Raw genomic sequence first — 55,365 nt, 5'->3', positions numbered from 1 at the left:
TGCTGGCGTTGGCGAGTTGCACCTGGCAGATTTCGATACGGTCGACCTGACGAACCTGCAGCGTCAGGTCATCCATGACAGTGCCAGCGTGGGCATGAGCAAGGTCGACTCGGCCTTGCAGCGTCTGCAGGCAATAAACCCGGAAATCGACCTGGTTGCCCACCGGCAGGCGCTGGATGAGGACTCGCTGGCCGCTGCCGTGGCGGCCGTGGACCTGGTCCTCGACTGCTCGGATAACTTCGGGACGCGCGAGGCGGTCAATGCGGCCTGCGTGGCGGCTGCCAAGCCCCTGGTCAGTGGCGCCGCGATCCGCCTGGAAGGCCAGCTCTCGGTTTTCGATCCGCGCCGCGACTACAGCCCCTGTTATCACTGCCTGTATGGTCACGGCAGCGAGGCTGAGCTGACCTGCAGCGAGGCGGGCGTGATCGGCCCCCTGGTAGGTTTGGTGGGCAGCTTGCAGGCGCTGGAGGCCATGAAGCTGCTGGCCGGCTTCGGCGAACCCTTGGTAGGGCGACTGTTGCTGATCGACGCGTTGGGCACGCGTATCCGTGAATTGCGGGTCAAACGCGACCCTGGCTGCGCGGTGTGTGGCAAGCGCGATGGCTAAGCGCGAGGGGCCAGTCGGGGTGATGGATTCCGGGGTGGGGGGGCTGTCAGTGCTTGCCGAGATTCGTCAGCGCTTGCCCAACGAAACGCTTCACTACCTCGCCGATTGTGGTCATGTACCGTACGGGGAAAAATCGCCGGACTACATTCGCGAACGCTGTCGCCACATTGCCGCCTTCTTTTATCAGCAAGGCGCCAAGGCCATGGTACTGGCCTGCAACACAGCCACCGTGGCTGCGGTGGCCGACCTGCGTGCGCACTATCCTGACTGGCTGATCGTGGGCATGGAGCCGGCGGTCAAGCCTGCCGCAGCGGCTACCCGTTCAGGGATAGTCGGCGTGCTGGCCACGACCGGAACCTTGCAGAGCGCCAAGTTCACCGCCTTGCTCGATCGCTTCGCCAGTAACGTGCGGGTAGTCACCCAGCCTTGCCCTGGGCTTGTCGAACTGATCGAAACGGGGGACCTGACCAGCCCGGTGTTACGCACTTTGCTGGGCAGTTACGTTGAACCGCTTCTGGCGGCAGGCTGCGATACCTTGATACTGGGCTGCACGCATTATCCGTTCTTGAAACCCTTGCTGGCTGAAACGGTGCCCCCGCACGTGGCCGTCATCGATACGGGCGCTGCCGTGGCTCGTCAACTCGAACGCCTGCTCGCAGGGGCTGATCTGCTTGCACGCGGCCCAGCTCTGTCGACCCGCTTCTGGACCAGCGCCGAACCACGTGCGTTGATGGATATCCTTCCGGTGCTGTGGCACCCATCTCAGGACGTAGAACGTTTCACGTCCTGAGCAGTGCCCGGCATGACTGGCGTTTCTACCCTCGCAGTACCACCTAGTGCTGCGGCAGCGGCCAGAGGTTCGACGGGTTCAGCGTCTCGAGCACCAGTTCAGGTTCACGTGCAGGCAAGCGCGTCAGAAGCTCTAGCGCGGCAGTGTCTGCAGTCCAGTCCTCAGGCACCGCGCTGGCGGCCGTCACGGGGTTTTTCAGGGACTGCGGTGCTACCACCGTCAACGCTATGCCACTGGCAAGCAACGATGGGCGCTGCTCCCTCACCCACTGCACGGCGTTGTTCCAGCCAGCAGGAAACTGCGTCGGCGCGTAAAGCTGCGCGGCGGAGTACCGGCTGAAAACAGCCATTATCTGGGGCGTATCGCCCTTTGCCAGTAGGGGCGTGGCGTACTCGAAGCAGTGCTGTGCCGCCTGAAGGTTGGTGGTGATCAGATGCTCGAACAACTCGCTATCCGAGGTGCCTGGAGGCAGGTAATCACAGGTGGCGGCATTCAGGATCAAGCCATCCAGCGATCCCCAGGCATGGCCGATCATGCGGCCTGCCTCGTCAGCATCAGGCTGCTGCTGCAACCGGCCTGTAAGCCGCAGCAAACGATCGCCATGGTGCATGCACAAGCGATCGAGTTCCTCGCTTTCACCTGCACTGGCGGCGACACGGTGCCCGTTTGTCAAAAGATCGCGGACCAGTGCCAGGCCCAGCCCATCCGTTGCGCCCGTAACCCAAAAACTGCGTGAGCCGCTCACGGCATTGCCCTCTATACACGACTAGCGGGGCAACTCCTTGAAAGCCTGGAGCGCCCGCTGTCGACTACTGTGAAGATCGACGATGGGACTGGGATAGAGATTAGCATCAATCAAGCCGTGGCATTTTCCAGGGTCATGGATATTTTTGTCGTCGATGTCCTGCAATTCAGGGACCCATTGACGGATGAAGCGGCCTTTGGGGTCGAAGCGTTGTGACTGCGACACGGGGTTGAAGATCCGGAAGTAGGGCACCGAGTCGGTACCGGTGGATGCACTCCACTGCCAGCCACCGTTGTTGGCTGCCAGATCCCCGTCGATCAGATGGCGCATGAAGTGACGTTCCCCCAGCCGCCAGTCGATCAACAGATTCTTGCTCAGGAACATGGCGGTCAGCATGCGCAGCCGGTTGTGCATCCAGCCGGTGGCCAGCATCTGGCGCATGGCCGCATCAATGATCGGGAAGCCGGTTCGGCCCTGCTGCCAGGCTTCGAACTCCTTGGGTGCGTTACGCCAGGGCAACGCCTCGGTGTGCGCACGGAAGGCACGATGCCGGGACACCTGGGGATAGCCCGTCAGGATGTGCTTGTAGAATTCGCGCCAGAGTAACTCGTTGATCCAGGTCTGGACGCCGCTGCTGCCGCTGTCGAACTCGCCCCGGTTATGGGCCAGCGCGGCATGCAGGCATTGGCGGGGTGAGATGACCCCCGCTGCAAGATAGGCTGACAATTGGCTGGTGCCCTCGCGAGCAGGAAGATCACGCAGCGTCTCGTAGTCGTCGATGATTTCATCTGTGAACCGGGCAAGCCTTGCCTGAGCCTCCTTCTCGCCAGCGGGCCAACGTTTGCGCAGCGCGTCTGCCGGCTTTTCGAAGGGTTCGACATGTTGCGCAATCGGGTCGCTCTTGATCGATGTCGGGGCTTGGCGTTTAACCGGTGCGGCCATCGAGGGCAGGCTGCGGTGCAAGTGCTCCAGGCAGTTTTTCTTGAATTGGCCGAACACCTGGAAGTAGCTGCCGCTACGGGTCAGCACCGTTCCAGGACGGAACAGGAGTTGGTCGAGGTGAGTGTGAACCTCAACCTTCGAAGCTTTGAGCAATTTGCACGTGGCTGCGTCGCGGCGGGCCTCGTTGATGCCGTATTCCTCGTTCCAGTGAACGCTCTGGACGTGATGCTTTCGGCAGACATCGAGTACAACCTCAGGCGCATCATCCCAGGTGTCTATCTTGCGTATGAGCAGTGGGATGTTGAGCGCGTCAAGCGACTGCCGCACTTCGCGCAGGTTGCGTAGCCAGAAATCCACTTTACAGGCCGCATCGTCATGGGCCTGCCATTGGCCAGGGCTGATAAGCCACAGGGCCAGGGTTGGGCCACGTTCACTGGCGGCGCTAAGGGCCGTGTTGTCGGTAACGCGCAAGTCACTGCGAAGCCAGGTCAAATGCATGAAATCGGAATCTCTCCAGGCTAGCAGTCACAGGCCTTGCAGTAGTCGCAAGGCCGCTTGAGGGGTATCGAAGGTGTGCAGGTGAGGCAGGTCGAGCGAGCCTAGTTGGGTCTGGTGCAGCGCGAGCAAGGCACCCCCGGCAAGGGTGGGCAATTGCAGGTTCTGAAGCGTGCGCTGCAACGCGCGGGTATCGATGCGCGAGCCGAGGTTCAAGAGCACTGCGCGTGGCTTCAAGGCCGCAGCTGCACTCTGCAACTGCGCACCGGCCACGGCCTGCTCGAGGATTTCCACCGCAAAGCCATTGCTGGTGAACAGCCACGCGCACAGCCACAGGCCGGGGTCGAAGCCTCGGTCACTGTCTTCGGCAAGCAGAACCGGTGGGCCCTGTAGCAACTGATTGTCGTGATACACCCGCGCGCCCAGTTTGCTGCGCAACCAAGTGTGGAAGAACACCTGCTCAAGCCGTGCGTTGAAATAGTTGCGCCAGCGCAGTTCCAGCAAGTCCAGCAAAGGCAGCAGCAACTGCTCGCACAACGTGACGGCGGGGTAGAGCGCCATGGCCTGGTTCAGCTGATGATCGAGCGCCCGTTGCGACAGGTTGGCAATGGCCTCGAGCATCTGGAACTGACGGGTTTGCCAATCCCCGGTTGGTGGTGTGCTGAGCGGTTTGTCCAGCAAATCCCCCACCTGGCTAACCGATGCGCCTCGCTGCAACCAGGCCAGGATCGCTTCCACCCTCTCGACCTGTCCGACCGGGTACAGTCGATGCCCCTTGGGCGTGCGCTGTGGCTTGAGCAAACCGTAGCGCCGTTCCCACGCGCGCAGGGTGACCGGGTTGACGCCCGTGCGCCGGGCCAACTCACCAATTGGTAAAAGAATCTCAGACCGCATTACGTAGCCCCAGGCGTTCAGGATGAGGCTGCAAGTAGGCTTGTTGCAGCAGGTAGGGGTCGGGGTGGTTGCGCAGATGATGCTTGAGCAGGGTCAGCGGCACGATCAAAGGCACGACCCCTTGCTGATACTGCCCGATCAACGTTTGCAGCTCGGCTTTATCGGCAGGGGTCAGGGCATTTTTGAAATAGCCGCTCAGGTGCTGCAGCACATTACTGTGTGTGCCACGGCTGGCGCGGCGGCGCAAGGCCTGCATCAGCTCCGAGAAATAGCGAGGGGCGACAACGGCCGGGTCGTCGTCCTTGCTCATGGTGCCGAGCATGCGCCCCAAGGTGCGATAAGCCTGCGGATTGTTGGCCATCAGCAGGTACTTGTAACGGGAGTGGAAAGCCAGCAGTGCGTGGCGACTCAAGCCTTGCTCAAGCAAATGCTGCCAATCGGCGTACGCGTACACGCGGCTGATGAAGTTTTCGCGCAGCACAGGGTCGTGCAGGCGGCCTTCCTCTTCGACCGGCAGGTCTGGCCTTAGCTCGCAAAAAGCCTGCGCATAGGCGCCACGACCGCCGTTGATGGCTGGGTGACCGTTGTCCTGGTAGACCTTCACACGCTCAAGACCGCACGAGGGCGACTTCTGCATGAAGATGTAGCCGCAAATATCATCGAGTTCGGCGGCCATTTGCTTGCCGTAATCACGCAAGGGGCTCGTATAGTCCAGCCCAGGATTGCGCGTGCCTACGACTTCAGGATGTTCAGGGTCGCCCACCAGACGGATGGGATCACGGGGTACCCCCAGACCAATGGCCATTTCTGGGCACACCGTCGTCCATTCGAAATGTTCTTCCAGCTGGGTACGGCACAGGTCCGAAGACTTGTGGCCGCCGTTGTAACGCACGTTGTGCCCGGTCAGGCAGGCACTGATAGCGATGCGCGGCTTGTTGTGAACTGCGGGGTCGTGCATAGCTGCCTCCATAAACCTGTACAAATCATAAATTATGTACAGGAATATTCCAGCACATAGCGGGCCCGATGCGAACCCTTAGTGTGTAGATAGCCGATCAGTCCAAGTGTTCAAGTAAACGGCGCGCGGCCTCCTGGCCACTTAACCATGCACCTTCCACCCGCCCGGACAGGCACCAGTCCCCGCAGGCATATAGCCCTTGGTCGGCATCGGCCAAGGCGCCAAATTCGTGATGACTGCCAGGGCGTGCATACAACCAGCGGTGGGCCAGGGCGAACGTGGGCTCAGGCACGACGCAACCGACCAGTTCGGCGAACTCGCCGCGCAGGTGCTCGACGACTTCCTCCTTGGACAAGTCGATGTGTTGTCGGCTCCAACTGGAAGTGGCGTGCAACACCCACGTGTCCAAGGTCTCGTCGCGCCCTGGCTTGCTGCGGTTGCGGGCCAGCCAGTCAAGCGGGCTTTCCTGGACGAAGCAGCCTTGCATGGGCGTATCCAGAGGGGCCTGAAAGCCTAGCGCCACCGCCCACGTCGGCTCCATCTGCACCCCGGCGGCCACGGCTGCGAGCTTTGGCGTGGCCGCCAGCAGCGGCGTTGCCTGTGGCGCTGGCACAGCAACCACCACCCGGCTGAACGGGCCATGGCTGCAGCCGTCGGTGTCCTGCAGGTGCCAGTAGTCCTTGCCGCGAAAAACTTCGGTGATACGGCAGGCAAAGTGTACGGTCATGTCCTTGAGCAGGCCGCGGGTGATGGCGCTCATGCGGGGTACGCCCACCCAGCGCGTCTGTTCGTCGGGGGAGGGGGTGAGTGCCCCATCACGGTAGTTGTACAGCTGCGGTTTCCACTGCGCCGCCCAGCCGGCGGCTACCCAGTGCTGCAGTTCCTCGACAAAACGGCGGTCGCGGGCGGTGAAGTACTGCGCCCCCAGGTCCAGGGCACCGGCATCGCTGCGTTTGCTGGCCATGCGTCCGCCGCTGCCGTGGCCCTTGTCGAAAAGGTGCACGGTCTGCCCGGCGCGTTGCAGTGCCTGGGCGGCAGACAAGCCGGCAATGCCTGCCCCGATGATGGCAATAGGTATGGTCATGATGGCCTCTTCAAACCTTGCTATGCGCAGACTACGCTGTCAGGCAAACCTGTACAATCATTCGAATGTGTATAAGTATATTCCGCAAGTAATGATTGGTTGGCCTATGTTTATGGGAGAGCATGGGCGCTAGAAAGTGCCTTGATGTTAAAAATAGACCACTGCCTTATTCCATGAGGACACTGCCATGCACATCCTGCTGACAGGCGGCACCGGGTTGATTGGCCGGCACTTGTGCCGTCACTGGCTTGCTCAAGGGCATCGGCTCACCGTGTGGAGTCGACGTCCAGAGGCAGTGGCGATGCTTTGCGGCGAAGGCGTCAGGGGCATTGCCGAGCTTGATGAGCTGGAGGCGGTCGACCACCTCGATGTGGTGGTCAACCTGGCCGGTGCGCCTATTGCCGACCGACCCTGGACGGCGTCTCGGCGCAACCTGCTCTGGTCAAGCCGCATCGCCCTTACGGAGCAATTGCTGGCATGGCTGGGCAGGCGTGAGCAGCGTCCTGGGGTGCTGATCTCAGGTTCGGCCGTGGGATGGTATGGTGACGGCGGCGAACGCGAGTTGACCGAAGACCTGCCTCCAGTGGTCGAAGATTTCGCCAGCCAGCTGTGCATTGCCTGGGAAGAAACGGCGTGTCGTGCGCAAGCGCAGGGCATTCGGGTGGTGCTGGTACGTACAGGGTTGGTGCTGGCCAGCGGCGGCGGCTTACTGTCCCGGCTCCGTTTGCCCTTCAAGTTGGGACTAGGAGGGCCGATAGGCAACGGTCGGCAGTGGATGCCTTGGATCCATATAGACGACCAGGTCGCCCTGATTGATTTTCTCTTGCAGCGCACCGACGCCAGCGGCCCTTACAATGCCTGTGCGCCTGAACCTGTGCGTAATCGTGAATTTGCCAAGCAGCTGGGCAAGGCGCTGCACCGGCCTGCCGTGATACCCCTGCCTGGGTTGCTGCTAAAAACCGGCCTGGGCGAGATGTCGAACCTGCTGCTCGGTGGCCAGCGTGCCTACCCCGCGCGGTTGCTGGCGGCCGGGTTCACATTCCGCTTCAACGATCTGCAATCGGCGCTGGGCGATTTGTCCAGCCGCCTCTGACATAGGATGCTGCATGACCGATCACGCTTTGCTGCTGGTCAACCTGGGTTCACCGGCCTCCACGTCGGTAGCCGATGTTCGCCGCTACCTCAATCAGTTTCTCATGGACCCCTATGTGGTCGACTTGCCATGGCCCATCCGGCGCCTGCTGGTGTCGTTGATCCTGATCAAGCGCCCTGAGCAGTCCGCCCACGCCTATGCCTCGATCTGGTGGGACGAGGGCTCGCCGCTGGTGGTGCTTACCCGTCGCCTGCAAGCGGCCATGGTCGACCACTGGCCCCATGGGCCGGTTGAAATTGCCATGCGCTACGGCCAGCCAGCCTTGCCCCAGGTACTGGAGCGGCTCGCGGCACAGGGCATACGCAAGGTCACCTTGGCCCCCCTGTACCCGCAATTTGCCGACAGCACGGTGACCACCGTCGTCGAACTCGCCCGGCAGACCATCACCGAGCAGCAACTGCCGCTGCAGATGCGCGTGCTGCAACCGTTCTACGATGATCCGGATTATATCGACGCATTGGTCGCCAGTGCCCGGCCCTACCTGGAGCAGGACTATGATCACCTGCTGCTCAGCTTCCATGGCTTGCCCGAACGCCATTTGAAGAAGCTCTTCCCCAGCGGTACGAAGCATGACCTGCGGGCACCCGAATGCTGCGAAGGCGCCAGCGCCGAGGTGCGTGCCGTGTGTTACCGCGGGCAGTGCCTGGCCACGGCCAGGGCGTTCGCGACGAGGCTGGGCATACCGGCGGGCAAATGGTCGGTGTCGTTCCAGTCGCGGCTGGGGCGGGACAAGTGGATCGAACCCTATACGGAGACGCGGCTGGACGAGCTTGCCCAGGCCGGGGTGAAGAAGTTGCTGGTGATGTGTCCGGCCTTCGTGGCCGACTGCATCGAGACGCTCGAGGAAATCGGCATGCGCGGCAGCGAGCAATTCGTCGAGGCCGGTGGCCAGGAGCTGGTGCTGGTGCCTTGCATGAACGAACACCCCGAATGGGTGAAGGTGTTGGCCAAGCTCTGCGAAAACGCGTAATGGTCTGCCTGGCCTGACCCCGTCGAGGACTGGGTCAGGCCAGGCGGCTCAGGCGTCAAGGCAACTGATCATCCTGTTGCTTGTGTTTCCAGGCATCGTTGCCTGGCAGGATCAGGTTGAGCGCGATCGCCACGATGGCACACAGCGCGATGCCTTTGAGGCCCCAATCGTCAGGGCCGTCGCCGCTGCCGACCAGCACCCCGCCGATACCGAATACCAGGGTCACCGACACGATCACCAGGTTCCGCGCTTCGGCGAGGTCGACCTTGTGGCGGATCATGGTGTTGAGCCCCACGGCTGCGATCGAGCCGAACAGCAGGCAGAGGATGCCGCCCATCACTGGCACCGGAATGCTCTGCAGCAGGGCGCCGAACTTGCCGATGAAGGCCAGGGTGATGGCGAACACCGCAGCCCAGGTCATGATCTTCGGGTTGTAGTTCTTGGTCAGCATCACCGCGCCGGTCACCTCGGCGTAGGTGGTGTTGGGCGGCCCACCGAACAGGCCGGCTGCCGTGGTGGCGATGCCGTCACCCAGCAGCGTGCGGTGCAGGCCAGGCGTTTTCAGGTAGTCCCGTCCCGTCACGCTGCCTACCGCGATGACCCCGCCGATATGCTCGATCGCCGGCGCCAAGGCCACGGGCACGATGAACAGGATGGCCTGCCAGTTGAAGGCAGGGGCGGTGAAGTTGGGCAATTCCAGCCAAGGGGCGGCTGCAATTTTTGCCGTGTCGACCACCCCGAAAGCGAACGACAGGGCAAAACCCACCAGCACGCCGGCGATGATCGGCACCAGGCGGAATATGCCTTTGCCGAACACGGCCACGATCAGCGTCGTCAGCAGGGCCGGCATGGAAATGAGCATGGCGGTGCTGTAGGGCAGCAGCACGCTCCCATCGCCAGCCTTGCCCATCGCCATGTTGGCCGCGATCGGTGCCATGGCCAAGCCGATGGAGATGATCACCGGGCCGATCACCACCGGGGGCAGCATGCGGTCGATGAAGCCTGTGCCCTTGATCTTCACCATCAGGCCCATGAAGGTGTAGACGAAGCCGGCGGCCATGACACCGCCCATGGTTTCTGCCAGGCCGAACTGACCCTTGGCGAGAATGATCGGGGTGATGAAGGCGAAGCTCGATGCCAGGAAAACCGGCACCTGACGCCCGGTGACCAATTGAAACAGCAAGGTGCCAAGGCCGGCCGTGAACAGCGCGACGTTAGGGTCCAGGCCGGTAATCAAGGGCATCAGCACCAGCGCGCCAAATGCCACGAAGAGCATCTGCGCGCCTGAAACGACCTGACGCCAGAGCGGGTCGTTGTAGCCTTCCTGCATGGTCAGGCGTCCTTTTGCTTGGTGCCGAAGATCTTGTCGCCGGCATCACCCAGGCCTGGAACGATGTAGCCATGTTCGTTCAGGCGCTGGTCGATCGAGGCCGTGTAGATCTGTACATCCGGGTGGGCCTTGTGCACCACGTCGATGCCCTCTGGGGCAGCTACCAGGACCATGGCGCGGATTTCCCGGCAACCGGCCTTTTTCAGCAGGTCGATGGTGGCGACCATCGAGGCGCCGGTGGCCAGCATCGGGTCGATGATCAGGGCCAGGCGTTGATTGATGTCCGGCGCGAGCTTTTCCAGGTAGGTGTGGGCCTCAAGCGTCTCTTCGTTGCGGGCCACGCCCACCGCGCTGACCTTGGCGCCCGGCACCAGGCTGAGCACGCCGTCGAGCATGCCGATGCCTGCGCGCAGGATCGGCACGACGGTGATCTTCTTGCCGGCGATCTTTTCCACGGCGACCTTGCCGCACCAGCCGTCGATTTCATAGGTTTCCAGCGGCAGGTCCTGGGTGGCCTCATACGTCAACAGGGCGCCGACTTCCTGGGCGAGTTCGCGAAAATTCTTGGTGCTGATATCAGCACGGCGCATCAGGCCGAGCTTGTGGCGGATCAGCGGATGGCGGATCTCACGAGTGGGCATAGGGGGGCTCCGAAAGGCGGGCAAAAAAACCGCGCTAGATTAATCTATTCAGCCTGTGCTGTCGTCTGATCATTTTGCACGTTAGTCCATAAACGCTTGATCTGTGACGAGCGGATGCGTACCTTTGCCCGCTTTTCCAAAATGCACCTCCTGGAGAGCGCCATGTCCGCCGATCTCGAGCATATCCGTCAAGTCATGCGTGAAGCAGACTGCCTGTACACCGAAGCCGAAGTCGAAGCGGCCATCGCCAAGGTCGGCGAGCAGATCTGCCAAGAGCTGCACGACAAGAACCCCGTGGTGTTCTGCGTGATGAACGGCGGCCTGATCTTCGCCGGCAAGCTGTTGACCCACCTGCAGTTCCCACTGGAAGCCTCGTACCTGCACGCCACCCGTTACCGCAACCAGACCAGCGGCGGTGAGCTGTTCTGGAAGGCCAAGCCGGAAGTCTCGTTCATCGACCGCGATGTGCTGATCGTCGATGACATCCTCGACGAGGGCCACACCCTCAGCGCCATCATCGATTTCTGCAAGCACGCCGGCGCCCGCGCCGTGCACACGGCCGTGCTGATCGACAAGGACCACGACCGTAAGGCCAGCCCGGACCTCAAGGCCAACTACGTGGGCTTGCCGTGCATCGATCGCTACATCTTCGGCTACGGCATGGACTACAAGGGCTACTGGCGCAACGCCAACGGCATCTTCGCCGTCAAGGGGCTCTGAGGCGCAGCCTGCCTGCCGCCCAGGCGCAGCATGCTAGAGTGCTCCTTCAAGCCAAGGAGCCTCACATGCGTGCGTTCATCCCGTTCCTGCTGGCAGTCAGCTTGCCCCTGGCTGCCGCGCCGATGCACAGCCAATTCCTGCCGCCCGATGACCAATCCCTGCGCCAGGCAGCGCCCACCGCTCAGCAACTGCTTCAAGTCACCGACTACACCGTGGTAGTCGGCGCCCAGCGCCAGTCGGACCAGCAACCCATTCCGATCACCTCATCCTTGCAGGTGCGCCTCAAAGGCAAGCCCTTGAGCAAGGCGGCCACCATGACCCAGGTGCTGCTGATCTTCGACGGCGAAGCGGCCAAGAGCCTGAAAAAGCCGGTCTACGACGAAAAGACTCGCACGCTGAACTTGAATTATCCGCTCAGCGATTACCGGGTCATCATGGACCTGCTGCGCAACGAGACCCTATATGTGCAGTTTCTAACCTATGCCAACGGGCACATCTGGGCGGACCTGCACACTGGCACCGTACGTACGCGTTGAGGCTCGCGCGCGGCGGAAGGTACACTGCCGCCCTTTGAACATCGTGATGGTCCAGTTGGAGTCGGCAATGCGTAAAGACAAGAAGCAGGTAATCGGTGACGAAATCAGTGACGACTACATCAAGGCGTTTCTCCAGTTCGAGCCCGCCGATGGGGTCACGTCGCCCTCGCTGCACAAACTGGTAAAGGCGTACCGCGGCTTGCGCGTAGATGACTTCCGGCGTTTCGTCGGCTTCTTCGTCGCAGCAGGCTTCGATCTCGATGGCAAGGACGAGCATGGCAAGACGTTCGCCGAGCAGATTGCCGATCAGCGCAATGGCGACGAGTACATCGAAATCATCGAAAACGCCCGCTCACGGGCATGAAAAAACGCCCCGAGGGGCGTTTTTCACTGGCCGGGCGATTCAGGCGTAATGCTTGGCTGCCGGGCTGCTTTGCACCAGGTCCAGTGCCGCATCGTTGTCGGCGCTGATCTTCTGGTAAAGCGCAGCGTCGGTGGCCAGGGTCTTCTCGCGTGCCGGGAAGATCTCCTTGAGCTTGGCTGCCCAGGCACCTTTGGCCTGCTCCGGGAAGCAGCGCTCGATCAGCTCCAGCATGATCGAGACCGTCACCGAAGCACCGGGCGATGCGCCCAGCAGCGCCGCCAGGCTGCCGTCCTGGGCAGACACCAACTCGGTACCGAACTGCAGAACGCCGCCTTTTTTCGGGTCCTTCTTGATGATCTGCACACGCTGGCCAGCCACTTCCAGACGCCAGTCTTCGGCCTTGGCTTCGGGGTAGAAGCGACGTAGCGATTCCAGGCGCTGCTCCATCGACTGCATCACCTCACTGACCAGGTACTTGGTCAGGTCCATGTTGTCACGGGCCACCGCCAGCATCGGGCCCAGGTTGCCCAGGCGTACCGACAGGGGCAGGTCCAGCAGCGAACCGTGCTTGAGGAACTTGGTGGTGAAGCCGGCGTACGGCCCGAACAGCAGGGATTTCTTGCCGTCGACCACGCGCGTATCAAGGTGCGGCACGGACATGGGCGGCGCGCCTACGGCGGCCTGGCTATAGACCTTGGCCTGATGCTGGCTGACGATTTCCGGATTGTCGCAACGCAGCCACTGGCCACTGACCGGGAAGCCACCAAAGCCTTTGCTCTCGGGGATGCCGGAGGCCTGCAACAGCGGCAGCGCAGCGCCACCGGCGCCGAGGAACACGAAGCGGGCGTCCACTTCGCGGCTGTTGCCGCTGTTGACGTCCTTGATGCTGACCGTCCAGCCGGCGCCGTTGCGACGCAGGCCTACGACCTTCTTGCAATACTTGACCTGCGCGTCGGGCGCGTCGCCCAGCAGCTTGAGCAGCTTGTTGGTCAGGGCCCCGAAGTTGACGTCGGTTCCCTTGAGCACCCTGGTGGCGGCAATGTGCTGGTCAGCCGGGCGGCCCGGCATCATCAGCGGCATCCACTCGTTCATCACGGCCTTGTCGTCGGTGTACTCCATCTCGGCAAAGGCGTGATGCTGCTTGAGCAGTTCGTAGCGCTTCTTCAGGAAGGCGATGCCCTTGTCACCCTCGACGTAGCTCAGGTGCGGTACCGGATTGATGAACGCCCGCGCCGGGCCGAAGTTGCCTTTCTTGCTCAGGTAGGCCCAGAACTGGCGAGACACCTCGAACTGGGTATTGATGTGCACGGCCTTCTTGATGTCGATGCTGCCATCAGCGGCCTGGGGCGTGTAGTTCAGCTCGCACAAGCCAGCGTGGCCGGTGCCTGCGTTGTTCCAGGGGTTGGAACTCTCTGCGGCCCCGGAGTCCATCGCCTCGACCACTTCGAGTTTCAGGGTCGGGTCGAGCTCCTTGAGCAGTACGGCCAGGGTGGCACTCATGATGCCTGCGCCTACCAGTACTACATCAACCGATTCGTTCTGCGCCATTTAACGCGTCTCCACAATCTACAGCTACCTAATTGACAGCACAGGATCACCGGGTTCTCCAGGATCGCCATGTCCGACTTTTCGCAGTTCATGCAACGTCCGCGGACACCGCCAACCAGTCTTTGGGTTTGCCTATTGAACCCTGTTTGCCCCAGGTGCGGCAATTCGACTTATGGTCAACGACCGTCGGATACGCTATGCAAGCCGCTCAGACACGCATCCAGGTTGGGGCCATTTGCTGCCTGTTCAGGGCTGAAGGGGACACACCTGCCGCTTTTGCACATGCCAGATTGTTCATTTGCTCGCCACACTCTTGTGAAGTAGTGAAAACCGTTTTTTCACGCTCTTTTGGAGACGTGAACCTCAAAAGGGGACTGCGCGATGGCAACCCGCAGGTTCTATGCAGTGTGACGGCCATGGAAGCAGGCACGACAGCCGATGCAAGACCTGAGTGGAAGGCTCTCTGTGGGCGAGGCGGGTAGATTTGCCGTGGTCAGACGGCGGATGCGGGGCCCGATCAGGAGACGTCCTTATAATCGGGGGGAGATTATAGCGAGGTCGCGGTCAGAAATGTCGCCATTTCGCGGTTTTATTGCAGGGTTTTTCAGGCAGCCAGGTTGCGTTGGTGCCAGCGGCGACTTGCCGGCTTGCAAACCCGGGCACCGTCCGGCAGTGCATGACCCAGCCAGGCAAGCTGCACCTCGTGCACCTGCACCCAGCCATCGCCCTCAGGTACTTGCGAGCAGTGCTTGAAGGCCAGGCACGTGCCATTCACGTCGAGCAGGGCGTAGGCGGTGTGGCGAGGAGCAGGCAACAGCAGGTGCAAAAGCGAGACCATGGCAGATGTCCTGTGCAGGTGAACGTGCAGCCACATTAAGCGTTGCCGGTGAAGCGTTTGTGACAACCTCGGACGTACCGGGTGCAAGCGGTGCACGCCGCTTGTAGCCAGGCCCTTGCCGCTGGGTATACTGTGCGCCATCGCCGCATTTTCTGGAGAATCGCGCATGTTGCAACGACTGTTGTTCGGTTTGATCACCGTAGCCAGCCTCAGCCTGGTCGGTTGTGCCCACAGCCCGCAACAACTCAATCCGCAGCCTAAGCTCACGGCGCAACTCACCCCGGTGGGGCAGGGGCAGCCGGTGGTGGTGCGAGTGGTAGACGGCAGGCCTTCACCGTCGCTGGGCACCCGCGGTGGCATGTACCCGGAAACCAGTACCATCAGTGTCAGCGGCAACCAGGTGGTGCCCAAGCTGCAGGCCCAGGCCGAGGCTGCCGTGCGCTTGCTGGGGTTCACGCCCACCACCGCAGGCAACGCGCCCCAGTTGACCGTTACCCTGGCCGAGCTCAAGTACCAATCGCCCAAGGACAAACTGTACGTGACCGAGGCCACCATCGGCGCCACCTTCCGTGCTGACGTCGCCAACAATGGTCGCCGCTACACCGGTCGCTATGGCGCTTCGCTGGACCAGCGCTTTGGCATGGCGCCGAACCAGGACACCAACACCCAGTTGGTCAGCGATGTGCTGAGCGACGCGCTGACCCGGTTGTTCAAGGACCCAAGTATCGGTCAGGTGCTGGCGCAATAGCCCTCAATGGCTCATCCAAACCGCTGCCCGGTGACGGCCAGCGGTTTTTTTCTGCTGCGTACCGGCATCAGGCCGTCGCTATGCGCAGGTCCAGCATGCTGATCCCGGTCTGGGCATCCACCTCGGGCCAGTGCTCATGGGCATGCCCGCCCAGGGCGCAGTAGACCAGCCATTGACGGTCTTGCACATTGATGGCCAGGCCATCGACGAGCGCCTGTTGCTCATCACTCTGGGCAACTTGGTAGAGGCGGTCCTGGTTTTCGGCATGCAGCATGACAAGCTCCGGTGCTAGGAAGGACGACAGGGTGGCCTGTTGTGATGACGAACCGATGACAGATGAAATTAAATGACACGCGGTCGCTGCCGTGCAGGCAGCGTCAGGTGGGTTGGGTAGAATGCTGGCTTTTGTCCAGGTCTACGCCGAGGTGACGCGATGTCCATGCACATGCTCTGGGGGCTGATTGCCGCCCATCCCATCAAGCTCATCAATGTGCTGGCCTTGCTGCTGACGTGTCCAGGCGGGCTGCTGTTGCACAGCGCCAGGCGTGGCGCGGCCGATGCACAGCCAGGGCTGGGGCAGCCGCAAAGGCCGTATGCGCGCTTTGCAGGGTGGATGCCCAGGCAGCGCTACGGCCTGGGCTTCGCCTGCCTGGCCAGTGCGCTGGTGCTGTCGTGGGTTAGCACCTGGGCCTGAGCACAATCGGGGCTCATGCTGATCGGGACGCTCGCGTTCAACGTCCCTCACTGCTCAAGCAAGCGGTGCCTGCTGCCTGACCTGATACTGATTGCGCACCGGCGTGGCGTACTGCAACACCAGGTAAGGCCGCTGCTCTTCAGGACAGGCATCGAGCCGGCGCTGCCATTCTTCCTTGGCCTTGGCCAGTTCGTCGGCAGGGAACACCTTCTCGGCGGTTGGCACCTGCAGCGTGTCATCCTGCTCGGCCCACATGGCGTAGGCCAGGTAATGCACCGGGAACAGTCGATAACCGCCGAGGATCTGCCGGTCGATTTCCGCTGCCAGCTGCTTGGTATCCTCGTAATACTGGGTCACTGGCGGTGCAAAGTTGATGTGCACGCGACCTTTGTAGCCGGTGATGCCCTTGGCGATGCTGTGGTCGTCCTCGCCAGGTGCCTTCTGGTAGGTGCCGGTGGTGGCGCGGATGTACAACTCACGGGCCTTGGCCTGGTCGCAGGGGTCGTATTCGTAGCTGATCGATACCGGCGTCAGGTTCAGGCTCTGGATGACCGCGCCGAACGCCTCGTCCTTGCGACTCATGTGGAACATCTTGAGGATGGCCGAATCGGTCCGGTCGTCGCCATCCTTGGCGCGGCCTTCAGCCTGGGCGATCCAGATGGAAGTGGCGTCGTTGACGATGGAGTGATTGATGTAGGCCGACAGCAGCTGGTACGCGGCCAGCTTCTCGCGGCGGCCGGTGATCGAGCGGTGCACGATGAAGCTCTTGTTGAGCCGCATGAGGTCGCTGACGAACGGTTTTTGCAGCAGGTTGTCGCCAATGGCGATGCGCGGAGTGGGCAGGCCGGCGTGATACACCGCGTAGTTGACGAATGCCGGGTCCATGACGATGTCACGGTGGTTGGCCAGGAACAGATAAGCCGTGCCGGCCTTGAGCTGCTCCACACCCGAATAGGTCACGCCATCGGTGGCGCGGTCGATGGTGCGATCAACGTAGTGCTCGACCTTGTCCTGCAGGGTCGATACACAGGTCACACCAGCGAACTCCTTGCGCAGGCGCCGGGCGATCAGCGGTTTAAGCAGCCAGCCAAGGGCACGGGCCGCACGCGGGAAGCGGAAATGAGTCAGGATATCGAGGAATGCCGGGTCGCTGAGCAGGCGTGCCAGAACTCCAGGGACCTCAGCGTCGTCGTATGGTCGGATGGCATCGAATTCGCCCATCATGCTCTCTTGTTGGAAACGGCTAGGGTAATAATGAAGTACGGGCAGGCTCCGAAAACGGCTCGGACGCACGTGGCCCTGTAAACAGAGCGGCAATTATACGCATAACTCGTCGTGGAGGCCCTGATGCTGGAAACAGAGTTCTACGATTGCCCTTATTGTGGCGAGCGGGTGGAAACCTCCGTCGATCTGTCCGGCGGCGACCAGGTGTACACCGAAGACTGTCAGGTGTGCTGTCAGCCGATCGTGTTCGTGCTGCAGGTGCATGACCACGAATGGATGCTCGATGTCAGACGTGAGGACGATGCGTGATGAGGCGTATCTACGAACCCGAAAGCCTGCTCGAAGCAGAAATGCTGGCCGGTATGCTCGCCAGCGAAGGGGTGCAGGCGCACCTGGTGGGCCGCGACCTGGTCGGGGCGACCGGCGAATTGCCCCTGCACGGGCTGCTGGGCTTGTCGGTGGCCGATGAACAGGCCGAGTACGCACGGCAGTTGATCGATGCGTACAATGGCGCCCAGCCATTGATTGGCGACGAGCCGGAGAGCTTCCCCGGTACCTTGATCTGCTAGGTTCAGAATTACCTCATGTGTGGACGTTACGCCCTGTTCCGCTGGCCCCAGGCATTGGCCAGCCTGCCTGGCTTTCCCGCCGGGCAGCCCGCCCAGTGGAATATTTCGCCCGGCAATACCGTCCTCATCCAGCGCCAGCTGGACGGACAGTTGCAAGTGGCCAAGGCGCGCTGGGGCCTGACGCCGCCGTGGCTCACCGACCTTTCCCGCACCCCCGCCCATGCCCGCGCCGAAACGCTGGCCGAGCAGCCGATGTTCCGCGAAGCCTTTGGCCAACGACGCTGCCTGATACCGGCCAACGGGTTCTATGAGTGGCGGGGTAGTGTGCGCAAACGGCCCTTTTGGCTGACACCGGGCGAGGGGGCGTCGCTGTATTTCGCCGCTGTGTGGGAGGCTTATGCCGTACAGGAACAAATCTGGCTCAGCTGCGCCGTGGTCACCCAGGCGGCGATGAATCAACGTAGGCCCCTGATTCTGGACGAAGCAGGGCAGGCTGCCTGGCTGGACCCGCAGACGCCGCTGATCCGTTTGCAGGAATTGCTGGCAAGCCCCTCGGTGCCCTTGCGAGAGCGGGCCCTGGCGCCTTTCGTCAACGACCCGAAACTTGACGCGCCCGAGTGCCTCACCCCGGCCTGAGTGCCAGTGCATGCTCGGTTGCTCGCCGCGCAGAGCGGGAGGGTGTGCAAAATCTTCCCTGCGGCTATGGCGGCCCACCCATGAGTCATCCTAGGATACGGCGCATGTAAAAAGGAGTGTTTCCATGCGTAAGTCTTTTGTCATCAGCCTAATGAGCGCTGGCATCCTGCTCGCTGGCTGCCAAGGGGTGAACACTACCAGCGGCGGTGCGGTGGGCGTTGAGCGCAAGCAGTACATGTTCAGCATGCTCTCGCCCGACGAGGTCAACACCATGTACGCCCAGTCGTACCAGCAGACCCTGGGCGAGGCGTCCAGCAAGGGCTTGCTCGACAAATCCAGTGCAGATGCCAGGCGCGTACAGGCCATCGCCAACCGTTTGATTGCCCAGGCGCCCCAGTTCCGGCCGGACGCTGCGCAGTGGAAATGGGAAGTCAACGTGATCAAGAGCGATGAGCTCAATGCCAACTGCGGGCCAGGCGGCAAGATCATCGTCTACACCGGCCTGATCGATCAGCTCAAGCTCAACGACGCCGAGATCGCGGCCGTCGTCGGGCACGAAATCGCCCACGCCTTGCGCGAGCACAGCCGTGAAGCGATGTCCAAGGCCTACGGCGTGGAAATGGCGCGCCAGGGTGCAGGCGCCATCTTCGGCCTGGGTCAGGACAGCATGGCGCTGGCCGACACCGTGGTGAACTACGCCATGACCTTGCCCAACAGCCGGGCCAACGAGAACGAAGCAGACCTGATCGGTCTTGAGCTCTCGGCGCGTGCAGGCTACGACCCGAACGCGGCCATCACCCTGTGGAACAAGATGAGCAAGGCTTCGGAAGGGGCGCCACCGGAGTTCATGAGTACGCACCCGGCCTCGGCCAGCCGTATTGCCGCCTTGCAGGCAGCCATCCCCAAAGTCATGCCGCTGTATCAGGCAGCGGCCAAGCCCTGAGGCCCGCTGCAGGCGGGCAAGCGGGTGCCATGAAGGCTCCGCTCTGCCCGCCCGTGCCTCAACCCACCCAGCCGCTGGCCTTCATGGCCGTGTAGACCGCAACGATCGCGAGCACGAAGAACGCGGCGGCCGCCAGGCGGCGAATCAGCGTCAGCGGCAGTTTGTCCGCGGCGAAATTACCCGCCAGCACCACGGGCACGTTGGCGATCAGCATGCCCAGCGTGGTCCCGACGATGACCATGATCAGGTGAGGGTACTGCGCGGCCAGCATGACCGTGGCGACCTGAGTCTTGTCTCCGATCTCGGCCAGGAAGAAGGCGATCAGCGTGGTCAGGAACGGTCCGAAGCGGCGCGCAGGGTTTTCGTCGTCGTCCATCTTGTCCGGCACCAGCGTCCACAGGGCCGTGGCGGTGAAGCTGGCGGCCAGGATCCAATGCAGCGCAGCGTCGCTGAAGAAACTGCCGAACCAGGCGCCCACGGCACCTGCTGCGGCATGGTTGGCCAGCGTGGCGGCGACGATACCGGCAATGATGGGCCAGGGCTTGCGAAAGCGGGCAGCGAGGATGAGCGCGAGCAGCTGCGTCTTGTCGCCGATTTCGGCCAGGGCAACGATTGCGGTGGGTACCAGCAGAGATTCCAGCATCAGGATTCCTACGGGGGCGGGTCGACACGGCTATGACACGTACGACCTCCCCGCCCCGGTAAGGTGTGCGTGTCATAGGTCTTGTCAAACCCGGGGCCTGTCTGCGCAGGCCTGGCCATGCACGTTTGCATGGTGGGTCGCACGCGCCATGGTCTGTGGACCAAGTATGTTGACGCGTACCGGGCGAGCGTGGCGCTCGCGGGAGACTACTCCCCTAGGACGGTGCGGATTCTGCCTAGGCGAAACGGTTTCGGCAAGCGCTGTTTTTATCAGCGTGTTGCCTGGTAGATCCTGAACCCGTCGGCTTCCTCCAGGACCTGGCAATTGCCCAACGCCGATTCGATGATTGGTTTGTAGCGCAGGAAAGTATTGGCTACCAAGCGTATTTGGCCGCCTTTTCGCAGGTGAATGGCCGATTTTTGCAGAAGATTCTCCGATGCCTGGTAATCGGTATGGACCCCGGTGTGAAATGGCGGGTTGCTCAGTATCACCTCCAGGTCCAAAGGGGCCGCATCGATACCGTCACCTTGCACGACCTCGGCCTCCAGGCCGTTGGCCGCCAGGGTGAGGCGGCTGGCTGCCACGGCGAAGGCATCCACATCCAGCATCGTCACGTGGCTGCCAGGGTAGCGCCGTTTCACTGCCGCACCCAGCACGCCAGCGCCGCAGCCAAAGTCCAGCACGTGGCCCTCTGGCAGCGCCTCCAGGTGGCGCAGCAGCACCGCCGTGCCTCGGTCAAGGCGGCCGTGGCTGAAGACTCCAGGCAAGCTCACCACCTGCAAGGGGCCGTCTGGCAGTGACAGCTCGAACTGCTTGGCCAATGTGTGCAGCGCGGCTGCCTGCGGCGCCTGTTCAACGCTGACCTGCCACAGTTGGCAGTGCCGGGCGCTGTCGAGTTTGCGCGGCTTGCCAAAAGCCTGGAGGTGCCGCGCGACGCTTTCGATCCCTCCGCGTTTTTCACCCACCACGTACAACGTGCCGCCTTGCAGGCGTGCGGCCAGGGTAGTGAGCAGGTAAGCCGCCAGCTCGCGCGACTTGGGAAGAAACAGCACGGCAGTGGGCACGTCCACCGCCGGGGGCTCCACCGCGCAGTGGCAGCGGCCGACAAAGCGGCTTTCGAGCAGGGCGTGATCACCTGCATGCCAGGTCCAGGCATGGGCCTGGGGCAGTTGGGCCAACAGGCCATCGGCCGGTGCCCCGGCAATCAGCAGCGGGCCCTGGAACAGCTCTGCCTGGCGGAGCAACACTTCACTGCGCGGGTCCATGGACGACGCCTCCGAAAAATCGCGCAGTGTAGCAGAGCCGCGACTGTGCCTCAGCCGACCACGCGGCGTGCCTGCCCGGCAAAATACGCCTGGGCGTTTTCCGCCAGTTGGCCCACGATCCGCTGGCGCGCCTCGACAGCCCCCCAAGCGCTGTGAGGGGTAATGATCAGGCGCTCGATACCAGGTTCGAGCAAGGGGTTGCCGTCTACCGGAGGCTCGACGCTCAACACGTCGGTTGCAGCCCCGCCCAAATGACCACTGCGCAATGCATCGGCCAGCGCCTGCTCGTCGATCAACCCGCCACGTGCGGTATTGACCACCAGTGCACCGGGCTTGAGCAGGGCCAGTTCGCGCTCGCCGATCATGTGCCGAGTGTGCTCATTCAGGGGGCAATGCAGGGTGAGGGCGTCGACCTGTGGCAGCAGTTCATCCAGTGGCAGGCGGTCGGCACGGCTCGGCCGGCCTGGAATCTGCCCGCTCAGCACGCGCATGCCGAAGGCTTCGGCCAAGCGCGCCACCGCACCGCCCAGTTCGCCATGGCCGAGCAGGCCGAGGGTCTTGCCCTCCAGCTCGACGATCGGATAGTCCAGCAGGCAGAACTGGCTGGCCTTGGCCCATCGTCCCTCGGCCACCGCCTTGTTGTAGTCACACAGGCGCGTGGCCAGTGCCAGCAGCAGGCCCAGGGTGTGCTGGGCAACCGAAGGTGTGCCGTAGCCCTGACAGTTGCAGACCGTGATGCCTTGCGCCCGGGCGGCGGCCAGGTCGACGTTGTTGGTGCCGGTAGCAGCCACCAGGATCAGCTTGATCTGTGGGTTGGCTTCGAGGCAGGCGGCGTCGAGCACCACCTTGTTGCTGATCACCGCAACAGCGCCTTGAAGACGCTCGGCCACCTGCTCGGGCGTCGTGGCGGCGAACAGCGCCAGTGAATCGAACGATTGATGCAGCGGCGTCAGGTCCAGGTCGCCCAGGTCCAGGGAGTCGTGGTCGAGAAAAACGGCGTGGCGCGAGCTGGGCATAGGTGGGCTCCGGTTCAACAAAAGGGGATGAAGGTGTGGTTGACGCCTGTGGATCAGTGTCCAGCCCCTGCTTGCCGCCCGTCAACGCCTGGCGCCGCAGGCTCCACCGGCCAAATCATTCCTTCGGCTGATTTGACCGGCGCAGTCGCGCACTACAGTGACGCCACGCCTCAAGCCCGCGCCTCAATAAAAGGGATATTTATGCTGCAGACCCGTCTCCTCAAGCCCGCCGACGACGCCTACGCCTACCCCCTGCTGATCAAGCGCCTGCTGATGTCGGCCAGCCGCTACGAAAAGACCCGTGAGATCGTCTACCGGGACCAGGTGCGACTGACCTATGCGCAGTTGAGCCAGCGCATCGCGCAGTTGGCCAACGTGCTGAGCGAAGCCGGCGTGAAGGCCGGCGACACCGTGGCAGTGATGGACTGGGACAGCCACCGCTATCTTGAGTGCATGTTCGCCATCCCGATGATCGGCGCAGTGGTGCACACCATCAACGTGCGCCTCTCGCCCGACCAGATTCTCTACACCATGAATCACGCCGAAGACCGCCTGGTGCTGGTCAACAGTGACTTCATCGAGCTGTACCAGTCCATTGCCGGCCAGTTGACCACGGTCGAGCGCACTGTGCTGCTGACCGACGGGGTGGATACCCATGCGGCCTTGCCCAACCTGGTCGGCGAGTATGAGCAGCTGCTGGCTGGGGCGAGCACGCAGTACGATTTCCCCGACTTCGACGAACATTCGGTCGCCACCACCTTCTACACCACAGGCACCACGGGCAACCCCAAGGGGGTGTATTTCACCCATCGGCAACTTGTCCTGCATACCCTGGCCGAAGCCTCGGTCATGGGCAGCATCGACAGCGTGCGGCTGCTGGGCAGCAATGACGTGTACATGCCCATCACCCCCATGTTCCACGTGCATGCCTGGGGTATTCCGTACGTTGCGACCATGTTGGGCATCAAGCAGGTGTACCCGGGCCGCTACGAGCCCGAGATGCTGCTCAAGCTATGGCGCGAAGAGCAGGTCACCTTCTCCCACTGCGTACCGACCATCCTGCAGATGCTGCTCAACTGCCCCCACGGCGCAGGTGTGGATTTCGCCGGCTGGAAAATCATCATCGGCGGCAGTGCGCTGAACCGTTCGCTCTACGATGCGGCCTTTGCCCGGGGCATTCAGCTGACAGCGGCCTACGGCATGTCCGAGACGTGCCCTTTGATCAGTGCCGCGCACCTCAACGACGAATTGCAGGCCGGCACCGAAGATGAGCGCATCAGCTACCGCATCAAGGCCGGTGTACCGGTGCCGCTGGTGGAAACGGCCATCATCGATGCAGAAGGGCGTTTCCTGCCCGCCGACGGTGAAACCCAGGGTGAACTGGTGTTGCGTGCGCCGTGGCTGACGCAGGGCTATTTCAAGGAGCCGGAAAAGAGTCAGGCGCTGTGGCAGAACGGCTGGCTGCACACCGGTGACGTCGCCACGCTCGACAGCATGGGTTTTATCGACATCCGCGATCGCATCAAGGATGTGATCAAGACCGGTGGTGAGTGGCTGTCCTCGCTGGATTTGGAAGACATGATCAGCGCGCATCCGGCTGTGCGGGAAGTGGCTGTGGTAGGGGCGGCCGATCCCCAGTGGGGCGAGCGCCCGTTTGCCCTGGTGGTGGTGCGCGAAGGCCAGGTGATCGATGCCAGGGCACTCAAGGAACACCTCAAGCCTTTCGTGGAGCAGGGGCGCATCAACAAGTGGGCCATCCCCAGCCAGATCGCCCTTGTTACTGAAATTCCCAAGACCAGTGTCGGCAAGCTCGACAAGAAACGCATCCGCCAGGACATCATCGAGTGGCAGGCCGGTAACAGTGCCTTCCTGTCCACCCTGTGAAAGCGGGTATGCGGCAATCTGTCCTGGGCCAACCCGCATGCCAGAGCGGAGCAGTCCTTGCCAAATGGCGCAAATGCGCCATTCTTCAGCACGGCCGGGGCGCAATCGGAGCACACAGCACCGCCCAGGCGGCACGGAGCGCAAATCACACTTTAGAGGGATCGAGCGCCTGTGCCTTGGTGGCTATAGTCGGGGCCAGGGGCTTTTCGGGAGGGGAGGGTGAGCAGGCGCTGTCTTGCACACCGGTCGTTCGGGCCATTCCTGAAGGCACCACTGCCATAACAAAAAAGAACATGGAGTAGCGTCGATGAAATCTGCAAACCCGTTCTGGCGCAGGGCCAGGTTGCCCATGGCTGTCAGCCTGGCGTCCACCCTTGCCAGTCCCGCTTTCGCGGTCAGTTTCAACATCGGTGAAATCGAAGGCCAGTTCGACTCGTCGCTCTCCATCGGCGCCAGTTGGTCGACAGCCAGTCCCAACCGCAACCTGATCGGGGTCAACAACGGCGGCAAGGGCCTTTCGCAAACGTCCGATGATGGCCACCTCAACTTCAAGAAGGGCGAGACCTTCTCCAAGATCTTCAAGGGCATCCACGACCTGGAGCTCAAGTACGGCGATACCGGCATCTTCGTGCGCGGCAAGTACTGGTACGACTTCGAACTCAAGGATGAGGGCCGGCAATTCAAGGACATCAGCGACTCCAACCGCAAGGAAGGGGCCAAGTCCTCGGGTGCCGAGCTGCTCGACGCCTTCGTCTACCACAACTACTCCATTGGCGATCAGCCAGGCTCGGTGCGCCTGGGCAAGCAAGTGGTCAGCTGGGGCGAGAGCACCTTCATCGGCAGCGGCATCAATGCCGTCAACCCAATTGACGTGTCGGCGTTTCGCCGGCCAGGGGCCGAGATCAAGGAAGGCCTGATTCCGGTCAACATGTTCTATGTCTCCCAGAGCCTGACCGACAACCTGTCGGCCGAGGCTTTCTACCAGCTCGAGTGGGACCAGACCGTCGTCGACAACTGCGGCACGTTCTTCTCGCAGCCAGACATCATTGCCGACGGCTGCACCGACAACCTGCGTGTGCTCAACAGCAGCCGTACCGTGCCTGCCGCCGCTCGCCAGTTCCTGGCCACCCGCGGCGTCAACCTCAACGAAGAAGGGGTGATGGTGCGCCGTGGCGGCGACCGTGATGCCCGTGACAGCGGGCAGTTCGGCGTGGCCATGCGCTACATGTTCGAGCCGCTGGACACCGAGTTTGGCGCCTACTTCATGAACTATCACAGCCGTGCGCCGATCTTCAGCGCAACCGGCGCCTCGCCTTCGGTCTTCGCCGCCATCCCGACCCTTCCAGCGCAGTTGCGTGCATTGGCACCGTTGATCGTGGCCGGCAACTCCAAGTACTTCGTCGAGTACCCCGAGGACATCCGCCTGTATGGCCTGAGCTTCTCCACCACACTGCCCACCGGCACCGCCTGGAGCGGTGAAATCAGCTACCGTCCCAACGCACCTGTGCAGCTCAACACCACCGACATCCTGTTCGCCGGTGTGCGCCCGCTGGGTGGCGCCTTGAGCAACGCTTCGCTGCTCGATGGCGTGCCTGGCCAGGACCTGCATGGCTACCGGCGCAAGGAAGTCACCCAGTTCCAGACCACCCTGACCCACTTCTTCGACCAGGTGATGGGTGCCAGCCGCATGACCGTGGTGGGCGAGGTGGGCGTGACCCATGTCGGCGGCCTGGAAAGCGCCTACGACACACGCTACGGCCGCGACCCGGTGTTCGGCCCCGGCCCGTTGCCCGCCACCGGTGGGGCCAATACCTGCCAGGCGCTCAACACCAGCACCATTGGTGGCGCAGGCGCCGGTGCCTCGACAGCCAACCTGAACCGCAAGTGCGAGAACGACGGCTATACCACCAGCACTTCGTGGGGCTACCGCGCCCGGGTCATCTGGGACTACAACGATGTGTTCGCAGGCGTCAACCTCAAGCCGAGCGTGGCCTGGTCCCATGACGTTTCCGGTTACTCGCCAGGCCCTGGCGGCAACTTCGAGGAGGGACGCAAGGCGGTCAGCCTGGGGCTGGATGCCGAGTACCAGAACACCTACACCGCCAGCCTGTCGTACACCAATTTCTTCGACGGCAAGTACAGCACCGTGGATGACCGCGACTTCCTCGCCCTCAGCTTCGGCGTGAACTTCTAAGCATACGGATCCAGGACGACACGACATGAACAACACCAGAAGTCTGCTGCAAGCCGGTGTGCTGGGCCTGTCCCTGCTGGCAACCAGCGTGATGGCGGCAGTACCGGCCGGCGAAGCGGCCAAGTTGGGTGCCACCCTGACCCCCATGGGCGCGGAAAAGGCCGGTAATGCCGATGGCTCCATCGGGCCATGGCAGCCGCTCTCGAAGACGGCCGGCAGCGTCGATGGCAAAGGTTTCCTCGCCGACCCCTACGGTACCGAGAAACCGCTGTTCACCATCACCGCGCAGAACGCCGAGCAGTACAAGGACAAGCTGTCCCCAGGCCAGATGGCCATGCTCAAGCGCTACCCGGACACCTATAAGCTTCCCGTCTACAAGACGCACCGTGGGGCCACGGTACCGGCCGAGGTGTTCGCTGCAATCAAGGAAAACGCCACTCAGGCCACCCTGGTGGAGGGGGGGAACGGCCTGAACAACTTCCGCACGGCGGTGCCGTTCCCCATCCCGCAGAACGGTCTGGAAGTGATCTGGAACCACATCACTCGCTACCGTGGCGGCAGCGTGAGCCGCCAGGTCATCCAGGCGACCCCGCAGCAGAATGGATCATTCAACCCCGTATCGTTCTCCGATCAATTCGTGTTCCGTGATCGGATGAAAGACTACGACCCCAACAATCCAGGGAACATCCTGTTCTACTTCAAGCAGGAAGTGACTGCGCCAGCTCGCCTTGCAGGCACCGTGCTGCTGGTTCACGAGACTCTCGACCAGGTCAAGGAACCGCGCAAGGCGTGGATCTACAACGCCGGTCAACGCCGCGTGCGCCAGGCGCCGCAGGTGTCGTACGACGGCCCGGGGACCGCTGCAGACGGCCTGCGAACCTCCGATAACCTCGACATGTTCAACGGCGCCCCGGACCGCTATGACTGGAAGCTCGAAGGCAAGAAGGAACTGTACATCGCCTCCAACGCCTTCAAGCTCGACGACCCGAAGCTCAAGTACGCCGACATCATCAAGGCAGGGCACATCAACCAGGACCTGGCCCGCTACGAGCTGCGCCGCGTCTGGCATGTGGTGGCCACGCTCAAGCCCGGCCAGCGACACATCTATGCCAAGCGTGACTTCTACATCGACGAGGACACCTGGCAAGCCGCCGTGATCGACCAGTATGACGGGCGCAACCAACTGTGGCGTGTGTCTGAAGCCCATGCGCAGCCGTACTACAACGTCGAGGTACCGTGGATCACCCTGGAAGCCATCTATGACCTGCAATCGGGGCGCTACCTGGCCCTGGGCATGAAGAACGAAGAAAAGCGTGCCTACAACTTCAACTTCACTGCCAGCAAGGCCGACTTCCAGCCTGCGGCCCTGCGTCAGTCAGGCATCCGCTGATACCGAAGAAGTAAGTGACAGGGCCACCCTCGGTGGCCCCATCGCGCCAATGCAGGGGGTGCCAGCCCCCGGCAGAAGCGCCAGACCATCGCGATAAACCGTCTGAATACCCCGCCAAAACCCCCGTTCCAGCCTGCGTCGATCGGTACTGTTGCTTTTTGTCGTAGTCTTTTTCCGGCGCAGTCTCCCGGCCAACTTCAAATGGAAGGCGTTAACCGCTAGTCTCGCAACCACCCCTACGCCGTATTTGTCCACCCAGAACGAGCCGGCCATGACAGATCTGTCCCGTACGCATGGATGCACCAGCCAGGCCGTGGGCCTGATGGACGAGCACTTCTTTCGACCGCCCTTGCCCGATGGCCATGTCCCGCGTCAGCGCCTGTGCCAGCGCCTGCAGGCGGGGCTAGGCGGGCGGTTGCTGCTGATCAGTGCGCCAGCGGGTTTCGGCAAGAGTTCGCTGGCCATCGAGTTCTGCGAGACGCTGCCTGCCCATTGGCGCACATTGTGGTTGGGCTTGAGCCAGCGAGACGCCGATCCCGGGCGCTTTCTCGAGCGCCTGCTCGACGGGTTGCAGCAGCACTGCCCAGCCATGGGAGAGCAGGCGATGGGGTTGTTGAAGATGCGCCAGCGCCACCAGCCGTTTGCTTTCGAGCCGTGGCTTGGCACGGTGCTCGACGCGTTGGCGCTGCACTTGCGCAGCGAGTCGCCCTTGCTGGTGGTGCTGGACGACTACCACCTTGCCCAAGGTCCCGTCCTGGACCACTGCCTGCAATTCTTCCTCAATCACTTGCCCGCAGGCCTCGTGCTGCTGGTGACCAGCCGTCAGCGCCCGGACTGGCACCTGGCACGCCTTCGCCTGTCCCGGCAATTGGCCGAGCTGAGCGAGCAGGACCTGCGCCTGACCGCCGAAGAGTCGCTGGCGGTGCTGGGGCGCAGGCCCACTGGGCTGCGTGGCCAGGCGCTGGACAACCTCATCCAGCGCAGCGATGGCTGGGTGGCCGGGCTGCGTTTCTGGCAGCTGGCCGCCAGCGAGTCCAGCGATGAACACGTTCTGCCCCAGGCGTTGCACGGTGGCGAAGGCCTGATCCGCGATTACCTGCTCGAAGAGGTGATCGACATACTGCCGGCGCCTGTGCAGCGCTTTCTCGACGAGACGGCCTGCCTGGAACGCTTCTGCGCGCCCCTGTGCGACGCGGTACGGCTGCAACAGGACAGCAGCGCCATCCTGGATTTTCTACAATCGCACCAGGTATTTCTGGTGCCACTGGATGAGCACGGCCGGTGGTTTCGCTACCACCATCTGTTCTCCGACCTGCTTCGCAGCCGCCAGGCACGCGAGCCTTTGACCGAGCGGCACCTGCGCGCCTCTTGCTGGTTCCAGTCCCAGGGCTTGCTGGACGAGGCGGTGGAGCAGGCGTTGCGCGGGGGCGACCTGAACGCGGCGGCCGATCTCGTGCAAAGCTTGTCCGAAGAGCAACTACTGGCCGAGCAGAACGTCGCGATGCTGCTGCGTTGGAAAATGGACCTGCCCGACAGCCTGTTGGTCAGCACACCGCGCCTGATCGTGTTGTACAGCTGGGCCCTTGGCCTGGCGTGTCAGCTCGACGCTGCCGAGGAACTGGCAAGCCATCTGGGGCGCTTTCTGCCGGCGCCTTCTGCCACTGCCCAGAAGTCCATGCTCGCCCAGTGGCTGGCACTGAGCGGCGTGATCGCCAGGGGCCGGGGCGATCGTGAACGCACCCTGACCTGCTGCACCGAAGCACTGCAGAGCCTGCCCTGCAAACGGTATGGCCAGCGCCTGGTGTGCCTGTCGACATTGTCGAACCTGGCAATCGCCGAGGGCGACTTCTGGCGTGCGCGGGGCTGGAACCGGGAAGCGCTGGAGCTGGCGCAGCGCGTCGGCAACCCACTGTTCGAGGCCCTGGCTCACTACGACAGGGCCCGGGTATTGCACGCCCGAGGCGAGGTCGTGCGTGCACTGGGCGAAGTGCGTGAAGGGCTACAGCGTTTGCACGGGTTGTCCACACAGCGGTTGTATGCGATCCGGGCGCGGCTGACCTTGTACGAAGGCTATCTGCTGGTCGCGCGCCTGTGCCCGGAGCAGGGGCTTGCTCGGCTGCGTGGTGGCCTGGGCGAGGCACGTGCTTGCCGTGACATCAGTGTGCTCATCGGTCATTGCGTGATTGCCATGCTCGACGGACGGGAAGGGCGCTTCGCCGAAGCGTTCACTGAACTCGCCGAAGCCGAACGCCTGATGCACATCTGGGACGTGCCACCTGTGTACTACCTGGCGATGATCACCTTGGTCAAATGCGAACTCTGGCTCGCGCAAGGGCGCATGGACCTTGCCGAATCCTGGCTGTCGCGCCTGGGGCAGACTTACGGCGGCGCGCAGGCGGCCCTGGCGCCCGAATTCCACCCGTTGTTGCCCTGCCATGTCGCGTTGCAGCAAGCCGCACTTGACCGCATTCAGGGGCGTGAGGTGCAGGCGGCACGCAACCTTGAACAGCTTGCCGAGCGCGGCCAGGGCTGTGGGGGCATGATGCTGACAGTCAGCGCCTTGTGCCCGTTGATCGCCTTGCACCTTGACCAGGGGCATCAGGCACAGGCGGCACGGTTGCTGCCGGCGCTGCTGCAGGCGGCCAGTGGCGGTGTTCTGCAGCCGTTCCAGGAGCTGCTGCAACGCTACCCGCAGTGGCTGCGCGAGCAGGTCCAGAGCAGCGACAACAGTTCGGTTCGGGCCCAGCTGCTTGAGCGGTTGCCCGGCTTGCCATGCACCACCGCCAGTGCTGATGCACTCAGTAGCCGCGAACGGGCTGTGCTGGAGCTGATCGCCCAGGGCTGGTCGAACCAGCAGATCAGCGAGCGGCTGTTCATCTCGCTGCACACGGTCAAGACGCACGCCAGCCACATCAACAGCAAGCTGGGGGTCGAGCGCCGCACCCAGGCCGTAGCCAAGGCCAAGGCACTTGGCTTGCTGGAGTGACACTGGCAGGGGGTGCGGTGGGTAGTTAAAATGCTGGCCTGATGCCACCTTCGAAGTGGCACGTACGCCACGCTTATCTTTTCCGACCGCCTGCCGATACAGCGTTCGGTGGTTCGCCTCGTGCCATCTTTCCATTTCTTCCAGGGCAGGTCGTGTTGATGCTGCAGTTCGGGCAAAAGAGTTTTCTGATCGTTGACGACTTCACCGACTTTCGCACGTCGACCCGCTCCATGCTGCGTGAGCTGGGCGTTCGCGACGTGGACACCGCCGACAGTGGCGAGCAGGCGCTGCGCATGTGCGCCCAAAAGCGTTATGACTGCATCCTGCAAGACTTTCACCTGGGCGATGGCAAGAAAAACGGCCAGCAGGTGCTCGAAGACCTGATCATCGACAAGCACATCAGCCACGAATGCGTGTTCATCATGGTCACTGCCGAAAGCAGCCAGGCTATTGTGCTCAGCGCCATCGAGCACGAGCCCGACGCCTACCTGACCAAGCCCTTCAACCGGGTAGGCCTTGCCCAGCGAGTGGAAAAGCTCTACCAGCGCAAAGCGCTGTTGAAACCGATCCTCCAGGCACTGGACCGCAATCGCCCAGGCGAAGTGCTGGCAGCCTGTGCCGAGCTGTGCAAGCGCGACCCGCGTCTGGCGCCGCTGTGCCTACGCTACCGGGCCGATGCGCTGCGCAACCTCAACCGCTTCGAAGAGCTCGAGAAGTTTCTCAAGGCCATTCTCGCCAGCCGCCCGCAGCCCTGGGTCTATGCGGCATTGGGCAGCCTGATGCACAAGCGCGGCCAGCATGCCCAGGCCCAGGCCGTCTACGAGCAGGCGCTCAAGGCCTTCCCGATCATGCCCAGTCTCTACGACGGCATGGCCGATGTGCTGGAGGCGCAAGGCGAAACCAAGCGCGCCCAAGGGCTATTGGAGGAGGCCGTGCGGCTTTCGCCGTTATCGGTTCGGCGCCAATCGAAGCTGGGCAAGCTGGCGTTGGCCAACGAAGACTTCGACAGCGCGTCCAAGGCGTTCCGGCACGCCGTGAATCAGGGGCAGAGCTCACGCTACAAGGATGCCGAGAACAACCTGGGCCTGGTGCAGGCCTTGATGAGCCGTAATGCAGGCTTCGGTCTGGACGCTCGCACCCGGGTCGAGATCAACACCACGCTCAGCGAAGTGGCCAAGGAAAACCTGGAAGACCAAGGCCTTCAGGTGCGTGCCCGCATGATGAAAGCCGCCAGCCTGCAGCAGGCCGGCGATCCGGAGACCGCGGCCAAGCTGACCGACCAGGCCGTCCAGCGCCTGGAAAAGATGAACCAGTTCTTCTCGGTCGATGCGGCCCTGACCGTTGCCCGGCAATTGCAGGTGTCGGGGCAGGATGCCGCGGCCATCGGCGTGCTCAGAAGTTGTGTGGAGAGTTATGGCGACGACCCCAAGGTCATGGAAAGAGTAGGCCAGCTGACGGATGACCCCAGCGTGCTGAACGCCATCACCGAAGCCGTTACGCTCAATCGTCAGGGCGTGCGCAGTTACCAGGGAGGTCAGCTCGGCGAGGCGTTGCAGCTGTTCCGTAAAGCGTTGGGCCTGCAGCCCAGGAACATCAGTATCGCCCTCAATACCGCCCAGGCGCTGCTGCGCATTGGCGGAGAGAATCCTCAGCCTGCGATCATGCAGGAATGCCGCGACGCCTTGACCAGCGTGGCCGGTATCCCCGCCAGCGATAACCGCTATGACCGCTACCGCAAACTGCATACCCGGGTGTTCGGCGCATGAATCTTGATAATCAGGGGCTGGATTTTTCCACGGTGATCGCCTCCACCGTGCACGACCTGAAGAATTCGCTCTCGGCACTGATCCAGTCCCACGGCCAGTGGGTCCAGCGCTTGCCCGAAGAGCTGCGCGGTGGCGCGGAACAGGGGGTGATGGAGCATGAGTTCCGGCACCTCAATGGCATGCTGGTGCAGTTGCTGGGCTTGTACAAGCTCGGTGTGAATCAACTGCCAGTATGCCCGGACTACCATGAACTCGACGACTTCATCGAGGCGCAGTTGGCAGCCCACGAAGAAGTCTTGCAGCACAATGCCATCGAGGCGAACTGGCGCATCGATACCGATAATCCCCTGGGCTTTTTCGATCGCGAGCTGGTGGCATCGGTGGTGACCAACGTCATCACCAATGCCACGCGGTTCGCCGAAAAGGCCCTGTTGATCACCATCGAAGAGGCCGACAACCAGCTGGTCATCTGCATCAACGATGACGGGCCTGGCTACCCGGCGCGCATGATCGAACGGCAACAGGAATACATCCAGGGCATCGACTCCACCAGTGGCAGCACGGGCCTTGGCTTGTATTTCGCTGCGCGCATTGCGGCCTTGCATGAAAGCGGCGGCGTGCAGGGCCGCATCGACATCTCCAACGGGGGCGCGCTCGGGGGCGGCCTGTTCCGGTTGTATTTGCCCTGAGGGGTGAACAGGGCGGTGCAGAAATGCGCAGGGGGCGCGGAATTTTCACCCGGCAAGACACTCCAAGCCTGACATAGAGCCGTTCCAGACCTACGGCATACATGACCAACACGAGGAGCTTGCCCATGTTCACCATGCGTCGCCTGATTATCGTCGCAACCACTGCTGCCCTGATGACCGGCTGTGCGGGGCAAAACCCCTATGAGAACCAGGGGCAAGAGGCCGGCGGCATGAGCAAGACCGCCAAGTACGGTGGCCTGGGTGCCCTGGCCGGTGCCGTGGCCGGCGCCGCGATCGATCACAATCACCGTGGCAAGGGCGCACTGATCGGCGCTGCGGCCATTGGCGCAGCGGCGGCCGGCTACGGCTACTACGCCGACAAGCAGGAAGCCGAACTGCGCGCGAAGATGGCCAACACCGGTGTCGAGGTTCAGCGCCAGGGCGACCAGATCAAACTGATCATGCCCGGCAACATCACCTTCGCCACCGATTCGGCCAACATCTCGCCAAGCTTCTACGCGCCGCTGAACAACCTGGCTGGCTCGTTCAAGCAGTTCAACCAGAACAACATCGAAGTGGTGGGTTTCACTGACAGCACCGGTAGCCGCCAGCACAACATGGACCTGTCCCAGCGTCGTGCCCAGGCCGTCAGCAGCTACCTGACTTCCCAGGGTGTGGACGCCTCGCGGGTCACCGTGCGCGGCATGGGCCCGGATCAACCGATCGCCAGCAATGCCGATGCCAATGGCCGCGCGCAGAACCGCCGCGTTGAAGTGAACCTCAAGCCGATCCCTGGCCAGCAGTACGACCAGCAGCAGGGCCAGGTTCAGCAGTATCCCTGACCCAGAGATGGGGCCACTCGATGGCCCCCGTATTCAACGCACTTCGCTTGCCTGAATGGCGGTCAGGGCAATGGTGTGCACAATGTCGTCGACCTGCGCCCCGCGCGGTAGATCGTTCACCGGTTTGCGCAGCCCCTGCAGCATGGGCCCCAGGCTCACGCCGTCGGTACTGCGCTGCACGGCCTTGTGTGTGGTATTGCCGGTGTTCAGGTCCGGGAACACGAACACCGTGGCGCGACCGGCCACCTGACTGCCCGGCGCCAGGTCGCGTGCAACGGCAGGGTTCACAGCCGCATCGTATTGCAGCGGCCCATCGATCAACAGCTGCTCGGCGCCCTCCCTGGCCATGCGTGTGGCCTCGCGCACTTTTCCCACCTCCTCGTCGCTTGCCGAATCGCTTGAATAACTGATCATCGCGACCCGTGGCGTGATGCCGAAGGTATGTGCAGATGCAGCACTCTGGCGCGCGATCTCGGCGAGTTCGGCGGCATTGGGGTGGGGGTTCATCACGCAGTCGCCGTAGACCAGCACCTGGTCCGGAAACAGCATGAAGAAGACCGAAGAGACCAGGCTGGCGCCCGGTGCGGTCTTGATCAGCTGCAATGCAGGACGGATGGTATTGGCCGTCGAATGCACCAGACCCGAGACCAGGCCATCGACTTCACCCAGGGCCAGCATCATGGTGCCGATGACCACCGGGTCTTCAAGCTGTTGTTCGGCCATCGGTGCGTTGAGGTTCTTGCTCTTGCGCAGCGCCACCATGGGCTCGACATAGCGCTCGCGGATCAGGTCCGGGTCCAACACCTCCAGCCCTTCGGGCAGGGTGATGCCCTGGGCCCGGGCCACGGCATCGACCGCTTCAGGCTTGGCGAGCAGCACGCAGCGGGCAATGCCGCGTGCCTGGCAGATGGCCGCCGCCTGCACCAGCAGCGGCTCGGCCCCTTCGGGCAGGACGATACGTTTGTTGGCCTGCTGCGCGCGTTGGATCAGTTGATAGCGAAACACCGCAGGTGACAGGCGCATCTCGCGCGGAGCGCCGCAGCGCTGGCTCAACCAGGCGCCGTCGAGGTGGCTGGCCACGAAGTCGGTGATGAACTCGGCGCGCTCGCGGTCATCGACCGGGATTTCCCTGTTCAGGGCATTGAGCTGGTTGGCGGTGTCATATGACCCTGTGCTGACCGACAGGATCGGCAACCCTGCCTGCAGCGCCCCGCGGCATAGCCCCAGGATGCGCGCATCGGGCTTGCTGTCGCTGGTCAGCAGCAGGCCTGCCAACGGCACGCCGTTGATCGCTGCCAGGCTCACGGCGAGGATGATGTCGTCGCGATCGCCGGGCGTCACCACCAACGTTCCAGATGTCAGCAGCGGCACGGTATTGGCCACCGTGCGGGCGCAGATGATGATCTTTGTCATGCGGCGCTGCTCAAAGTCACCGGCATTGAGCACCTGGGCCCCGAGCAGCTCTGCCACATCCCGCGTGCGCGGGGCATTGAGTTCCGGCTGATAGGGAATGCAGCCGATCAGGCGGAAGTCATCGCCGCGCAGCAGCGGCGAGTGCTCACGCAGACGCGTCGAGAATTGCTCCATGCTCTGGTCGGTGCGCACCTTGTTCAGGATCACACCCAGCACCTTGGGGTCGCGCGGGCCTCCGAACAGCTGGGCCTGCAGCTCGACCCTGCCGGACAGTTCACTGAGCACTTCCTGTTCGGCGGCCGATACCAGGATCACTTCGGCATCCAGGCTCTTGGCAAGGTGCAGGTTCACGCGTGCTGCGTAGCTGGCGTGACGGGTAGGGACCATGCCCTCGACCACTACCACGTCGTTGCCGACACAAGCCTGCTGGTACAGGCGAACGATCGACTCGAGCAACTCGTCCAGTTGGCCATCGCCCAGCATCCGTTCGACCTGGGCCAGGCTCAGCGGCGTCGGCGGCATGATGCCGTGGGTACGAGCGATCAGCTCGGTGGAGCGCTCCGGGCCGGTGTCGCCCGGGTGGGGCTGGGCAACAGGCTTGAAGAAGCCCACTTTCAGGCCGGCGCGCTCCAGTGTGCGCACAAGGCCCAGGCTGATGGACGTAAGGCCGACGCCAAAGTCGGTTGGTGCGATGAAAAAAGTCTGCATGCGTGCTTCTCGAAATAAGCGGTGCAAGGGATCAGCGATCAAGGGTAGCGCTATCGGCACCCTGTGCGCACCAGCCGCACGGGAACGCCCGGCCAATGCGCTGCGCACGCTGTTCGGGGTCGAGCACCCATGGGCGCATCTGCCAGGGCGGCAGGTGGCGCAGGTGCTGGGTGTGGCCACAGCTCAACTGGGCGAACCAGTGGCCTTCGGCATCCTGGGAAAAAGCGATGATCCGACTGATGGGCATGGGCGGATCCAGGCGAGGTTCGCAATCGGGCGATGGCTTGGTTACACTTGTGCGTTCTACATTCTTTTGCAAAAGGTCTTGCCCCATGCTGATCGCCGCCAACAAGGCTGTCTCCATCGACTATACCCTGACTAACGACGCCGGGGAGACCATCGACAGCTCCGCCGGTGGCGCGCCGCTGGTTTACCTGCAAGGTGCCGGCAACATCATCCCAGGCCTGGAAAAAGCCCTGGAAGGCAAACAGGCCGGCGACGAGCTGACCGTTTCCATCGAGCCTGAAGAGGCCTACGGCGAATACCTGGCCGAGCTGGTCAGCACCCTGAACCGCAGCCTGTTCGAAGGCGTCGACGAGCTGGAAGTGGGCATGCAGTTCCACGCCTCGGCCCCCGATGGCCAGATGCAGATCGTCACCATCCGTGACGTGGACGGCGACGACGTGACCGTCGACGGCAACCACCCACTGGCCGGCCAGCGCCTGAACTTCCAGGTCAAGGTCGTTGACGTACGTGACGCCAGCGAAGAAGAAATCGCTCACCGTCACATCCACGGTGAAGGTGGCCATCACCACTGATCTTTCTGCGCTAAGCTCAGAAAGTCGCCAGGCGTTCGGGCAAGCCGCCCTGCCTTCCCAAGGAAGGCGACGGCTTGAACGAACGCCTTTTTAGTGGGCGCAATTTGCCCAGGTGCCGTCGGCGACCTGAAAAGGGGATTACAGCATGAGTGCATTTCACGACCTGAAGTTGAACGCGCTTGACGGTGGCGATCTGTCCTTGAAACCGTACAAGGGGCAGGTAGTGCTGGTGGTCAACGTGGCCTCCAAGTGCGGCCTGACACCTCAGTACGCGGCGCTTGAGCAGCTCTACCAGATGTACAAGGACAAAGGCTTCACGGTCCTTGGCCTGCCCTGCAATCAGTTCGCAGGACAGGAGCCGGGGAGCGAAGCGCAAATCCAGGAATTCTGCAGCATGAACTACGGCGTGAGCTTTCCGCTCGGCGCCAAGCTCGAGGTGAACGGGCCCCAGCGCCATTCGATGTATCGCCTTCTGGCGGGCGAGGGCGCGGAGTTTCCCGGGGACATTACCTGGAATTTCGAGAAATTCCTGGTGGGCAAGGACGGGCGGGTGTTGGCGCGCTTCTCCCCGCGCACGGCGCCGGATGATCCTGCGGTGGTCCAGGCCATCGAGAAAGCTCTGGGCTGATCACGTACCGGGTGTTCGCCTTGGCCGCTGCAGTGGCTTCACAGCGGCGGCATGGGCTGCATCGAGGTCGCTTGGCGCGCATGAACGCTCTGTGAAGCGCTGAGCAGGTGCGCTTCGAACTGGTCGACGATTTTCGACCACCCCTGATGGCTGGCATGCTGCCGAGCGTTGAGCCTCACCCGCCGCAGGGTCTCGCTGTCTTGCAACAGCCAGCAAGCGGCATCGATGAAGGCTGCCGCATCCCCTGGCATGGCCAGCGCCCCATTGTGGCCATGGCCGATGTGCTGCGCAGCCGTTGCCTGGTCATAAGCGACCACCGCCAACCCTGACGCCATGGCTTCGAGCACCACACGGCCAAATGTCTCGATCAGGCTGGGAAACAGAAACAGGTCACTGCTGGCATAGTGCTCGGCCAGCTGTTCGCCTCGCTGGACGCCGCATAGCACAGCCCCGGGCACCTGCTTCAGCTCCCCACCCAGTGGCCCGTCCCCCACCAGAATCAGGCGTACCCTTCGCTGTGGCAAAGCCCGTTGCAAAGCCTCGAAACAGCTTTGCAAAAGCCCCAGGTTTTTCTCCGGTGCCAACCGTCCCACATGCAGGACGGCGATATCATCGTGGCCCAGACCCCAGTGTTCGCGCAGCGCCTGGCTGCGACGGGCCGGGTTGAACAGCTCCGCGTCCACACCGTGCGGCATGTGCACCAGCCGCTCGAAGCCGCGGCGCTCCAGCCAACGCCGTTGGCTCAAGCTGGGCACGAGCGTCAAGACGGCCCGGCGATGAAACCAGCGCAGGTAAAGGCTTAGCAGGCGTCCCACTACGCCCATGCCGTGTTGCCCCGAAAGGTGCGCAACGTGGGTATGCAATCCGCTAACAACGGCGATCCCTAATCGCCGAGCAGTGCGTAATGCGCTCAGCCCCAGGGGGCCTTCAGTGGCGATATAAATGACGTCAGGCCGTTGCCGGCGCCAGTGCCTTGCCAGCGTGCGCAGGGAGACCTTGTCCCGTTGCAAACCCGAATAGCCGGGCAGCGGCCAGTCGCGCCACAGTCGCACGCCAGGGTTGTGCCCCGAAGCCTGCTCTCCTGGCTGTCGGGGGCGCACGATCCTGACGTGATGGCCACGCAGGCGCAGCCCTTCGCTCAGGTTCAACAGTGTGCAGGCCACGCCGTTGACGTGCGGGGCGAAGGTATCGCTGACGAGGCAGATGTGCAGAGCAGGTGTATTCATGAACAGACTATCCACCTGCTGCATTGCGGGGGCATGACGGCGAAGTGACGTCGGCATGATGCAGGGGGGCATGACGCCTGTAACGCGCACGAATATTCATCAAGGCTGCACTCAAGAGGCGCAGTTGCCCGCCGATGCAGTTGCATTCGCCCCCACGCTCCAGGAGAGCGGTGATCTTCAACAACAAGCTCAAGCAAGAAATCCGGCAGTTGCGTGAAGAACTGATGATCATCGACCAGATCAAGAGCAGTCTGGACAGCGAGATGCTGGTGCTGCAACTCGACCCTGCCGGTCGGATCGAACTGGTCAATGGCAATTTCGAGACCGAGATGCTGTATCGGGCCGACCAATTGCATGGGCGCAACATCGACGACATCGTGCCTGCCCACGTCAAGTCACTGGATTTCCACCAGCGCATGAAAAATGCCATCAGCCGGGGCGAGCATTTCAATGGCGCGTTTCGCCTGCTGCGCGGGGACGGCCAGGAAGCCTGGCTACGTTCGATCCTGCAACCTGTGAAGGGTAGCGACGGGCGCATCAAGTATTTCACCCTGCATTCGAGCGACCTGACCCGTACCATCGTCACCTCCCGCGAGCACGAGAGCCTGATCAAGGCGCTGATGCGCTCGACGGCGGTTATCGAGTTCGACCTCGATGGCATGATCCTGACCGCCAACGAGCGCTTCCTGTCGGCAGTGGGGTACCGGCTGGATCAGATCCGTGGCAAGCACCACCGCATGTTCTGCGAACCTGCCGAGGTCAACTCACCCGCCTACCAGGCATTCTGGGACAAGCTTCGCCGCGGTGAGTACATTGCCGAACGCTTCCGTCGGATCGATGCCCATGGCCGGGTGATCTGGCTGGAAGCTTCCTACAACCCGATCTTCAACGCCCACGATGAGCTGTACAAAGTGGTCAAGTTCGCCACGGTCATCACCGATCAGGTGAACCAGGAACAAGCGGTGGCCCAGGCGGCGGACGTTGCCTACAACACCTCCCGGGAAACGGACACTAGCGCCCGTCGGGCCACAGAGGTGGTCGGGCAGAGCGTCAGCGTCATGCGTGGGCTCGAAGCCTCGATGCTTCAGGCTGCCGAGGGCATCCAGGCGCTGGACACCCAGTCGCGGGTCATCGGTTCGATCATCAAGACCATCAGCGATATCGCCGGGCAGACCAACTTGCTGGCGCTCAACGCCGCCATCGAAGCCGCCCGTGCTGGCGAGCAGGGGCGGGGCTTTGCGGTGGTGGCCGATGAGGTGCGTCAGTTGGCCTCGCGCACCAGCACGGCTACCGAGGAAATAGCCCGTGTGGTACAGCAAAACGAGCAGTTGGCCCAGGCTGCAGTGTCGATCATCGACACCAGCAAGCGCCAGGCCGAAGAAGGCCGCGCGCTGGCGGACCAGACCGGAAACGTGATCGAGGAAATCCAGGAAGGGGCCAGGCGGGTGGTGGATGTGGTGGGGCAGTTTTCCAGCCGCCTGGGGCAGTGATGCCGGGCAGTTGTGCAGGCCGGTTGTGTTCCATGGTGAGGCGACGCGGCGGCGCTCCCGTTGGACGCGCCTAAGATCGGCCGCTGCCTGACGGGCACGCGGCCGGTTCGGTCAGTCACTCGCTCATCGCCAGCCCATCGCCCATACCTGGGCGTCGCGCAGCACCCGCCAATCCAGCCACTCGCTGCGCCCGCTGTGCACCGCCTGCAGTTCCACACGCAGCAGCACGCCCGCTTCGTCGTGCTCCAGGTCGGTGACCAGGAAGTGCTTTTCACGGTTCACCGGCTGCGTCGCGGTCCATTTCGACAGCTTGAGTTTGGCGGGACTGAAGCGGTTCATGGTCTGCTCCTGTAGATGAGGTAGGGTAACGCCTGGGGCAGGCTCAGGCTCGATGCGCAGGGGTGTTCACGGTCCGAGCATTGCCATTCTCGCGCACCCAGAACAAAGTAGCCCCGGCCACCGCCGCCGGCATCATCACCACGTTCACCCCCGGGATCAGCAACGCCAGGTAGGTCACCCCGCCAAAGCCCAGGGACTGCCAGCGCTTCTCCCGCAGCCAGGCGAGCATGTCCTGCCAGCTCATCTTGTTGTTGTCGGCCGGGTAGTCGATGTATTGGATGGCCATCATCCACACGCCGAAAATCAGCCAAAGCGGCGCGGCGATCACGTTGACCACCGGGATCAGCGACAGGATGAACAAGCCGGTGGCGCGCGGCAGGAAGTAGCCGAGCTTGCGCATTTCGCGGCCCAGTGTGCGGGGGATCATCGCCAGCAGCTCGGCCCAGCTGAAGGCCGGGAAGTGATCGTCGCCGCGTACCACCACTTCCACCTTCTCAGCCAGAAAGCCATTGAACGGCGCGGCGATGATGTTGGCCACCAGGGTAAAGGTGAAGAACACCATCAGCACCAGCAACACCACGAACAGGGGCCAGAGGATATAGGTCAGAAAGCTGAGCCAGCTTGGCAGTGTGGGCACCAGCGCGTCCAGCCACTGGCTGAACTGGTGGCCGGCAAAATAGATGAGGCCACCGAACAGCAGCAGGTTGATGGTCAGCGGCAGCAGCACGAACAAGCGCAGGCCAGGGCTCAGGATCAGCTTCAGGCCTTCGCGCAGGTACTGCGGCCCGGAAAGAACGGGGGCTTGCATGTATCACTCCGCAGAAAAGGTGGTTGGCAGACATTACCGAGTTTCGGGGGGATGCGGAAGCTGCGCCATCTGGGTGAAACCGGTGGTAACAAAAGCCAATGATCGGACCCTGCCAACGCAAAGACGCGCATAGACGATGGCTATGAGGTGGATTGTCTAAGGATATTTCCTTACTCTTTGCCACCTCGCTACAGTGCGCTCATATTTCAGCGTCACCGGCCTGCCCGTGGTGCAGGCCCTACTTCATTTGCACAGCTGGCCTTTTCAGCCCGCTCGACAGGAGTTCGACATGTCCGAAGCACGTCATTCGCGCGTCATCATTCTGGGCTCCGGCCCTGCCGGTTACAGCGCAGCGGTCTATGCGGCCCGTGCCAATCTCAAGCCGCTGCTGATCACTGGCATGCAGGCCGGTGGCCAATTGACCACCACCACCGAAGTCGACAACTGGCCAGGCGACCCGCACGGCCTGACCGGCCCGGCACTGATGCAACGCATGCAAGAGCACGCCGAGCGTTTCGAGACTGAAATCGTCTTCGACCACATAAATGCCGTGGACCTGGCCAACAAGCCGTTCACCCTGACCGGAGACAGCGGCACCTACACCTGCGACGCCCTGATCGTGGCCACTGGCGCCAGTGCTCGCTACCTGGGCCTGCCGTCGGAAGAAGCGTTCATGGGCAAGGGCGTATCGGCCTGCGCCACCTGCGATGGTTTCTTCTACCGCAACAAGCCGGTCGCAGTGGTTGGCGGCGGCAACACGGCCGTTGAAGAGGCGCTGTACCTGGCGAACATTGCCAGCAAGGTAACCCTGGTGCACCGCCGCGATACGTTCCGCGCCGAGAAGATCCTGGTCGACAAGCTGCATGCCCGCGTCGCCGAAGGCAAGATCGAACTCAAGCTCAACGCTACCCTGGATGAAGTCCTGGGCGACAACATGGGTGTGACCGGCGCGCGCTTGAAGAACAACGATGGCAGCACTGACGAGATCAAGGTAGATGGCGTGTTCATCGCCATCGGCCACACCCCGAACACCTCGCTGTTCGAAGGCCAGCTGACCCTCAAGGACGGCTACCTGGTGGTCAGCGGCGGCCGTGAAGGCAACGCCACCGCCACCAACGTCGCGGGTGTGTTCGCCGCAGGTGACGTGGCTGACCATGTCTACCGTCAGGCCATCACCTCGGCCGGTGCTGGTTGCATGGCCGCCCTGGACGTGGAGCGCTACCTGGACGGCCTGGCCAACGCCTCGTTCTGATCCCTCGACCGGGGCCGCCTGGCGGCCCCGTGTTACAGGCTCAGGCGCATCGACAGGTCGACCGCTCGCACATCCTTGGTCATCGAACCTATCGAGATGTAATCCACACCGGTTTCGGCGATGGCCCGCAGGGTCGTTTCGCTGACGCCGCCACTGGCCTCCAGCTTGGCCTTGCCAGCTGTGATCCCGACGGCTTCTTTCATCTCGTCGAGCGTCAGCTCATCGAGCATGATGATGTCGGCACCCGCGCTTAGCGCCTGATGCAATTCCTCCAGGCTTTCCACCTCGATTTCCACCGGCTTGCCGGGGGCGATGCGGTGTGCGGCTTGTACCGCCTCGGCGACGCCACCACAGGCGGCGATATGGTTTTCCTTGATCAGGAAAGCGTCATACAGGCCTATGCGGTGGTTGTAGCAGCCGCCACAGGTCACTGCGTACTTTTGCGCCAGGCGCAGACCCGGCAAGGTCTTGCGAGTGTCCAGCAACTGTACGTGGGTACCTTCGACCAGATCCGCCAACGTGCGTGCACGCGTGGCGACCCCGGACAGCATCTGCAGGAAGTTGAGTGCACTGCGCTCACCGCTGAGCAGCGCCCGCGCCGGGCCTTCCAGGTGGAACAGCGGTTGGTTGGGCTGGGCGCGATCGCCGTCGACCACCTGCCAGTGCACGGCTACGCGTGGATCGAGTTGACGAAACACCGCATCGACCCAGGCCGTACCGGCCACCACACACGCTTCGCGGGTAATGATCGTTGCCTTGGCCAGCCGCTCGGCCGGGATGAGCTGGGCAGTGATGTCGCCGCTGCCGATGTCTTCCAGCAACGCACGGCGTACGTTGGCTTCGATTTCGGCGGTGAGGTCGGCAAGGCGTAGGTTAGGCATGTTTGGCTCCACAAGCGAGATGCCCGCGATTATAGGGCAGGGCGCTGGCGTGTACAGCCGGTGCTCGGCGGCATGACGCAACGGGTTGAGCAATAACTGCCTGTACAGGGTCAAGACATTTACCAAGGAAACGCGTCTGGCAGTAAAAGGAATTATTCCTGATAATGCTGTCTGATATTTGGCGTCATGCTATTGGCGAAATCGGCCGCGTCTAGGTCCGACACCCTGCAAGGAGTACAGGATGCACAAAGAGGGCAAGGTAGTGCCCTTGGCGGCGGCTGAACATGGACGGCGCACGCCCCCCACGAGTCTGCCCATTGCGCTGCTGCAGGTGCGCGATCAGGCCGCCTTGCAGTTGCGCCAGGGTTTGCAGGCGCTGTTCGACAATGCCGACGATACCCTGTTCGAAATGGCGGACAAGGCAGCGGACCGGTTCGCTCAGCACCTGTATTTCGAAGCCATGCGCGACTTGCGACTCAAGCGCAAGAGCATCGAGCGGCTGTTTCTCGATACCGTCCATGAAGCCTTCGCGCGCTTGGCCGAGCCTGAGCCTGAGCATACCCCGGCAATCGTCGCTCCCGTATTGTCGTTCACCCCCGGTCAGTCCGAGCGCGCAGCAGCGGTGGAGACGATGGTGGCCAGGGTAAAGGCCCGTGATGGCGTCGCGCTACAGCAGCTGGGCCTGCGCTTGCAGACGCTGCTCGAACGTCATGTGCCTGAGCAGTGCAACCCCCTGAATCCTATTGCCTTGTGTCGCTGCTTTCTCGAGGCCGGGCAAAGCCTGGGTGTAGGGCCGCGCGTCAAGCTGGTGTTGCTCAAGCTGTTCGAGCGGTATGTATTGTGCGACGCGCAAGTCATCTATGGCGAAGCCAACAGGCTGCTGATTGCGGCAGGCGTGCTGGGTCAGCTGCCACCGACGCCTTGTCGACGAGCCGGGGACAGCTGTTTGTTGGCGGAGCCGGACGAGCGTTCCTACCATGAGCCTGAAGCGAGCGAAGATACCGCAGGCGAGGCGTTGTTCGCCTCCCTGCAGCCGCTTCTGCGATCCTCACGTGGTTTGTTCGCGCCTCGGCTGGAGGCAACGGCCGGCGCCCAGCCGGTCAGCAGGGCCGATCTGCTGCGGTTGCTCTCACACCTGCAGCACTATGTGCCAGAGCCTGCTGCGGCTGACGATTTCGCCCTTGGCCAGCAAGTGGAGCAGTTGCTGCTGACCATCAGCGTGCGTAGCGGTACCCGCCGCTTTATTGGCGGGGACGACGAAGACATGATCAACCTGATCGATCACGTGTTCAGGTTCATTGCTCGCGACGACAATCTACCCCCCTGCCTGCGAGCCGTGCTGGCGCGCCTGCAGATCCCGCTGCTCAAGGTGGCGCTGCTGGACAGGGGGCTGCTCAGCCGCGCCAGTCATCCTGCCCGGCGGCTGCTCAACGAAATGGCGGCGGCGGGGCTCGGCTGCGACCCGCGCGAGCAAGAGCAGGGTGATGTGTTGCAACTGCGCGCTGAACGTGTGGTGCAGCGCCTGCTCATCGACTTTGCCGAAGATACGCGTCTGTTCGGTGAGCTACTCGAGGACTTTCTCGGACAGACCCAGCATGAACGGCGGCGTACCGAGTTGTTCGAGCAGCGCACCCGGGACGCCGAAGAGGGGCGGGCCAATGCATCGCTTGCCAGGCGACAGGTGCAACACGTGCTCAGCCAGCGCCTGCGTGGACGGGTGTGGCCCCAGGCAGTGGTACAGATGCTGATGAACAACTGGAGCCAGGTGATGATGCTGGCTTGGCTCAGACACGGCGAAGCATCTCTGGGCTGGCGCAGTGCGCTGCAGACCCTCGATACCTTGCTGGCCAGTGTGACGCCATCGCTTCAGCCGCAGGCCCTGGTGCATCAGGTACCACCGTTGCTCAAGTCGTTGCGCGATGGGTTGGCCAGTGTCGGAACCGACTCGCTGGTGACCCGTGAATTTTTCCGCAAACTCGAACAACTGCACATACGTGCTTATGCAGGTGGCGCCGAGGCAGACGAGGACGACATCCTGGTCACCCAGGACATCCTGTTGACGTTGGCCGAAGAGGCAGACGGGCCTGGGCAGCAACCGACCGGTGACAAGGGCAAGGTCTCGCAGAAGGTGCAACGCTTGCGCATGGGCACCTGGATTGAAGTGTCCGATGACAGTGGCATTCAGCGCTGCAAGTTGGTGGCACGCCTGGACAGTTGCGACAAGCTCGTCTTTGCAAATCGCAGCGGCATGAAAGTGCGGGAGTGGAGTGGCGCAGGCCTCACCCAGGCCCTGGAAGCCGGCACCGTTCGCGTACTGGATGACGGTCCTTTGTTCGAGCGCGCCCTGGAAGCGGTCATAGAGGATTTGCACAGGAGCGGGCTGGCTGCCTTGTGATGATTACCGTGTCAACGCTAGCGGCAGCAGGGCATACTGACGCTCTGTGCAGCACTTTTCAGGATAGGCCCCTCATGCAATTGGACCGTGCCACTGGCTGGTTCCACGGAGACGGAATCACCCACTGCCCCTCACCGAATTTCAACGCCCGCCCGCAAGGTGAGCAGATTTCTCTGCTGGTGCTTCACAACATCAGCTTGCCGCCGGCCAACTTCGGCGGCGGTTACGTTCAGGCGTTCTTTCAGAATCGGCTCGACCCGAACGCACACCCGTATTTCGCCAGCATCGAGCACCTGAAGGTGTCTGCACACCTGTTCATCGAGCGCGGGGGGGCGGTGACCCAGTTCGTCTCGTTGCATGATCGGGCCTGGCATGCCGGCGTCTCCTGTTTCGACGGCCGTGAGGGCTGCAACGATTTCTCGATCGGCATCGAGCTGGAGGGCACTGACGAGATACCGTATACCGAGGCGCAGTACCTGACCCTCGACCGCTTGACGCGGCACATCCGCAAGGCCTGGCCGGCCATCGCACCCGAGCGTATCCAAGGGCACAGCGATATCGCCCCCCAGCGCAAGACCGACCCCGGCCCTGCCTTCGACTGGATGCGGTATCGCCAGGCGTTACAGCGTGAGGAGGGCTGAGGCATGAGTTTTCTGGTGTTGATCCTGGTGCTGTGGTTCGAGAAATTTTCCGGCTTGCGCCATCTGGTCCAGCGTGACGGTTTCTTGCTTGGCGAACTGGCTCGCCTTGAGCGTAAAGGCGGGCTGCCTGTAGGGTGGGTACTGGCCGCTGTGGTGCTGGCTCCGGTGCTGGTGTTGACACTGCTGTTGCATGTGCTTGAGCCCGTTGCCTACGGCCTGCTGGCCTTGCCAGTGCATCTTCTGGTGCTGGTTTATAGCCTGGGACGTGGTGATGCCAAGGCTTCCCTCGGGCCTTTGCGTGACGCCTGGCACAGGGGCGATGAACAGGCCGCGCTGCACGTGGCTGCACGTGACCTTGGCATTGTGGCCGATGGGCCACGCAACCTGCGCGAACGCCTGCAAAGCAGGTTGCTGTGGGAGGCCTACCAGGGCTTTTTCGCCGTCATCTTCTGGTACTTCCTGCTGGGGCCGGCCGTTGCCCTGGCTTACCGCCTTCTGGCGTTGTGCCAGGCGCACAGTCAGCGACCCGCACTCCAGCACCGCGCCGAGCAGCTTCGCCACCTCATGGACTGGGTGCCGGTCAGGGTGGTGGCATTGAGCTTTGCCCTGGTCGGCAACTTCGTCGCCGTTGCCCGTGAAATGTTGCACGAGCTATTGAACTGGCATATCACTGCCGCGCATCTGGTAGCCCGCGTCGGACGTATTGCTGATGACGGCAGTGATGCCGGCATTGCCAGCGAGAATGAATGCGGGGTGCGGCGCCTGGATAGCCTTTGGGACCTGGTGCTGCGTTGTGGTGTGTTGTGGTATGCCGCTTTCGCGTTGTGGACCGTGTTGGCTTGACCGCGCGGGGCGGGCCGGCGCGAATCAACGCAGGGCTTGCCAACCAAACAGCTCGCAGGCATTGCGCGTGCTCGCTTCGGCCAATTGCTCGACGGGCACGCCCATCGACTCGGCCAGCGATTGTGCGATGTCTGGCAGGTGCTCGGGGCTGTTGCGCACTCCCGGATGCATGACCGGCGCCATGTCCGGTGCGTCGGTCTCCAGCACCACGCTGTCGAGCGGTAAGCGGGCAATCGTACGGCGCAGCCGCAAGGCCTGGGGCCAGGTCGCCGCGCCGCCCAACCCAAGCCGAAAGCCTAGCTTGATGTACTCACGTGCCTCTTCGTAACTGCCGGCGAACGCATGGATGATACCCGCCCGCATGGGCCTGTAGCGCTTGAGGGTGGCAATCACCTGGGCGTGGCTGCGGCGCACGTGCAGCAGGGCCGGTAACTGGAAGTCGCACGCCATTTGCAACTGCGCTTCGAACACGTCCTGCTGACGAGCCTTGTCCAGTTCAGGGAGGTAGTAATCCAGCCCGAACTCGCCCACCGCACACAGGCGGCTATCGCCACGCAAGCGTTCCAGCCAGGCGCGCAACTGCTCGATGTTGCTCGGTTGATGATCTTCAAGGTAGACCGGGTGCAGGCCAAGCGCCGCGGCCAGGCGTGAGTCGCTGCAGGCCAGGTCCCATACCCGCTGAAAGTTGGCCTGATGAACCCCCAGCACCACCATTCGCTCGACGCCTTGCGCGCTTGCACGAGCCATCAGGCTCGGGCGGTCGGCGTCGAAATCCGGGAAGTCCAGGTGCGTGTGGGTGTCGATCAGACGCAGGTTCATGACGGGTCGATTCGTTGCTTGAAGGTGCGCGCGACCGCATGCACGCCTGGTTCGTAGCGTTTTTCTTCAATCGCGGCAAGGGCCAGTTCCAGTGCCTTGGCGGCCATGTCACCGTGACGCTGGGCCATGGCATTGACCGGCAGCGGCAAGAAGTCGAGCAACTGGTTGTCGCCGAATGTACCCAGCTGCAACCGGCGCGACTCGGTGGGCTGGGCGTGCAGCGCGTCGAACACTCCCTGCAGGAGCACGTACGAAGTGGTGATCAAGGCATCGGGCAGGCCACCCAGCTCGTCGATCAACTGCTGCATGAGGCGCTGCCCGCACTCTCGGCTGAACGCTTCGCCCTGGTAGCGGCGCACCTCACCGGCAAAGCCCTGTAGCGCATCGTCGAAGCCACCGGCACGGGCCTGGCTAACCGACAGTTCAGGGCGTGCGCCGATCAAGGCAATGCTGCCTGGCGCGGTGCTCAACAGGCTGGCGGCCAGACGACGACTGGCATCATGGTCATCGCTGATCACCGAGCAGAAATACCTGGGGTCCAGGCCTCGGTCGATGGCAATGACCGGCAGGCCCTTGTCTTGCAACTCGCGGTAGCTCTGATCGTGCGGCGGCAAGCAGCTGGCGACGAACAAGGCATCGCATCGGCGCGCCCGGAACAGCTGCTGCAACTGGCGCTCGCTGTCAGGCTGGTCGTCACTGCTGGCGATCAGCAACTGGTAGCCCCGGGCCCGAGCCCCTTGCTCAAGGCGCTTGGCGATACGCGCGTAGCTGGGGTTCTCAAGGTCCGGGAGGATGAAGCCCAGCGTGCGGGTATGCCGGCTGCGCAGGCCAGCGGCCTGGGGGTTGGGCGTAAATCCATGGGCCTGCACCACCGCCTGCACGCGCTCCACGGTGCTGTTGCTGATGCGTTGCTGTTCGGCCTTGCCATTGATGACGTAGCTGGCGGTAGTGACGGACACACCGGCCAGGCGGGCGATATCGCTGAGTTTCACCGAGTTTTCCTTGTTATGACCAAAGCTGGCTGTAGGCGATGACCAGGCAGTTTGACCCTGATACCGCAGCGAGCGCAGGCGAGCATTGTCGCAATTGTCCGACAGGATGGGGCTTTTTCATCGGCAGATTATCGAGTAACGTGGCCGCCTGGTCAGATTAAACGTTTCAGCCTCCTGATTTTCTGCCTCTGCTGCCCACTGTGCAAGGCGGTTGAACTGGCCATTTCCGTGAATTTCACAACAATACTCCAGTACCCATTCGGGAACTGCAAAGGGAGAAGGTCATGCTTGAGCTCGCCAAGGAGCAGATAGCCATGGGCCAGACGGCCCCAGACAAGGCACATGCATTGCGCCTGCTGGCGGATCGCCTGGTCGCCGACGGACTGGTCGCCGAGGGCTACCTGCAAGGGTTGCAGGATCGCGAGGCGCAAGGTTCCACGTTCCTTGGCCAGGGCATCGCCATCCCCCACGGTACGCCGCAGACCCGCGACCTGGTGTACACCACGGGCGTGCGCCTGTTGCAGTTTCCCGAGGGGGTGGACTGGGGTGATGGGCAGATCGTGTACCTGGCCATTGGCATCGCCGCGCGCTCTGACGAGCACTTGCGCCTTCTGCAATTGCTGACCCGTGCCCTGGGCGAAACCGATCTGGCAGAAGCCCTGCGCCGTGCAGGCTCGGCCGAGGCCTTGCTCAAACTGCTGCAGGGTGCACCGCAGGCGCTGGCGCTCGATGCGCAGTTGATCGCCCTGAACCTTCCGGCCGAAGACTTCGATGAGCTGGCCTGGCGCGGTGCGCGCCTGTTGCAGCGCGCCAACTGCGTGGACAGCGGCTTTGCCGCCCTGCTGCAGCAGGCAGAGCCGCTGCCGCTGGGAGAGGGTTTGTGGTGGCTGCACAGCGAACGCCAGGTTCGCCAGCCAGGCCTGGCCTTCGTCACCCCGGCACAACCTGTGCGTTATCGCGATCAACCGCTGACTGGCCTGTTCTGCCTGGCCAGCCTGGGTGCTGCCCACCAGGCATTGCTCGAACGGTTGTGCGAAGTGTTGATCGAAGGCCGCGGGCAGATGCTCTACCAGGCCACCAGCAGCCGCGCCGTGCTCGAAGTGCTCGGCGGCGAGGCGCCTGCCGACTGGCCGAGCGCACGCATCCTGCTGGCCAATGCCCACGGCCTGCATGCCCGCCCAGCCAAGGTGCTGGCGCAACTGGCCAAACGTTTCGAGGGCGACATTCGCGTGCGCGTGGTCGAGAGCGGTCAGCCTGGCGTCTCGGTGAAAAGCCTGAGCAAGCTGTTGAGCCTGGGCGCGCGCCGTGGCCAGGAACTGGAATTGGTGGCCGAGCCCGCTATCGCCGCCGATGCCCTGCCTGCGTTGCTGGCTGCCATCGAGCAAGGGCTGGGCGAGGAGGTGGAGGCGCTGCCGCTTGTCCCAGAGGCTCCTGCGCAGCCAGCCGTCGAAAAGGCGAAGGCGCCGGCGGCCGGCAGCCGCGTACAGGGTGTGGGCGCTGCCCCGGGTATCGCGTGCGGCCCTGCCCACGTCGTGACCGAGCGCACGTATGACTACCCGCTGCGCGGCGAGTCGTACGATCAGGAACGTCACAAGCTGACCCTGGCGGTGGCTACCGTCAGTGCCGATCTTCAGGTGCTGGTGCAGCGCAGCGACGCGGCCATTGGCGAGATTTTCGTCACCCATCAGGAAATGCTGGCCGACCCGGCTCTGACCGACGACGTCGAGCAGCGCCTGGCCCAGGGGGAGAGTGCCGCTGCCGCGTGGGTGGCGGTGATCGAGTCAGCCGCCAGCCAGCAGGAAGCGCTGCATGACGCTTTGCTGGCCGAGCGGGCTGCCGACCTGCGCGATGTGGGCCGCCGCGTATTGGCCCAGCTGTGCGGGGTCCAGACGCAGAGCGAGCCTGACCAACCTTACGTACTGGTGATGAGCGAAGTCGGCCCCTCCGATGTCGCCAGGCTCGACCCGGCGCGGGTCGCCGGGATCGTCACGGCCCAGGGTGGCGCCACCGCGCACAGCGCCATTGTCGCCCGGGCGCTGGGTATCCCTGCCGTGGTCGGAGCCGGCGCCAGCGTGCTGCTAGTGGAAAATGGCACGCCGCTGCTGCTCGACGGCCAGCGCGGTGTGGTCAACGTCGCGCCGCCAGCCGAAGAGCTGCAGCGTGCCCTGGCTGAGCGCGACTTGCGCGAGCAGCGCTTGCAAGCCGCGTGGGCCAACCGTTTCGACCCGGCCGTGACCCGTGATGGCCATGCCATCGAAGTGTTCGCCAACATCGGTGAAAGCAGCGGTATCGCCAAAGTGGTGGAGCAGGGGGCCGAAGGCGTCGGCCTGTTGCGCACCGAGCTGATCTTCATGGCCCATTCCCAGGCGCCGGATGTGGCCACCCAAGAGGCCGAGTACCGGCGCGTGCTCGATGGCCTGGACGGGCGCCCGCTGGTGGTGCGTACCCTGGACGTGGGCGGTGACAAACCACTGCCCTACTGGCCGATCGATGCGGAAGAAAACCCCTTCCTCGGCGTGCGCGGCGTGCGCCTGACCCTGCAGCGCCCGCAGGTGATGGAAGACCAGCTGCGTGCCCTGCTGCGCGCCGCCGATCAACGCCCTTTGCGCATCATGTTCCCCATGGTCGGGCAGATGCATGAGTGGCGCGAGGCACGTGCGATGGTCGAGCGCCTGCGTACGGAGATTCCCGTGGCAGACCTGCAGGTGGGCATCATGGTCGAGGTGCCCTCGGCAGCCTTGTTGGCGCCGCAACTGGCGCGCGAGGTGGACTTCTTCAGCATCGGCACCAATGACCTGACCCAATACACCCTGGCCATCGACCGTGGCCACCCCAGCCTGTCCGCCCAGGCCGATGGGCTGCATCCTGCGGTCCTCAGCCTGATCGACATGACAGTGCGCGCCGCCCACGCCCATGGCAAGTGGGTGGGGGTTTGCGGCGAACTGGCGGCTGACCCGCAGGCCGTCGCGGTGCTGCTGGGGCTTGAAGTGGACGAGCTGAGCGTGGCGTCGCGCAGCGTCGCCGAAGTCAAGGCCCTGGTGCGCCAGGCCGATTCCCGTACAGCCCGCGCCCTGGCGCGCGAGGCCTTGCAACAAGACAGCGCCGCCGCGGTTCGCGCGCTGGTGGAGCGTTATTGAATGGCCAAGATCCTGACCCTGACCCTCAACCCTGCCGTGGACATCACCATCGGGCTCGACAGCCTGCGCCCCGGTCACGTCAACCGCAGCCAGGCCCAGCACAGCCACGCAGCTGGCAAGGGCTTGAACGTCGCCCAGGTGCTGGCCGACCTGGGCCATACCGTGACCGTCAGTGGTTTTCTTGGGCAGGACAACCTGCAGGCGTTCGAGGCGCTGATCGACTGGCGCGGCTTCTGCGATTGCTTCGTGCGCGTGCCTGGGGAAACCCGCAGCAACCTCAAGCTGGTCGAGGCCGATGGCCGCGTCACCGACATCAATGGCCTGGGCCCGGAAGTGGACGCCGCCGCCCGCGATGCCTTGCTGCGCCTGTTGCGCCAGGAAGCGCCGGGGCATGACGCCGTGGTCGTTGCCGGGAGCCTGCCACGCGGGATTAGCCCTCAATGGTTTGGTGACTTGCTCGATGAGCTCAAGGGCATGGGCTTGAAAGTGGCGCTGGACACCAGCGGCCAGGCGCTGCGCGTCGGTCTGCAAAGCCTGCCTTGGCTGGTCAAGCCCAATACCGAAGAGTTGGGCGAAGCCCTGGGCACGCCCGTGGACGATGCCAGTCAACAGCGACTGGCCGCCCGGCAGCTACTGGATGAGGGCGTCGAGCACGTGGTGGTTTCGGCCGGCGAGCACGGGGTACGCTGGTTCGCCCATGATTTCACCCTGGCGGCGGTACCACCCAAGGTGAAGGTGGCCAGCACGGTCGGTGCTGGGGACTCCCTCGTGGCCGGCATGGTCCACGGCCTGTTGCAGGGTGAAGCCGCATCGCGCACCTTGGCCCGTGCCACCGCCATCGCCGCACAGGCCGTCACCCAGGTGGGTTTCGGCATCAACGACCATGACCAGTTGGCCCGCCTGCAAGCCGCTGTGAGCCTGACAGAACAACAAGAGGGTTGCCAATGAACATTGTCATTCTCACTGCCTGCCCCAATGGCCAGGTATCGAGCGTGCTCAGCGCACGTCTGCTGGCGGCTGCGGCCCAGCGCCGTGGCTGGACCACCCAGGTCGAGGTGCAGGATGCCGAGCATCCCGAACGACAGCTCGATGCAGCGCAGATCGCCGACGCCGACTGGGTGCTGGTGGTCAGCACCGGCCCGGTGGACCTTACCCGCTTTGTAGGCAAGCGTGTGTACCAGAGCACGCCGTCCCAGGCTTTGGCTGACCGCGAAGGTTTTCTCGACGAAGCAGCTGCCAATGCGCAGCCGCTGACGGCCGTAGCCCCCGATGTCGACACCCGCGAGGAAGTGCGCATCGTTGCAGTCACTGCGTGCCCGACTGGCGTCGCCCATACCTTCATGGCGGCCGAAGCCCTGCAACAGGCCGCGCAACAGATGGGTTACCAGCTCACCGTTGAAACCCAGGGCTCGGTCGGGGCACGCAACCCGCTTTCGGCCCAAGCCATCGCAGCTGCCGACGTGGTGCTGCTGGCCGCTGACATCGAGGTGCCCGCAGCGCGCTTTGCGGGCAAGCGCATCTACCGCTGCGGCACTGGCATTGCGCTCAAGCAGGCCCGCGCCACCCTGGACAAGGCGTTGGCCGAAGCCAAGGTGGAGGAGGGTGGGACTGCTTCGGCCAACGCCGCCGCCAGCAAGGGCGAAAAAACCGGCGTCTACAAGCACCTGCTGACCGGTGTCTCGTTCATGCTGCCCATGGTCGTGGCCGGGGGCCTGCTGATCGCCTTGTCGTTCGTGTTCGGCATCGAAGCCTACAAGGAAGCGGGGACGCTACCGGCTGCGCTGATGCAAATCGGCGGTGAAGCGGCCTTCAAGCTGATGGTGCCATTGCTGGCCGGCTATATCGCCTGGTCCATCGCCGATCGGCCAGGGTTGGCCCCAGGCATGATCGGCGGCCTGCTGGCCAGCACCCTGGGCGCCGGCTTCATTGGCGGCATCGTGGCGGGCTTTCTGGCCGGCTACAGCGCCAAAGCCATTGCCCGCTGGGCGAAGCTGCCCACCAGTCTGGAGGCGCTCAAGCCGATCCTGATCATTCCCTTGCTGGCCAGCCTGTTCACCGGTCTGGTGATGATCTATGTGGTGGGGCAGCCGGTGGCGGCCATGCTCGAAGGGCTTACGCGGTTTCTCGACAGCATGGGCACCACCAACGCGATCCTGCTGGGGCTGCTGCTTGGTGGCATGATGTGCATCGACCTCGGCGGGCCGATCAACAAGGCCGCCTATGCGTTCTCGGTAGGGTTGCTGGCGTCTTCGAGCTACGCCCCGATGGCCGCCACCATGGCCGCCGGCATGGTACCGCCGATTGGCCTGGGCTTGGCCACGTTCCTGGCCAGGCGCAAGTTTGCCCAGAGCGAGCGGGAGGCGGGCAAGGCGGCCCTGGCACTGGGGCTGTGCTTCATTTCCGAAGGGGCCATCCCATTCGCCGCCAAGGATCCGCTGCGAGTGATTCCGGCGAGCCTGGCAGGGGGCGCGCTGACCGGGGCCTTGTCCATGTACTTTGGTTGCAAACTCATGGCGCCCCATGGTGGACTGTTCGTCCTGCTGATCCCGAACGCCATCAACCATGCCGCGTTGTACCTGTTGGCGATTGTCGCAGGTAGCTTGCTGACGGCGGTGGTGTATGCGCTGATCAAGAAGAACGAAAACGTCGAGCTGATGGTGGCGCCGGTCAAGGGGTAAGGTTGCTCAACGGCAACACTTTCATGGCCACGGATGTCGCTCATCGGGCGTGCTGGCTTTCACATGAAGTCCAGGATGGGCCGATGAATACGTTCGCTCCGACATTACGCGATCACTGTGGGAGATTCTATGGTTCTCAGCAAGCCAGTTTCCCCTTTCTGGTGACATATTCGTCCTGATTTCTCATCAGGGC

General features: G+C 63.1%; 52 protein-coding genes, 1 pseudogene and 1 riboswitch (1 of these 54 only partly in view). Of the genes and pseudogenes, 31 read left to right on the top strand and 22 right to left on the bottom strand.

Annotated features, from left to right (window positions below; translation table 11 throughout):
* Together FS767_RS19725 and murI are read left to right on the top strand one after the other, a co-directional pair.
* A protein-coding gene (locus FS767_RS19725; protein ID WP_144967604.1) for a molybdopterin-synthase adenylyltransferase MoeB crosses the window boundary here: on the top strand, positions 1 to 607 show its 3' portion. It extends 149 nt beyond the left edge of the window; only the last 607 of its 756 coding nucleotides appear in the window; its start codon lies off the left edge, out of view; the stop codon is at positions 605 to 607.
* Positions 600 to 1,397, top strand: coding sequence for a glutamate racemase (gene murI / locus FS767_RS19720; RefSeq protein ID WP_144967602.1), 798 nt, complete (start codon positions 600 to 602; stop codon positions 1,395 to 1,397). Before FS767_RS19725 ends, murI begins: the two co-directional genes overlap by 8 nt.
* Before the next feature lie 43 nt (positions 1,398 to 1,440).
* On the opposite strand, the gene FS767_RS19715 is transcribed toward murI, so the two are convergent.
* The 5 genes from FS767_RS19715 to FS767_RS19695 form a co-directional block, all read right to left on the bottom strand.
* A complete protein-coding gene (locus FS767_RS19715) occupies positions 1,441 to 2,142 on the bottom strand; it encodes an SDR family oxidoreductase (protein ID WP_144967600.1) in 702 nt (233 codons plus the stop codon).
* Between the two features lie 21 nt (positions 2,143 to 2,163).
* Positions 2,164 to 3,582 carry a deoxyribodipyrimidine photo-lyase gene (gene phrB / locus FS767_RS19710; RefSeq protein WP_144967598.1) on the bottom strand — a complete coding sequence of 473 codons (1,419 nt, stop codon included), beginning with the start codon at positions 3,580 to 3,582 and terminating at the stop codon, positions 2,164 to 2,166.
* A 27-nt stretch (positions 3,583 to 3,609) separates the two neighbouring features.
* Positions 3,610 to 4,473, bottom strand: coding sequence for a MerR family transcriptional regulator (locus tag FS767_RS19705; RefSeq protein ID WP_144967596.1), 864 nt, complete (start codon positions 4,471 to 4,473; stop codon positions 3,610 to 3,612).
* A complete protein-coding gene (locus FS767_RS19700; protein WP_144967594.1) occupies positions 4,463 to 5,431 on the bottom strand; it encodes a DUF523 and DUF1722 domain-containing protein in 969 nt (322 codons plus the stop codon). Before FS767_RS19700 ends, FS767_RS19705 begins: the two co-directional genes overlap by 11 nt.
* 97 nt (positions 5,432 to 5,528) lie before the next feature.
* Positions 5,529 to 6,515 carry an NAD(P)/FAD-dependent oxidoreductase gene (locus FS767_RS19695; protein WP_144967592.1) on the bottom strand — a complete coding sequence of 329 codons (987 nt, stop codon included), beginning with the start codon at positions 6,513 to 6,515 and terminating at the stop codon, positions 5,529 to 5,531.
* 187 nt (positions 6,516 to 6,702) lie between these two features.
* Between FS767_RS19695 and FS767_RS19690 the strand changes: the two genes are divergently transcribed.
* Both FS767_RS19690 and hemH read left to right on the top strand, forming a co-directional pair.
* A complete protein-coding gene (locus FS767_RS19690) occupies positions 6,703 to 7,608 on the top strand; it encodes a TIGR01777 family oxidoreductase (protein WP_144967590.1) in 906 nt (301 codons plus the stop codon).
* A 13-nt stretch (positions 7,609 to 7,621) separates the two neighbouring features.
* Entirely contained in the window at positions 7,622 to 8,638 is a 1,017-nt protein-coding gene (gene hemH / locus FS767_RS19685; protein ID WP_144967588.1) for a ferrochelatase, read from the top strand.
* Between the two features lie 55 nt (positions 8,639 to 8,693).
* On the opposite strand, the gene FS767_RS19680 is transcribed toward hemH, so the two are convergent.
* Both FS767_RS19680 and upp read right to left on the bottom strand, forming a co-directional pair.
* Positions 8,694 to 9,968: a uracil-xanthine permease family protein gene (locus FS767_RS19680; protein WP_144967586.1), complete on the bottom strand. Its 1,275-nt coding sequence runs from the start codon at positions 9,966 to 9,968 to the stop codon at positions 8,694 to 8,696.
* Positions 9,969 to 9,970: 2 nt separating this feature from the next.
* Positions 9,971 to 10,609 (bottom strand): uracil phosphoribosyltransferase, encoded by a 639-nt coding sequence (gene upp, locus FS767_RS19675; RefSeq protein WP_027916614.1) that lies wholly within the window; start codon positions 10,607 to 10,609, stop codon positions 9,971 to 9,973.
* Positions 10,610 to 10,771: 162 nt separating this feature from the next.
* Between upp and FS767_RS19670 the strand changes: the two genes are divergently transcribed.
* The 3 genes from FS767_RS19670 to FS767_RS19660 all read left to right on the top strand — a co-directional run bounded on the left by FS767_RS19670 (position 10,772) and on the right by FS767_RS19660 (position 12,229).
* Entirely contained in the window at positions 10,772 to 11,329 is a 558-nt protein-coding gene (locus FS767_RS19670; protein ID WP_027916613.1) for a hypoxanthine-guanine phosphoribosyltransferase, read from the top strand.
* 65 nt (positions 11,330 to 11,394) lie between these two features.
* Positions 11,395 to 11,865, top strand: coding sequence for a hypothetical protein (locus FS767_RS19665; RefSeq protein WP_144967584.1), 471 nt, complete (start codon positions 11,395 to 11,397; stop codon positions 11,863 to 11,865).
* Between the two features lie 67 nt (positions 11,866 to 11,932).
* Positions 11,933 to 12,229 carry a PA4642 family protein gene (locus FS767_RS19660; protein WP_144967582.1) on the top strand — a complete coding sequence of 99 codons (297 nt, stop codon included), beginning with the start codon at positions 11,933 to 11,935 and terminating at the stop codon, positions 12,227 to 12,229.
* Positions 12,230 to 12,268: 39 nt separating this feature from the next.
* Here the strand turns inward: FS767_RS19660 and mqo are convergent, their stop codons facing one another.
* Positions 12,269 to 13,777, bottom strand: coding sequence for a malate dehydrogenase (quinone) (mqo, locus tag FS767_RS19655; RefSeq protein ID WP_058605730.1), 1,509 nt, complete (start codon positions 13,775 to 13,777; stop codon positions 12,269 to 12,271).
* Between the two features lie 604 nt (positions 13,778 to 14,381).
* Positions 14,382 to 14,615, bottom strand: coding sequence for a hypothetical protein (locus FS767_RS19650; protein ID WP_144967580.1), 234 nt, complete (start codon positions 14,613 to 14,615; stop codon positions 14,382 to 14,384).
* 166 nt (positions 14,616 to 14,781) lie between these two features.
* Here FS767_RS19650 and FS767_RS19645 point away from each other — a divergent pair, with 166 nt between their 5' ends.
* The gene (locus tag FS767_RS19645) at positions 14,782 to 15,363 is read left to right on the top strand and encodes a YajG family lipoprotein (RefSeq protein ID WP_023534676.1); all 582 of its coding nucleotides are present in this window, start codon (positions 14,782 to 14,784) and stop codon (positions 15,361 to 15,363) included.
* A 67-nt stretch (positions 15,364 to 15,430) separates the two neighbouring features.
* Here the strand turns inward: FS767_RS19645 and FS767_RS19640 are convergent, their stop codons facing one another.
* On the bottom strand, positions 15,431 to 15,637 hold the full coding sequence (locus tag FS767_RS19640) for a hypothetical protein (protein ID WP_144967578.1): 207 nt from the start codon (positions 15,635 to 15,637) through the stop codon (positions 15,431 to 15,433).
* A 159-nt stretch (positions 15,638 to 15,796) separates the two neighbouring features.
* On the opposite strand from FS767_RS19640, the gene FS767_RS19635 reads away from it, so the two are divergent.
* The gene (locus tag FS767_RS19635; protein ID WP_144967576.1) at positions 15,797 to 16,057 is read left to right on the top strand and encodes a hypothetical protein; all 261 of its coding nucleotides are present in this window, start codon (positions 15,797 to 15,799) and stop codon (positions 16,055 to 16,057) included.
* Between the two features lie 54 nt (positions 16,058 to 16,111).
* Here the strand turns inward: FS767_RS19635 and FS767_RS19630 are convergent, their stop codons facing one another.
* Positions 16,112 to 17,278, bottom strand: a complete 1,167-nt coding sequence (locus tag FS767_RS19630) for a 1-acyl-sn-glycerol-3-phosphate acyltransferase (RefSeq protein WP_144967574.1) — start codon at positions 17,276 to 17,278, stop codon at positions 16,112 to 16,114.
* A gap of 126 nt (positions 17,279 to 17,404) precedes the next feature.
* Between FS767_RS19630 and FS767_RS19625 the strand changes: the two genes are divergently transcribed.
* The 4 genes from FS767_RS19625 to FS767_RS19610 all read left to right on the top strand — a co-directional run bounded on the left by FS767_RS19625 (position 17,405) and on the right by FS767_RS19610 (position 19,429).
* Positions 17,405 to 17,590 carry a CPXCG motif-containing cysteine-rich protein gene (locus FS767_RS19625; protein WP_144967572.1) on the top strand — a complete coding sequence of 62 codons (186 nt, stop codon included), beginning with the start codon at positions 17,405 to 17,407 and terminating at the stop codon, positions 17,588 to 17,590.
* Positions 17,590 to 17,850 (top strand): putative signal transducing protein, encoded by a 261-nt coding sequence (locus FS767_RS19620; protein ID WP_058605736.1) that lies wholly within the window; start codon positions 17,590 to 17,592, stop codon positions 17,848 to 17,850. Before FS767_RS19625 ends, FS767_RS19620 begins: the two co-directional genes overlap by 1 nt.
* A gap of 15 nt (positions 17,851 to 17,865) precedes the next feature.
* On the top strand, positions 17,866 to 18,486 hold the full coding sequence (locus FS767_RS19615) for an SOS response-associated peptidase (RefSeq protein WP_144967570.1): 621 nt from the start codon (positions 17,866 to 17,868) through the stop codon (positions 18,484 to 18,486).
* Between the two features lie 124 nt (positions 18,487 to 18,610).
* On the top strand, positions 18,611 to 19,429 hold the full coding sequence (locus tag FS767_RS19610; RefSeq protein ID WP_058605868.1) for a M48 family metallopeptidase: 819 nt from the start codon (positions 18,611 to 18,613) through the stop codon (positions 19,427 to 19,429).
* 58 nt (positions 19,430 to 19,487) lie between these two features.
* On the opposite strand, the gene FS767_RS19605 is transcribed toward FS767_RS19610, so the two are convergent.
* From FS767_RS19605 to FS767_RS19595, 3 genes are all read right to left on the bottom strand, one after another.
* A complete protein-coding gene (locus FS767_RS19605; RefSeq protein ID WP_023534668.1) occupies positions 19,488 to 20,072 on the bottom strand; it encodes a TMEM165/GDT1 family protein in 585 nt (194 codons plus the stop codon).
* 87 nt (positions 20,073 to 20,159) lie between these two features.
* Positions 20,160 to 20,299, bottom strand: a riboswitch (yybP-ykoY riboswitch).
* Between the two features lie 42 nt (positions 20,300 to 20,341).
* Positions 20,342 to 21,337 (bottom strand): class I SAM-dependent methyltransferase, encoded by a 996-nt coding sequence (locus tag FS767_RS19600; RefSeq protein ID WP_144967568.1) that lies wholly within the window; start codon positions 21,335 to 21,337, stop codon positions 20,342 to 20,344.
* A 50-nt stretch (positions 21,338 to 21,387) separates the two neighbouring features.
* Entirely contained in the window at positions 21,388 to 22,353 is a 966-nt protein-coding gene (locus FS767_RS19595) for a 2-hydroxyacid dehydrogenase (protein ID WP_144967566.1), read from the bottom strand.
* Between the two features lie 201 nt (positions 22,354 to 22,554).
* Between FS767_RS19595 and FS767_RS19590 the strand changes: the two genes are divergently transcribed.
* From FS767_RS19590 to FS767_RS19560, 7 genes are all read left to right on the top strand, one after another.
* Positions 22,555 to 24,237, top strand: coding sequence for a fatty acid--CoA ligase (locus FS767_RS19590; protein ID WP_144967564.1), 1,683 nt, complete (start codon positions 22,555 to 22,557; stop codon positions 24,235 to 24,237).
* Between the two features lie 307 nt (positions 24,238 to 24,544).
* Positions 24,545 to 26,431 (top strand): DUF1302 domain-containing protein, encoded by a 1,887-nt coding sequence (locus FS767_RS19585; RefSeq protein ID WP_078479098.1) that lies wholly within the window; start codon positions 24,545 to 24,547, stop codon positions 26,429 to 26,431.
* 25 nt (positions 26,432 to 26,456) lie between these two features.
* Complete coding sequence (locus tag FS767_RS19580) at positions 26,457 to 27,821, top strand: DUF1329 domain-containing protein (protein WP_144967562.1); 1,365 nt, start codon at positions 26,457 to 26,459, stop codon at positions 27,819 to 27,821.
* A 271-nt stretch (positions 27,822 to 28,092) separates the two neighbouring features.
* Positions 28,093 to 30,807, top strand: coding sequence for a LuxR C-terminal-related transcriptional regulator (locus FS767_RS19575; RefSeq protein WP_144967560.1), 2,715 nt, complete (start codon positions 28,093 to 28,095; stop codon positions 30,805 to 30,807).
* A 158-nt stretch (positions 30,808 to 30,965) separates the two neighbouring features.
* Positions 30,966 to 32,573: a tetratricopeptide repeat-containing response regulator gene (locus tag FS767_RS19570; protein WP_144967558.1), complete on the top strand. Its 1,608-nt coding sequence runs from the start codon at positions 30,966 to 30,968 to the stop codon at positions 32,571 to 32,573.
* A complete protein-coding gene (locus FS767_RS19565; RefSeq protein WP_058605860.1) occupies positions 32,570 to 33,262 on the top strand; it encodes a sensor histidine kinase KdpD in 693 nt (230 codons plus the stop codon). The genes FS767_RS19570 and FS767_RS19565 overlap by 4 nt, the downstream gene beginning before the upstream one ends.
* A gap of 125 nt (positions 33,263 to 33,387) precedes the next feature.
* Positions 33,388 to 34,104: an OmpA family protein gene (locus FS767_RS19560; protein ID WP_023534691.1), complete on the top strand. Its 717-nt coding sequence runs from the start codon at positions 33,388 to 33,390 to the stop codon at positions 34,102 to 34,104.
* A gap of 33 nt (positions 34,105 to 34,137) precedes the next feature.
* Here the strand turns inward: FS767_RS19560 and pta are convergent, their stop codons facing one another.
* Positions 34,138 to 36,225 (bottom strand): phosphate acetyltransferase, encoded by a 2,088-nt coding sequence (gene pta, locus FS767_RS19555; RefSeq protein WP_144967556.1) that lies wholly within the window; start codon positions 36,223 to 36,225, stop codon positions 34,138 to 34,140.
* A 31-nt stretch (positions 36,226 to 36,256) separates the two neighbouring features.
* On the bottom strand, positions 36,257 to 36,559 hold the full coding sequence (locus FS767_RS19550) for a DUF3565 domain-containing protein (protein WP_144967554.1): 303 nt from the start codon (positions 36,557 to 36,559) through the stop codon (positions 36,257 to 36,259).
* Here FS767_RS19550 and FS767_RS19545 point away from each other — a divergent pair.
* Together FS767_RS19545 and FS767_RS19540 are read left to right on the top strand one after the other, a co-directional pair.
* Entirely contained in the window at positions 36,558 to 37,043 is a 486-nt protein-coding gene (locus FS767_RS19545; protein ID WP_058605858.1) for a peptidylprolyl isomerase, read from the top strand. The genes FS767_RS19550 and FS767_RS19545 overlap by 2 nt on opposite strands.
* Before the next feature lie 145 nt (positions 37,044 to 37,188).
* Complete coding sequence (locus FS767_RS19540) at positions 37,189 to 37,671, top strand: glutathione peroxidase (RefSeq protein WP_144967552.1); 483 nt, start codon at positions 37,189 to 37,191, stop codon at positions 37,669 to 37,671.
* Positions 37,672 to 37,709: 38 nt separating this feature from the next.
* On the opposite strand, the gene FS767_RS19535 is transcribed toward FS767_RS19540, so the two are convergent.
* Positions 37,710 to 38,897: a glycosyltransferase family 1 protein gene (locus FS767_RS19535; RefSeq protein WP_144967550.1), complete on the bottom strand. Its 1,188-nt coding sequence runs from the start codon at positions 38,895 to 38,897 to the stop codon at positions 37,710 to 37,712.
* Between the two features lie 134 nt (positions 38,898 to 39,031).
* Between FS767_RS19535 and FS767_RS23595 the strand changes: the two are divergent.
* Positions 39,032 to 39,847, top strand: a pseudogene (locus tag FS767_RS23595) (PAS domain-containing protein); the annotation flags it as partial.
* The gene (locus FS767_RS23590) at positions 39,842 to 40,387 is read left to right on the top strand and encodes a methyl-accepting chemotaxis protein (protein WP_371921604.1); all 546 of its coding nucleotides are present in this window, start codon (positions 39,842 to 39,844) and stop codon (positions 40,385 to 40,387) included. The pseudogene FS767_RS23595 and the gene FS767_RS23590, both read left to right, overlap by 6 nt.
* Positions 40,388 to 40,510: 123 nt before the next feature.
* Here the strand turns inward: FS767_RS23590 and FS767_RS19525 are convergent, their stop codons facing one another.
* Both FS767_RS19525 and cysZ read right to left on the bottom strand, forming a co-directional pair.
* Positions 40,511 to 40,726, bottom strand: coding sequence for a TIGR02450 family Trp-rich protein (locus FS767_RS19525; protein ID WP_023534670.1), 216 nt, complete (start codon positions 40,724 to 40,726; stop codon positions 40,511 to 40,513).
* 43 nt (positions 40,727 to 40,769) lie between these two features.
* The gene (gene cysZ, locus FS767_RS19520) at positions 40,770 to 41,534 is read right to left on the bottom strand and encodes a sulfate transporter CysZ (RefSeq protein WP_144967548.1); all 765 of its coding nucleotides are present in this window, start codon (positions 41,532 to 41,534) and stop codon (positions 40,770 to 40,772) included.
* A 289-nt stretch (positions 41,535 to 41,823) separates the two neighbouring features.
* On the opposite strand from cysZ, the gene trxB reads away from it, so the two are divergent.
* Positions 41,824 to 42,786: a thioredoxin-disulfide reductase gene (trxB, locus tag FS767_RS19515; protein WP_058639474.1), complete on the top strand. Its 963-nt coding sequence runs from the start codon at positions 41,824 to 41,826 to the stop codon at positions 42,784 to 42,786.
* Positions 42,787 to 42,818: 32 nt separating this feature from the next.
* Here the strand turns inward: trxB and nadC are convergent, their stop codons facing one another.
* Positions 42,819 to 43,667, bottom strand: coding sequence for a carboxylating nicotinate-nucleotide diphosphorylase (gene nadC / locus FS767_RS19510; protein ID WP_023534717.1), 849 nt, complete (start codon positions 43,665 to 43,667; stop codon positions 42,819 to 42,821).
* Between the two features lie 241 nt (positions 43,668 to 43,908).
* Between nadC and FS767_RS19505 the strand changes: the two genes are divergently transcribed.
* From FS767_RS19505 to ampE, 3 genes are all read left to right on the top strand, one after another.
* The gene (locus tag FS767_RS19505) at positions 43,909 to 46,062 is read left to right on the top strand and encodes a DUF1631 domain-containing protein (RefSeq protein ID WP_144967546.1); all 2,154 of its coding nucleotides are present in this window, start codon (positions 43,909 to 43,911) and stop codon (positions 46,060 to 46,062) included.
* 74 nt (positions 46,063 to 46,136) lie between these two features.
* Positions 46,137 to 46,703, top strand: coding sequence for a 1,6-anhydro-N-acetylmuramyl-L-alanine amidase AmpD (ampD, locus tag FS767_RS19500; RefSeq protein ID WP_144967544.1), 567 nt, complete (start codon positions 46,137 to 46,139; stop codon positions 46,701 to 46,703).
* 3 nt (positions 46,704 to 46,706) lie between these two features.
* The gene (gene ampE / locus FS767_RS19495) at positions 46,707 to 47,546 is read left to right on the top strand and encodes a regulatory signaling modulator protein AmpE (protein WP_144967542.1); all 840 of its coding nucleotides are present in this window, start codon (positions 46,707 to 46,709) and stop codon (positions 47,544 to 47,546) included.
* A gap of 24 nt (positions 47,547 to 47,570) precedes the next feature.
* Here ampE and FS767_RS19490 read toward each other — a convergent pair whose 3' ends face one another.
* Both FS767_RS19490 and cra read right to left on the bottom strand, forming a co-directional pair.
* Positions 47,571 to 48,359: a TatD family hydrolase gene (locus FS767_RS19490; protein ID WP_144967610.1), complete on the bottom strand. Its 789-nt coding sequence runs from the start codon at positions 48,357 to 48,359 to the stop codon at positions 47,571 to 47,573.
* Between the two features lie 2 nt (positions 48,360 to 48,361).
* Positions 48,362 to 49,357, bottom strand: coding sequence for a catabolite repressor/activator (gene cra, locus FS767_RS19485; protein WP_144967540.1), 996 nt, complete (start codon positions 49,355 to 49,357; stop codon positions 48,362 to 48,364).
* A gap of 284 nt (positions 49,358 to 49,641) precedes the next feature.
* Between cra and ptsP the strand changes: the two genes are divergently transcribed.
* Genes ptsP through FS767_RS19470 form a run of 3 tightly spaced genes read left to right on the top strand, consistent with a single transcriptional unit; the run spans position 49,642 to position 55,172 of the window.
* On the top strand, positions 49,642 to 52,494 hold the full coding sequence (gene ptsP, locus FS767_RS19480; RefSeq protein WP_144967538.1) for a phosphoenolpyruvate--protein phosphotransferase: 2,853 nt from the start codon (positions 49,642 to 49,644) through the stop codon (positions 52,492 to 52,494).
* Positions 52,495 to 53,442: a 1-phosphofructokinase gene (gene pfkB / locus FS767_RS19475; RefSeq protein WP_144967536.1), complete on the top strand. Its 948-nt coding sequence runs from the start codon at positions 52,495 to 52,497 to the stop codon at positions 53,440 to 53,442.
* Positions 53,439 to 55,172 carry a PTS fructose-like transporter subunit IIB gene (locus tag FS767_RS19470; RefSeq protein ID WP_144967534.1) on the top strand — a complete coding sequence of 578 codons (1,734 nt, stop codon included), beginning with the start codon at positions 53,439 to 53,441 and terminating at the stop codon, positions 55,170 to 55,172. Before pfkB ends, FS767_RS19470 begins: the two co-directional genes overlap by 4 nt.
* The last annotated feature ends 193 nt before the right edge of the window (positions 55,173 to 55,365 follow it).

Source organism: Pseudomonas sp. DE0010 (assembly GCF_007680745.1).
Lineage (GTDB): Bacteria > Pseudomonadota > Gammaproteobacteria > Pseudomonadales > Pseudomonadaceae > Aquipseudomonas > Aquipseudomonas parafulva_B.
This window is presented reverse-complemented; position numbering and strand designations above follow the sequence as displayed.

What these genes read in the sequence shown, in the direction of transcription:
- FS767_RS19625 (WP_144967572.1), top strand. Translation starts at nt 17,405, where the DNA reads ATGCTGGAAACAGAGTTCTACGATTGCCCTTATTGTGGCGAGCGGGTG.
- FS767_RS19505 (WP_144967546.1), top strand. Translation starts at nt 43,909, where the DNA reads ATGCACAAAGAGGGCAAGGTAGTGCCCTTGGCGGCGGCTGAACATGGA.
- FS767_RS19595 (WP_144967566.1), bottom strand. Translation starts at nt 22,353, where the DNA reads ATGCCCAGCTCGCGCCACGCCGTTTTTCTCGACCACGACTCCCTGGAC.
- FS767_RS19695 (WP_144967592.1), bottom strand. Translation starts at nt 6,515, where the DNA reads ATGACCATACCTATTGCCATCATCGGGGCAGGCATTGCCGGCTTGTCT.
- FS767_RS19700 (WP_144967594.1), bottom strand. Translation starts at nt 5,431, where the DNA reads ATGCACGACCCCGCAGTTCACAACAAGCCGCGCATCGCTATCAGTGCC.
- FS767_RS19705 (WP_144967596.1), bottom strand. Translation starts at nt 4,473, where the DNA reads ATGCGGTCTGAGATTCTTTTACCAATTGGTGAGTTGGCCCGGCGCACG.
- ampE (WP_144967542.1), top strand. Translation starts at nt 46,707, where the DNA reads ATGAGTTTTCTGGTGTTGATCCTGGTGCTGTGGTTCGAGAAATTTTCC.
- ptsP (WP_144967538.1), top strand. Translation starts at nt 49,642, where the DNA reads ATGCTTGAGCTCGCCAAGGAGCAGATAGCCATGGGCCAGACGGCCCCA.
- FS767_RS19680 (WP_144967586.1), bottom strand. Translation starts at nt 9,968, where the DNA reads ATGCAGGAAGGCTACAACGACCCGCTCTGGCGTCAGGTCGTTTCAGGC.
- FS767_RS19650 (WP_144967580.1), bottom strand. Translation starts at nt 14,615, where the DNA reads ATGGTCTCGCTTTTGCACCTGCTGTTGCCTGCTCCTCGCCACACCGCC.
- FS767_RS19605 (WP_023534668.1), bottom strand. Translation starts at nt 20,072, where the DNA reads ATGCTGGAATCTCTGCTGGTACCCACCGCAATCGTTGCCCTGGCCGAA.
- FS767_RS19590 (WP_144967564.1), top strand. Translation starts at nt 22,555, where the DNA reads ATGCTGCAGACCCGTCTCCTCAAGCCCGCCGACGACGCCTACGCCTAC.
- FS767_RS19630 (WP_144967574.1), bottom strand. Translation starts at nt 17,278, where the DNA reads ATGGGCGAATTCGATGCCATCCGACCATACGACGACGCTGAGGTCCCT.
- FS767_RS19610 (WP_058605868.1), top strand. Translation starts at nt 18,611, where the DNA reads ATGCGTAAGTCTTTTGTCATCAGCCTAATGAGCGCTGGCATCCTGCTC.
- FS767_RS19550 (WP_144967554.1), bottom strand. Translation starts at nt 36,559, where the DNA reads ATGGGGCAAGACCTTTTGCAAAAGAATGTAGAACGCACAAGTGTAACC.
- FS767_RS19535 (WP_144967550.1), bottom strand. Translation starts at nt 38,897, where the DNA reads ATGAATACACCTGCTCTGCACATCTGCCTCGTCAGCGATACCTTCGCC.
- FS767_RS19470 (WP_144967534.1), top strand. Translation starts at nt 53,439, where the DNA reads ATGAACATTGTCATTCTCACTGCCTGCCCCAATGGCCAGGTATCGAGC.
- FS767_RS19620 (WP_058605736.1), top strand. Translation starts at nt 17,590, where the DNA reads ATGAGGCGTATCTACGAACCCGAAAGCCTGCTCGAAGCAGAAATGCTG.
- FS767_RS19545 (WP_058605858.1), top strand. Translation starts at nt 36,558, where the DNA reads ATGCTGATCGCCGCCAACAAGGCTGTCTCCATCGACTATACCCTGACT.
- hemH (WP_144967588.1), top strand. Translation starts at nt 7,622, where the DNA reads ATGACCGATCACGCTTTGCTGCTGGTCAACCTGGGTTCACCGGCCTCC.
- FS767_RS19580 (WP_144967562.1), top strand. Translation starts at nt 26,457, where the DNA reads ATGAACAACACCAGAAGTCTGCTGCAAGCCGGTGTGCTGGGCCTGTCC.
- FS767_RS19670 (WP_027916613.1), top strand. Translation starts at nt 10,772, where the DNA reads ATGTCCGCCGATCTCGAGCATATCCGTCAAGTCATGCGTGAAGCAGAC.
- mqo (WP_058605730.1), bottom strand. Translation starts at nt 13,777, where the DNA reads ATGGCGCAGAACGAATCGGTTGATGTAGTACTGGTAGGCGCAGGCATC.
- trxB (WP_058639474.1), top strand. Translation starts at nt 41,824, where the DNA reads ATGTCCGAAGCACGTCATTCGCGCGTCATCATTCTGGGCTCCGGCCCT.
- FS767_RS19635 (WP_144967576.1), top strand. Translation starts at nt 15,797, where the DNA reads ATGTCCATGCACATGCTCTGGGGGCTGATTGCCGCCCATCCCATCAAG.
- FS767_RS19615 (WP_144967570.1), top strand. Translation starts at nt 17,866, where the DNA reads ATGTGTGGACGTTACGCCCTGTTCCGCTGGCCCCAGGCATTGGCCAGC.
- FS767_RS19525 (WP_023534670.1), bottom strand. Translation starts at nt 40,726, where the DNA reads ATGAACCGCTTCAGTCCCGCCAAACTCAAGCTGTCGAAATGGACCGCG.
- FS767_RS19640 (WP_144967578.1), bottom strand. Translation starts at nt 15,637, where the DNA reads ATGCTGCATGCCGAAAACCAGGACCGCCTCTACCAAGTTGCCCAGAGT.
- pta (WP_144967556.1), bottom strand. Translation starts at nt 36,225, where the DNA reads ATGCAGACTTTTTTCATCGCACCAACCGACTTTGGCGTCGGCCTTACG.
- FS767_RS19560 (WP_023534691.1), top strand. Translation starts at nt 33,388, where the DNA reads ATGTTCACCATGCGTCGCCTGATTATCGTCGCAACCACTGCTGCCCTG.
- FS767_RS19690 (WP_144967590.1), top strand. Translation starts at nt 6,703, where the DNA reads ATGCACATCCTGCTGACAGGCGGCACCGGGTTGATTGGCCGGCACTTG.
- FS767_RS19665 (WP_144967584.1), top strand. Translation starts at nt 11,395, where the DNA reads ATGCGTGCGTTCATCCCGTTCCTGCTGGCAGTCAGCTTGCCCCTGGCT.
- FS767_RS19565 (WP_058605860.1), top strand. Translation starts at nt 32,570, where the DNA reads ATGAATCTTGATAATCAGGGGCTGGATTTTTCCACGGTGATCGCCTCC.
- FS767_RS19540 (WP_144967552.1), top strand. Translation starts at nt 37,189, where the DNA reads ATGAGTGCATTTCACGACCTGAAGTTGAACGCGCTTGACGGTGGCGAT.
- FS767_RS19600 (WP_144967568.1), bottom strand. Translation starts at nt 21,337, where the DNA reads ATGGACCCGCGCAGTGAAGTGTTGCTCCGCCAGGCAGAGCTGTTCCAG.
- upp (WP_027916614.1), bottom strand. Translation starts at nt 10,609, where the DNA reads ATGCCCACTCGTGAGATCCGCCATCCGCTGATCCGCCACAAGCTCGGC.
- FS767_RS19575 (WP_144967560.1), top strand. Translation starts at nt 28,093, where the DNA reads ATGACAGATCTGTCCCGTACGCATGGATGCACCAGCCAGGCCGTGGGC.
- ampD (WP_144967544.1), top strand. Translation starts at nt 46,137, where the DNA reads ATGCAATTGGACCGTGCCACTGGCTGGTTCCACGGAGACGGAATCACC.
- murI (WP_144967602.1), top strand. Translation starts at nt 600, where the DNA reads ATGGCTAAGCGCGAGGGGCCAGTCGGGGTGATGGATTCCGGGGTGGGG.
- cysZ (WP_144967548.1), bottom strand. Translation starts at nt 41,534, where the DNA reads ATGCAAGCCCCCGTTCTTTCCGGGCCGCAGTACCTGCGCGAAGGCCTG.
- FS767_RS19585 (WP_078479098.1), top strand. Translation starts at nt 24,545, where the DNA reads ATGAAATCTGCAAACCCGTTCTGGCGCAGGGCCAGGTTGCCCATGGCT.
- FS767_RS19570 (WP_144967558.1), top strand. Translation starts at nt 30,966, where the DNA reads ATGCTGCAGTTCGGGCAAAAGAGTTTTCTGATCGTTGACGACTTCACC.
- nadC (WP_023534717.1), bottom strand. Translation starts at nt 43,667, where the DNA reads ATGCCTAACCTACGCCTTGCCGACCTCACCGCCGAAATCGAAGCCAAC.
- FS767_RS19660 (WP_144967582.1), top strand. Translation starts at nt 11,933, where the DNA reads ATGCGTAAAGACAAGAAGCAGGTAATCGGTGACGAAATCAGTGACGAC.
- pfkB (WP_144967536.1), top strand. Translation starts at nt 52,495, where the DNA reads ATGGCCAAGATCCTGACCCTGACCCTCAACCCTGCCGTGGACATCACC.
- phrB (WP_144967598.1), bottom strand. Translation starts at nt 3,582, where the DNA reads ATGCATTTGACCTGGCTTCGCAGTGACTTGCGCGTTACCGACAACACG.
- FS767_RS19645 (WP_023534676.1), top strand. Translation starts at nt 14,782, where the DNA reads ATGTTGCAACGACTGTTGTTCGGTTTGATCACCGTAGCCAGCCTCAGC.